Here is a 56,082-nt window from a genome sequence, read left to right as displayed (position 1 = left end):
TGTTTACCAAGGAGTTTTCCGTTTCGACTGCGCCGGAAGTGGGGCGAATTATAGACGTCCAGGATCTGCCGTCAACCTCTAATTACGCCTTTCTTGCAGAAGGTGCCTTTTTAACGATTAAACGTGGAATTCGGCGCGTTACAGGCGGCAATCTCAATACTAACAACAACGCACCTATAGAAGCGTAGATCGCCCACTCCCTCAGATCGGCGCGAACGATCCACAACATATGCAGCAACCCAAGCCCGAGAATCACATAGACCAACCGATGCAATCTTTTCCAGCGAACGCCCAAACGCCGCTGACTGTAACGATTGGAGGTAACCGCCAGCGCCAACAAACCGAGAAACCCCAGCACCCCGACGATAATGTACGGCCGCTTGCGCAACTCGATACCCAGTTGTGACCAATCAAAGCCGAGGATGAACGCCGTATAGCCGCTCAAATGCAAAACCACATAGGCGAAACACCACAACCCCAACTGCCGTCGGACAGCTATCCACCCCGACCAACCGGTGAGTTTCTGCAAAGGCGTCATGCTTAATGTAATGAGCAGCAGGACAAGCGTCCCCAACCCCAGACGATCAACCAGCACCTTTCCTGGATCAGGCCCCAGCACATCCGCCCAGGCTTGATACAACCAAAGCAGCGGCCAAATCGCTGCGGCGATAAAGACACCAATACGCCAGAACAGATATCGCATCAGTAATTCTTCCGCAGATCGAGCCCTGCATATAAAGAAGCGACTTCATCCGAGTAGCCGTTGAACATTTGCGTGTCCCGCACATTGGGCTTGAACAGACCGCTCGGCAAACGTCTTTCCCGTGCCTGCGTCCAGCGCGGGTGATCGACTGTCGGGTTCACGTTCGCATAAAAGCCATACTCATTCGAGGCAATGCTCTGCCAGGTGGTTTTCGGCTGCTCACTGACCAGGCTGATTCGCACGATGGACTTGATGCTCTTGAAGCCGTATTTCCACGGCACCACCAGACGTAGCGGCGCACCGTTCTGATTGGGCAACTCACGTCCATACATGCCTACAGCGAGAATCGCCAACGGATTCATCGCCTCATCCAGGCGCAGCCCTTCTACATATGGCCAGTCGATCAAGGCGAAGCCAGAACGCTGTCCAGGCATACTCTTGGGATCTTGCAGGGTTTCAAAGCGAATGAATTTGGCCTTGGACGTCGGTTCTACTTCCTTCAGCAAAGCCGAAATTGGAAAACCAATCCACGGAATGACCATCGACCAGGCCTCTACACAGCGAAGACGATAAATACGCTCTTCCAGCTGATAAGGCTTCATGAAGTCTTCCAGCGCATACCGCCCCGGCTTACCCACCTCCCCGTCTACCACCACGCTCCACGGTTCGGTTTTTAGCGCACCGGCGTTGGCCGCAGGATCGCCTTTGTCGGTACCGAACTCATAGAAGTTGTTGTAGTGGGTCGCATCCTTGAAAGGCGTGATTGCTTCATCCTTGACGTTGACCGCCCCCCATTTAGTGGAAGGCAGTTTTTCGGCAAACCAGGACGGCGCCTTGCCAGGCTCGACATCGGCATAACGCGCAGCATCGTCGGCACTCGCCCAGCGTGGCAGCGTACTCACAGCCAAACCGGCAACGGCCGCGCCTAATACATTGCGACGAGAAAGGTAGAGAGATTCAGGCGTGACGTCTGACTCATGACAGTCAGACGCTTTGGGGACTTTGATCAGCATGGCAACTCCGCAGCATTGGAGGACAGATGCACCCATAGACTGCGGAGTATGAGGGAAATTACATCACTCGGCTTTTTTGTGCCGACGAAGACGCAGCAGGTACTGCACCGGCCCGGAAGCCGCATAGGCGAGGAAAACCAGCAGCAGGATGCGCGGCGGATCACTGAATACAACGGCAAATACCAGCACCACTGCCAGGATCGCGACGAAGGGAACGCGCCCCTTCAAGTCCAGCTCCTTGAAGCTGTTGTACTTGATGTTACTGACCATCAGCATGCCCGCGGCGGCAACCATCAGCGCAACCAGGAATGACATTTTGGAACCCTGAATGCCGTAATCGCTGAACGCCCAGACAATTCCCGCGACCACACCGGCCGCGGCCGGGCTGGCCAGACCGATGAAGTAGCGCTTGTCGGCGGTGCCGACCTGCGTGTTGAAGCGTGCCAGGCGCAACGCCGCACCCGCCACATAGATAAAGGCGACCATCCAGCCGACTTTGCCCATATCGCCCAAGGCCCAGCCGAATGCCAGCAAAGCCGGCGCGACGCCAAAGGCAACCATGTCCGACAGCGAGTCGTACTCCGCACCGAAGGCGCTTTGGGTGTTGGTCATGCGAGCGACGCGACCGTCGAGGCCGTCGAGCACCATGGCGACGAAAATCGCGATCGCGGCAAACGCAAAATACTTGCTCGCGCCGATTGCATCACCGGCACTCAAGGCGCTCTGGGCGCTCATCGAGTTGATGATGGAATAGAACCCTGCGAACAGGTTCGCAGTGGTGAACAGATTCGGCAGAAGATAGATACCACGATGCCGGACTTTACGGCCTTCAGCGTCATGCCCTTCTTCGATGTGCTCATCGATGGGCAGAAGGCTTTCGGCGTCAGAAGCCTGCTTTGGCTCTTCGGGACGTTCGCTCATGGACATTACCTTGCAACGGGGTGGAAAGTTTCGACAGGTGTCTGGGACGACGGTTCGACCGCAAACGATGCAGCTTTATACCAGAACCGGCGGATCCAAACGAAAAAACGCGGCCTAGGCCGCGTTTTCCGTACAAGCTCGTGACTTAGTTCTTGGCTTTGTCGACGATCTTGTTGGCACCGATCCACGGCATCATGGAGCGCAGTTGCTCACCGATGATTTCGATACCGTGAGCGGCGTTGTTACGACGCTTGGCGGTCATCGAAGGATAGCCGGTGGCGCCTTCGCTGATGAACATCTTGGCGTATTCGCCGTCCTGAATACGTTTCAGGGCATTGCGCATGGCCTGACGGGACTCGGCGTTGATTACTTCCGGACCTGTCACATACTCGCCGTACTCAGCGTTGTTGGAGATCGAGTAGTTCATGTTGGCGATACCGCCTTCGTACATGAGGTCAACGATCAGCTTCAGTTCGTGCAGGCATTCGAAGTAGGCCATTTCCGGCGCGTAGCCAGCTTCAACCAGGGTTTCGAAACCGGCTTTTACCAGCTCAACGGTACCGCCGCACAGAACGGCTTGCTCGCCGAACAGGTCGGTTTCGGTCTCGTCCTTGAAGGTGGTTTCGATGATGCCGGTACGACCGCCACCAACGCCGGCAGCGTAGGACAGTGCAACGTTTTTGGCGTTGCCCGAAGCATCCTGGTAGATAGCGATCAGGTCAGGGATACCGCCGCCTTTGACGAACTCGGAACGCACGGTGTGGCCCGGAGCTTTCGGCGCGATCATGATCACGTCGAGGTCAGCGCGCGGAACAACCTGGTTGTAGTGGATCGCGAAGCCGTGGGAGAAGGCCAGAGTGGCGCCTTTCTTGATGTTCGGCTCGATTTCGTTCTTGTACAGGGAGGACTGGAACTCGTCCGGGGTCAGGATCATGACCAGGTCGGCAGCCGCTACGGCGGAAGCAACGTCAGTCACTTTCAGGCCGTGGGCTTCAGCCTTGGCAACGGTGGCCGAACCTTTACGCAGGCCAACGGTAACGTCAACGCCGGAGTCTTTCAGGTTGCACGCTTGAGCGTGGCCTTGGGAGCCGTAACCAATGATGGCAACTTTCTTGCCCTGGATGATCGACAGGTCGCAGTCTTTATCGTAGAAAACTTTCATGAATTTCCCCTTTATATCTGGCCCTCAGGCCATTCGCTAATTTGGTTTAGATGCTCAGTACTTTGTCGCCGCGGGCAATCCCGGTGACGCCACTGCGTACGGTTTCCAGAATCGAGGCAGTGCCGATCGATTGAATGAAGCTGTCGAGCTTGTCGCTGGTACCGGTCAATTGAACGGTATACACGCTGGCGCTGACATCAACGATCTGCCCACGATAAATATCGGTGGTGCGCTTGATCTCGGCGCGCTGGGCGCCGGTAGCCTTGACCTTGACCAGCATCAGTTCGCGCTCGATATGAGCACTCTCCGACAAGTCGACCAGTTTGACCACTTCGATCAGTTTGTTCAGGTTCTTGGTGATCTGCTCGATGATTTCATCATGGCCGACAGTGGTCAGCGTCAGACGCGACAAAGTCGGGTCTTCGGTCGGCGCCACGGTCAGGCTTTCGATGTTGTAGTTGCGCTGCGAAAACAGGCCGACTACACGAGACAGAGCGCCCGGTTCGTTTTCCAGAAGCAGGGAAATAATGTGCCGCATGATTAAGTACGCTCCGTCTTGCTCAACCACATATCACGCATGGAGCCGTCTTTGATCTGCATCGGGTAGACGTGCTCGCTGGTGTCAACCGAGATATCGATAACCACCAGGCGATCTTTCATGGCGAACGCCTCCTCCATCTTCGACTTCAAATCTTTCGAGTCGGTGATGCGCACGCCAACGTGACCATAGGCCTCTGCCAGTTTGACGAAGTCAGGCAGCGATTCCATGTAGGAGTGCGAGTGACGGCTGCCATAACTCATGTCCTGCCACTGGCGAACCATACCCAGCACACCATTGTTCAGGATGACGATTTTTACCGGCAAACCGTATTGCAGGCAGGTCGACAGTTCCTGAATGTTCATCTGGATGCTGCCCTCGCCTGTTACGCAGGCGACATCGTCATCCGGGAAGCTCAGCTTGATGCCCATGGCCGCCGGGAAACCGAAGCCCATGGTGCCCAGGCCACCGGAGTTGATCCAACGGTTCGGCTTGTTGAACTTGTAGTACTGCGCCGCGAACATCTGATGCTGACCCACGTCGGAGGTCACAAAGGCGTCGCCCTTGGTCACTTCGCACAGGGTTTCGATCACGGTCTGCGGCTTGATCACGCTGCCGTCGCCCTTGTCGTAAGGGAACAGACCGCGGTCACCGCGCCACTCATCAACTTGCTTCCACCAGCTGGCAACGGACTCCTTGTTCGGGGTCTCGCCGATTTCCTTGAGGATCGCGACCATTTCGGTCAGGACGCTCTCGACCGGGCCAACAATAGGCACGTCTGCCTTGATGGTCTTGGAGATCGAAGCCGGGTCGATGTCGATGTGAATGATCTTGGCATTCGGACAGAACTTGGCCGGGCCGTTGATCACGCGGTCATCGAAACGCGCGCCGACTGCAAGGATCACATCGGCATGGTGCATCGCCAGGTTGGCGGTGTAGCTGCCGTGCATGCCGAGCATGCCGATGAACTGACGGTCGGTGCCAGGGTAGGCACCCAGGCCCATCAGGGTATTGGTCACTGGCAGGTTGAGCATCTTCGCCAGCTCGGTCAGCGGCGCAGAGCCACCACCGAGGATCACGCCGCCGCCCGAATACAACACAGGGCGCTTGGCCGCCAGAAGCATTTCGGCTGCCTTGCGGATTTGCCCGGAGTGACCGCGAACGGCCGGGCTGTAGGAACGCAGCTTGGCTTTTTTCGGGAAGATATATTCGAACTTTTCGGCCGGGTTGGTCATGTCTTTCGGGATATCGACAACGACCGGACCAGGACGACCGGATTGCGCCAGGTAGAACGCCTTCTTCATGACTTCCGGGATTTCCGAAGCGTGCTTGATCATGAAGCTGTGCTTCACGATCGGCCGGGAGATACCGATCATGTCGGTTTCCTGGAACGCATCGGTGCCTACCATGGTGCTAGGCACCTGGCCGGAAATGATCACCATCGGAATGGAGTCCATGTAGGCCGTGGCAATACCGGTGATGGCGTTGGTTGCGCCCGGGCCGGAGGTCACCAGTACCACGCCGGCTTTACCGGTGGCACGGGCATAGCCGTCAGCCATATGGGTCGCAGCCTGCTCGTGACGAACCAGGATGTGGGTCACTTCCGGTTCTTTGAACAGGGCATCATAGACATGAAGAAGAGCACCACCCGGGTACCCGTAGATATATTTGACGCCTTCGTCACGCAAAAAGCGGACGAGCATCTCACCGCCAGATAAAAGCTCCACGTTGTTCACCTCTAAAACGCCAGAATACCGCCCACATACAAGAGGACGGGTCTTAATAGGTTTACTTCTCGGCAGAGCATGAGCGACGGTGGTCGCCGACTACGTCAGCACTGACTGAGCAAGTATTGGGATCGTCCCAAGTGTTGCGGGCCTTTCCCACCCAGCGCGAGGTAACGCGTTGCGGGTGTAACAGGTCGGCGCGGATGTGCGCCTCATGATCTACCGAGTGGGTCTGCTTCTGGCAGTCCCTCTACAGCGGACTTTGGATTCTTCTGTTTCGCCCATCGCAAGTCAAGCCGTCAATGTGCTTTATTGAACTAAGCGCATGAGAACGCAAGAAAAAACCTTTAAACCGCAACTGTGTTAGCTTCAATTGCGCACCCCCGATAAGGAAATGGCATGCGAACGCTCATCTTCACCGCCAGCTTACTGATCAGCCTGAGCCCTTTGTGCATGGCGGGTCAGATCTATAAATGGGTCGATGCCCAGGGCGTCACCCATTTCGATGCGCAGCCGCCCCAGGGCCGGGAGGCCACCGTCATGGTCACGCCCTCCCCGCCCATCGGCAAACCGGGCGTGCTACCGCACGGCAACGTCATCGGCGATCAAAAGGCCATCGATCACAAAGTGAAAAAGCAGGTCGCCGAGCAGCAGGCCCAGCTAAAAGTGTTCTGCGAACAGGCTCGGACGAACCTGGCTCAACTGCAGAACAATCCGCGATTGCGGGAGGAAGTCGACGGCGAGACGCGCCGCCTGACCGACCAACAACGTCAGGAGCGCATCACCGAAGCACAGAAACAGATTGCGAAAAACTGCCAGTAAGCACTGGCAGTATCCGATTCAGCGGGAAACGGTGATCAACGCGTCGAACTCTTTGAGCAAGGCCTGAAGCTGCCGATCCTTGCCTTGGACATTGCGGGAGGCGAAGACCATTTCGGCCATCTCCTGAATGCCCGATGCGTTGGGCAACGGCAGATCCTGCTCCAGGATCGACTTCATCCTTGGCAAGAAGATCCATTGCAGCCATTGCTCGAAATCCAGCGTATCCACCGAAAATGGTTCAACGCTGGAAAGCGCCTCAGCGGACGGCGGTACTTCATCCCACCAGCCCTGAACGCGCAGCTCGCGCTCGATCAACAGCAACTGTTCGGCAATCTTCGGAAAGCGAGTATCCATCACAGCGAAACCTTGGCCTTCTGACGAGCCAATGCTGCACCGGCCGGATCACCCTGTTTCTCACGGGCCTGGGCGATCAATTCCCACAGGCTGGCCTGAAGGTCCGGACGCCCATTGGCGAACGTCAGACCACGACGGGCAAACTGCTCGGCCTGTGCCGCATCACCTTGAGCCATACGTACCTGGGCCAGGCGATAAAGCACTTGCGGCTCGCGTGGTGCAACACGCTGGGCACGTTCGAGACTGGAAGATGCACCATTAAGGTCGCCACTGGCCTGTTGCTGCTGGGCAGTGGTCAACAATGCCAGGACCGGACCGTCCAGTTGTTCATCGGCGGACAGACCGCCGGAGTTCGCCGAAGGAATCCCGCTGGGCGTCGACGGCATGCTGTAACTGCCCTGATTGATCGGTGCCGACTGAACCGGCGAGGTATCAATCGGCCCCGGAGTAATCGGGCCCGGGGTAATCGGCGAAGTGCTGATCGGTGCCGAGGAGACGGCGCCACCACCCGGGACCATCACCACGACCCCGGTGTCACCTTGCGGGATCGCCTGAGTCTGAGCTTGTACAGGACGTTTCACCGTCGACTGACGGAAACCGCCATTCGCCGAAATCCGCTCACTGTTGGAGACGGCAGTGCCGGCGTCCACAACCGGGATCGAACCACGCTGTACAGTGGAGCAGCCGCTGAGCAAAGCCACGGCAGTCACCGCTGGAATCAACCACTTGTTCACTTCAAATCCTCTTTGCTTAATTCATCCAGCCCTTGACCCAATCCATCACCGATTCTGCAGGGCTTTCGCCACCGCAAGCAGCACCGGGAGGCGGTTCGCTGCCGCGAATATACGGCATCTGCACCGCGCCTGGGCAGCTGGCTTCGGAACCTTGCCCGGTACGTGAATCGACCCAGGCCTGAACAATGTTATCTGGCTGCGGCATGTCCAGTGGCAGCGGATCGGCCTTGCGCATGAAACTGGTCCAGACCTGCAACGCACCGGTGGCACCGGTAAACGGTGTCTTGCCATTATCATCGCGCCCCAGCCAGACCACGGCCAGCAGATCCTGACTGAAACCGGCGAACCAGCTGTCCCGCGAATCGTTACTGGTACCGGTCTTGCCGGCCAGGGTCAGGGTTTTCGGCAACACGTTATAAACCGAACTGCCGGTACCTTCGCGCATGACGCGCTGCATGGCGTTCTGGATCAGGTAAATGGACGCAGGATCAAATTGCTGCTGAATCTGGAACGGATAACGCTTGAGCGGCTCGCCCTCGGCAGTCAGTACGCTGCGAATCCCGCGCATCGGCGTATTGAACCCGCCGTTGGCCAGCGTCTGGTACATGGTCGCCACTTCGATCGGGGTCATACCGCCGGCACCGAGCAACATCGACGGGAACGCCGGGAATTCGCGGCTTACGCCCAGGCGTGCCAGGGTCTTCAAGACATTCGGCACGCCCACCGCCAACCCGAGACGCGCGGTCGACAGGTTGTAGGAATGCGCCAACCCTTGGTACAGGAACACCGTGCCGTGGGAACGGCGATCATAGTTCTGCGGTTTCCAGATCTGACCGTCCGCGCCTTTGACCGAGAAGTAGTCGTCCGATAGCCAACTGGTCAGCGTGTACTGGCTCGGTTTTTCAAGAGCGGTCAGATAAACCGCCGGCTTGATCAAAGAGCCGATCGGTCGCACCGCGTCCAACGCACGGTTAAAACCGGCAAAACTCGCCTGACGGCTGCCGATCATGGCCTGGACCTCTCCGGTTTCCGGGTTGGTCACGACCATCGCCGCTTCCACGTCATCGGAACCCTTGCGACCCGAAAGACGTTTGAACGTGTCGTTGACCGAGGCTTCGGCTTTCATCTGCAGGATCGGGTCGAAACTGGTGAAGATTCGCAGCCCTTCTTCGGTCAAGTCTTCGTCGCGGTAGTCTTCGCGCAACTGACGTTTAACCAGATCAAGGAAGCCCGGGAACGAGCTGTCGGCCAACTTGCCGCGAGTGGTCACACCCAGTGGCATTTTCTTCGCCGCCTCAACCTGTTCGGCGCTGGCAACGCCTTGTTCCTTCAGAACATCGAGCACCAGATTGCGCCGCTCCAGCGCCCGCTCAGGGTTGCGACGCGGGTTGTAATAGGACGGCCCCTTGACCATGCCCACCAACAAAGCGACCTGGTGCAGTTTCAGCTCGGACAATGGCTGCCCGAAGAAGAACTGGCTGGCCAGGCCGAAGCCGTGCACCGCGCGCTGACCATCCTGGCCGACGAACACTTCATTGAGGTAAGCCTCAAGAATTTCGCTCTTGTCGTAATGCAGCTCAAGCAACATCGCCATCATGGCTTCAGTGAGCTTACGGGTCAGGCTGCGTTCACTGGTGAGGTAGAAGTTCTTGACCAACTGTTGCGTCAGCGTACTACCGCCCTGGGTCATCTTGCCGCCCGAGGTGTTGACGTAGATAGCTCGGGCAATCGACTTCGGTGACACGCCCCAGTGGCTGTAGAAATCCCGGTCCTCTACGGCAACCAGGGTTTCGAGCAGATACGGCGGAACCTGATCGATCTTGATCAGGATGCGGTCTTCAAGGTTTTTCGGGTAAATCCCGCCGATCAGCAGCGGCTCCAGTCGCACCACGGACAGCTTCGCATCGTTGGTCGACGAGAGTTCGGCCACATAGTCGCCGGAGAAGCGCACGCGCACGGGCTGAGGCTTCTCAAGCCCTTCATAGAACTGGAAGCCTCGGGTGTTCAAGTCGACGGTATTGCCATTGACAGCCGCCGCGCCGGGGCCGTTGCTGACAGCTTCGCGTCGGTAGCCCAAGGCATCGAGTTCGGTGAGGAAGTCGTCCTTGCTGAGCTTTTGTCCGACGAACAGCTCGAGCGGGCGCGCGTACACCTTGGCCGGGATGGTCCAGCGCTTGCCGGAGAATTTCTCCTGGACCACGGCGTCGAGGTAAACCGCGAACCCGGCGAGCACCACAAGGCCGACCAGGCTGAGTTTAAGGGCCCAACCCAGCCAGGGGCGCATGCCCTTGGAAGGTGGTTTTTTAGGGGTGCGGGGGGATCGAGTTCGAGTCATGGCGGCGGATTATACGCACTTTATTCATACTCAACAGGAGCCCACCGAGGTTTGCGTCGGACGGACTTGCAGCCATAATGACGACCTTGAATTTTCCCCCAGACTCTGAAGGATCGCCTGTGAGCCAGTCCCTGATCGCTGCCCTGCAAAACCCGGCCCTCTACCCGCATCCCGTAGAAGGGTTCCAGGTCATCGAGACCCATATTTCCTGGGTGATACTCACCGGTCCCTATGCTTATAAAGTGAAGAAGCCGGTGAATTTCGGCTTCCTCGATTTCACCAGTCTCGAAGCTCGCAAGCATTTCTGCGGCGAAGAGCTGCGCCTGAACCAGCGCCTGACCCATGACTTGTATCTTGAAGTGCTACCGATCACCGGCAGCGCCGAGGCGCCACAATTGGGCGGCGATGGTCCGGTTGTCGATTACGCCCTGAAAATGCGTCAGTTCCCACAAAGCCAACTGCTCAGCACCCTGCAAGCCAACGGCGAATTGACCACCACGCACATCGACGAGATGGCCGCGCAAATCGCTCAATTCCACCTCAGTGCGCCGAAAGTGCCTGCCGAACACGAAGCCGGCACGCCGGACAGCGTCATGGCGCCGGTACGGCAGAACTTCGAACAAATCCTTCCGTTCCTCAGCGACAAGGCCGATCTGCTGCAACTCGAGGCACTGCAAGCTTGGGCCGAAAGCAGCTTCGAGCGCCTCAAGCCGCTGTTCGCCCAGCGCAAGGCCGACGGCTTCATTCGTGAATGCCATGGTGACATTCACCTGGGCAACGCTACCGTGATCGACGGCAAAGTGGTGATCTTCGACTGCATCGAGTTCAACGAACCGTTCCGCTTCACCGACGTTTACGCCGACACCGGTTTCCTGGCAATGGACCTGGAAGACCGCGGCCTGAAGAGCCTGGCGCGCCGTTTTATCAGCCAATACCTGGAACTGACCGGCGACTACCAGGGCCTTGAGCTGCTGAACTTCTATAAAGCCTACCGCGCCCTGGTTCGCGCCAAGGTCAGCCTGTTCAGCATGCCGGCCGAGGCCGATCCGGTGCAGCGCGCTACCACTCTGCGTCAGTACCGCAACTACGCCAACCTGGCGGAAAGCTACAGCACCATTCCTTCGCGCTTCCTGGCGATCACCCACGGTGTTTCCGCCGTCGGCAAAAGCCATGTGGCCATGCGCCTGGTGGAAGCATTGGGTGCCATTCGCCTGCGTTCGGATGTCGAGCGCAAGCGTATGTTCGGCGAACAGACCGTACCGAACGACCCGCAGGCCGGCATCTATAGCGCCCACGCCAGCGTCGCCACCTATGCCCGCCTGCATGAGGTTGCCAATGTAATTCTGCGTGCCGGCTTCCCGGTGGTGATCGATGCCACTTATCTCAAGCGCGACCAACGCGACAGCGCGGCAAAAATTGCCGAGGCCACCGGCGCGCCGTTCCTGATCCTCGATTGCGACGCGCCGCAAGCGGTGATCGAGAGCTGGTTGAAGCAACGCCAGGCGGACAACAACGATCCGTCCGACGCCAACCTGGCTGTTATCGCCGCCCAGCAAGCCAGCCGCGAGGCACTGACGCCAGCAGAAATCCTCTGCAGCAAGCGCGTCCAGACCAATGAAAGTGGCACCCTCGATACGGTCGTTGCGCAGATTCGCCAGCGCCTGCCTGGTCTGTAAGAAACTATTTCAACCGTGAAGCCCTCACCGGCTTCACGGCTGTCAAATAGTGGCACTATACTGGCGTCATAAAACCACCAGGTGATGTGACATGAGCCAGCCGAAACTTCTCGACACCCCGCTTTATGCCTTGCTGCACAAAGACGACATCACAAGCTTCAACAATGAACGCCCGAAAGATGGACCTATCGACATGGTCGGTGGTGACTTCCGCGGGCTCGATCTGCGTGAACTGAACGCCGACGGCATCGACTTCACCGATGCCTATTTTCGCTCTGCCGACTTGCGTGGCATCGACTTTCGCAATTCATCCCTGGAAGGCGCGAGCCTGGCCCACGCGCAGATCTCCGGCGCCTACTTCCCGCCAGAGCTGAGTGCCGATGAGATTCTGATGTCGATGAATTTCGGTACACGCCTGCGTTATCGCACCCGCTAAAAGCGACGTCTCACCCAGTCCAGCGCCCCCGCCTTGCGCTGGACTTTGTACTTTTTTTGCTCGAAAACTCAATTTTCCACACGCCCCTCGGACTACATGCTCCGCCTTTTCACGCCGCTTCTTGAGCTTTCCTCTTAGAAGCTTTTGCGTCGAAACCGACCAAACAATCACGCTTTTCCTACTGATGGCTACACTGCTGAGAGGCTCGCCCACGCACCATTCGGCTGTCGCAAGGAGGCTTGATGAATGATGAACTGCAACACCTGAAGAATCTTGGCAAGACGTCGGCGCAATGGCTGCATGCCGTGGGCATCCACAGTGCCTCGGACTTGCGTCGGCTGGGAGCTGTGGACGCTTATCGGGCCGTGCGCACTCGCGGTTTTCGGGCGTCCAAGGTGTTGTTGTATGCGATTGAAGGCGCGTTGATGGATGTTCACTGGAACGACATTCCCGCCGAGCGCAAGGAAGCCTTGAACAAACAGCTGGATGCTATTTCGTCTCGCCACAAGAATTGAACGGGTAATTTCACTCGAACGCACAGCCTGAAACCCAATGATTACGAGGATTTCCAGCGAAGGAATGACGTCATTCACTAATACGAGAAATCAGCGGTTGACTTGGTAATGAGAATCGCTATGATTATCACAACTGGTCGCGAGACTGGTCGATATTCTGAAAAGCCCTTGGTTCGGACTCTCAGATTATCTCCTCATCAGGCTAATCACGGTTATTTGACCCGGCTCTTGCCGGGTCTTTTTTTGCCTGTGGAAAACTCGCCTGATTCTATTGGCCTGATGGCTTGCCGAACTGTTTACGCATTTGCGCGCAGTAATCCTGCGGCGGCGTGCTGGGCGTATACCAGACGTAATCGGCCATAGCCGACGTGACCTCAGCGCCCTGCTCCGCCAGCATCAATACCGTTGGTGCCTTGGGCTCCCCCAGGTCCAGCACATGGATCGGCACCCCGACATCCTTGCGTGCGTGGAACGCGCCGGTAAACAACAGTGAAGGCATCGGTGCCGCCCGTAATCGCTCGGCTATCCGCCGGTCACGCTGTTGCTGCACGGCCAGCATCGCGGGCATCTGTGATTCAGGCAGCAAGCCGCAGTGGGAATCGCTGATCTGTGCCAGCAACTCATTCTTGACCGTCGGAGCGTTGGAGCGCGTACCGCTCAATGTTGGCGGTTTGGCATAGACAGTACGGACTTCAGGCGTGTCCAGATTGGCCGCCAGTAACGGGTACGGCTGAGTCAGGGCAAAACGAACGATCGGCCCGTAAAGATTCCAGTCCCATCCCGGCTGCCAGGCCAATGCCCCGGACAAATCGCTCGGCAGCGGTGAGGTATGCCGAACGTCATCGACGCGCTGTTGCTGAACCGGCGTCAGCATTTCCAGCAGCAGGCTGCCTTGAGGCCGTCGCTCACCCAGTGCCTGCAATAACCACAATTGCAGTTGATGGTGATCACGATTGTCATGCTGCTCGCCGACGATCAACCGCGAAGGTTCCGCCAACCGTGCAAGCAGTTCTTGCGCCGTCAGGGTCTGACCGCTGCGCAGATCCCGGATTTCGCCGCTGACCGGCGGCACCGCTACATGCTGGCAAGCACTCAGTAACAGCGCGGCCAGAAAAACCATCATGCGTGTTTTCATCCCTAAAACACCTCAGCGGGCGATGATCAGCGGATGCCCACGCTCCGGGTGCGGTTGCACCAATACTTCCAGCCCGAACACAGCCTTGAGCGGCTCCGGGCGCAATACCTGCTCCGGCGTGTCCAGCACCACAGGACGCCCACCTTCGAGCAGTAACAAGCGATCACAATAACGCGCCGCCAGGTTCAGATCATGCAGGATCACCAGCACCGCCGCACCGCGATCGGCAAATTCACGCACCGCTTGCAGAGTGGTGTGCTGATGCAGCGGGTCGAGCATCGACGTCGGCTCATCGAGCAACAACGTCTGCCCCGCCTCGCCCGGCCAAAGCTGCGCCAACACCCGCGCCAAATGCACCCGCTGACGTTCGCCACCGGACAACGCCAGATAACTGCGACCGCTCAAGTGCCCCGCATCGGCCACCTGCAGCGCGGCGGCGACAATCTCCTCATCCCGGACCCGACCGCTTTGATAAGGCAGACGGCCCATGCCGACCACTTCTTCGACGCGAAAGGCAAAGTCCAGGGTCGACACTTGCGGCAACACCGCCAAACGCTGGGCTCGCTGCGCTCCGCTCCAATGGCTCAGCTCACGCTCATCGAGCCAGACGCTGCCATGGTCCGCAGGCAATTCTCCGCACAGGGCACCGAGCAACGTGCTTTTGCCGGCGCCATTCGGCCCCAACACGCCGAGCACTTCGCTCGGTTTAAGCTCAAGGGTGATATCCGTCAGGACAACTTTTCGACCGCGGCGGATTTGCAGGTTCTGCGCTCGCAACATCAGGCACGCCCTCTGAGCAATAAATACAGAAAGAACGGCGCGCCGATGAGGGCCGTGACAATCCCGATCGGCAACTCAGCCGGCGCCAGCGCCAGCCGCGCCACCAGATCAGCAAACAACAGGAGACTGGCCCCCGCCAACACCGACGCCGGCAACAACACCCGATGATCGGGGCCGACCAGCAGCCGCACCAGATGCGGCACCACCAGGCCGACAAACCCGATCATCCCCGCCGCAGCTACCGCCGCGCCGACACCCAACGCCGTGCAGAACACCAATTCGCGCTTGAGTCCTTCGACGTCGATACCCAGGTGGCCGGCCTCCGACTCCCCCAGCAACAATGCGTTCAAGGCCTTGGCCCGACGCGGCAACCACAGTGCCACGCCGGTGCTCACCAGCAATAACGGCCAGAGTCGCGCATAACTGGCGCCGTTAAGGCTGCCCAGGTTCCAGAACGTCAGGGTGCGCAGGGTCGCGTCATCCGCCAGATAAGTGAAGAGCCCGACCGCCGAACCAGCCAGGGCAGTCAATGCAATACCGGCCAGCAGCATGGTCGCGACGTTGGTCTGGCCATTGCGTCGCCCCAGTCGATAGACCAACGCCGTCACCCCCAACCCGCCGAGAAACGCGCACACCGACAACAGATATGGCCCGAAGGATTCAGGCAATCCACCGAATACCGAGCCGCCGACAATCGCGATAGCCGCGCCCAATGCCGCGCCGCTCGACACCCCTACCAGGCCTGGATCGGCCAGAGGATTGCGAAACAAGCCCTGCATCGCCACGCCGGACAGCGCCAGAACCCCGCCCACCGCCAAACCGAGCAAGGTTCGCGGCAGGCGGATTTGCCCGAGGATCAGTTCGGCCTGCTCCAACCCGTCGGGTGCAATGGGCAAACCGATCAACCGCAGCGCCGCCCGTAGCGTATCGAACAACGGCAAGCTCACCGGCCCCAACGCCAGCGACAGCCAGATCGCCAGCAAACACAACAGGCTCAAGCCAATGAACAACGCACGAGGTTTAATCAGAAGGGTCATTGGCCAGTCGTACCGGGATCGAACAGGTGCATAAACAGCCTCCTTTAAAGGTTTCCCAGGCATAGTTATGACAGGCCAAGTATTCTCGGCATCCGGTAATCGCCCTGCGGGCGAGCCGTCATTTGATAATTGCGTGCATTTGAACGTCAAGCTCGGACATACCGGGTCACGAGCCGCAGGACTTGAGGATAGACATGAAGCTTCTTTGCACAGGCGCCGAATTGGCTGACGCCAGCAGTCGCGGTTTCGACGTCGACGGTCAGAAGCTCTTGGCCGTACGCCGGGGCGGTCGGGTGTATGTCTATGAAAATCGCTGCCCGCACCGGGGCGTCGGGCTGGAATGGCAGCCCGACCAGTTTCTCGACCCCAGCAACAGCTTGATCCAGTGTGCGACCCACGGCGCACTGTTTCTGGTCGAGGACGGTGAATGCGTCGCCGGCCCCTGCGCCGGAAAATCCCTGACCAGCATCCCCTGCCACGAAGATGAACAAGGAATCTGGGTCACGCTCTAACCGTTCAACAGCACATCCAGTCGCCGATCGACCACCATCTCTTCATGAGTCAAGCGCACGCCATACGCCAGCACTTCGACTCCACACGCCACTGCCTCACGCAACGCAGCTGCGTAGGCCGAATCGATTTCTTCGGCAGGACGCACCGCGTCGATCCCTGTCAGGTTCACGCAATACAACTGCACTGCCCGAATCCCGTCCCTGGCCAAATGCGCCAGTTCGCGCAAATGCTTGGCCCCACGCTGGGTCACCGCGTCAGGAAATGCCGCCACCGCCGAGCCATCAAAGCCCAGGGTGACGCTTTTGACTTCCACATAAGCCGGCCCGCCCGGGTAATCGAGACGAAAATCGATGCGGCTGTTTTCCTGACCATAGGCCACTTCGCGCTTCAGTTCGGTAAAGCCGTTCAACTCGGTGATGACGCCAGCCTGCAACGCTTCCTCGATCAAGCCGTTGGCGCGCCCGGTGTTCACACAAAACAGCCGTCCCTGTGGGGTTTCGCCAACTTCCCAAGTGCCGGGCAACTTGCGCTTGGGGTCGGTGGAGCGGCTGAACCAGACTTGCCCGCCCTCGACCTGGCAATTAAGCATCGAGCCAGTGTTCGGGCAGTGAATGGTCAGCAACTCGCCGCCAACGGTTTCGATATCGGCAAGAAAACGCTTGTAACGACGAATCAAGCGCCCCTCTTCAAGGGGAGGATGAAAACGCATCAGCCTTGCCAGCTCTTCAAACCGCGGGCGATCCGCTCGACTGCTTCTTGCAAGCGCGGAAGGCTTTGGGTGTAGGCAAACCGCACATGATGCCCGGCCTGATGACGCCCGAAGTCCAGGCCCGGAGTAATTGCAACATGCTCGGTTTCGAGAAAGTGCCGACAGAACGCGAAGGCATCGCCGCCGAACTTGCTGATATCGGCGTACAAATAGAACGCGCCTTCCGGTTCTACGGCGATACCGAAACCCAATTCCCGCAGGGCTGGCAGGAGGAAGTCACGACGTCGACCGAACTCGGCGCGGCGCTCCTCGAAAATGCTGATGGTAGCGGGTTCGAAGCAGGCCAATGCCGCGTGCTGGGCCATGCTCGGTGCGCTGATGTAGAGGTTCTGGGCGAGCTTCTCCAATTCACCGACCGCCGCTTCAGGTGCGACCAGCCAACCAAGGCGCCAGCCGGTCATGCCGAAATACTTGGAAAAACTATTGAGGACGAACGCGCTGTCATCGACTTCCAGCACGCTGGCGGCGTCCGTGCCGTAAGTCAGGCCGTGGTAAATCTCGTCGACCACCAAATGACCGTGGCGGGCCTTGATCGCCGCGGACAGCCCGGCCAGCTCATCACGGGTCAGGATGGTCCCGGTGGGGTTGGCCGGCGATGCCACCAGGGCGCCGACGCTGTCGTGATCCCAGTGACGCGCGACCAGGTCCGGGGTCAGTTGATAACGCACGTCCGGGCCGACCGGCACCAGCTGCGCCGCACCTTCCACCAGGCGCAGGAAGTGCCGGTTGCACGGGTAACCCGGGTCGGCCAGCAGCCAGTGTTTGCCTGGGTCCACCAGCAAGGCACTGGCCAACAGCAACGCACCTGAGCCGCCAGGCGTGATCAGAATGCGCTGCGGATCGATGTTCAGCCCGTAGCGCTGCTGATAAAAGCCCGAAATGGCCTCACGCAGCTCGGGAATGCCGCGAGCGGCGGTGTAACGGGTCTTCCCCGCCGTCAGCGCGGCCTGGCCAGCCTGGATGATCGGCTCGGCGGTGGTGAAGTCCGGCTCGCCGATTTCCAGGTGAATCACGTCGTGGCCAGCCGCTTGCAGCTCGTTGGCCCGCGCCAGCAGGGCCATAACGTGGAACGGTTCGATAGCGCGACTGCGCGCACTGTAGGACAGAGCCATTAGCCTTCCTTACAACGGGGAAAAGAATTGATTCTACCCAAGCGCAGGAACGAGCGAGAGTCTAAAGCGGTCAGAGCCCATATAATGCTGGTCTCAATCGATTCAAGCGTATGTCTCAGGTTTGGCTAAAATCAATAATTGATCAGGTCTCCTTAGCCACCAGACGAAGCTTTGCAATCTTTTGCAAGCACCACGGGCCGCGGGCTCGACATCCGGGAGTAGCGCGGTCCGATTTGATCTGGTAAGTTCGCCCGCTTGCAGCCGCAGGGCCGGCAGGTGTCGGTGATGGAGCAATCCTGCGCAATGGATTACAAGAGTAGAGGCGGTCCATTTCATGCCCACCCAAGCAAAGCAGCAAAATCAGTCGATCAGCGGCTTCGAACCCTACAAAGAAGTGAAGGGCGAAGAGTACATGGGCAAACCCATGCGTGCTCACTTCACCAAGATCCTGAACAAGTGGAAACAGGACTTGATGCAGGAAGTCGACCGTACCGTTGATCACATGAAAGACGAAGCGGCCAACTTCCCTGACCCGGCAGACCGTGCCAGCCAGGAAGAGGAATTCAGCCTCGAATTGCGCGCCCGCGACCGTGAGCGCAAGCTGATCAAGAAAATCGACAAGACCCTGCAACTGATCGAAGACGAAGAATACGGTTGGTGCGAGTCCTGCGGCGTCGAAATCGGCGTCAAGCGACTGGAAGCCCGTCCTACCGCCGACATGTGCGTTGACTGCAAGACCCTGGCGGAAATCAAGGAAAAGCAAGTCGGCAAGTAATCTCGACTTGAACGAAAGACGGAGCGTGCGAACGCTCCGTTTTTGTTTCTGATATTTACTGATATTTGTTGCGACCTCAAAATCGCCGAGGGCTGCTTCAAGCCGAGCTCAAAACGATTGGACAGCCTAACCTCCCCTTTATGACCGCCATCGCCTCTTCCCCCTACATCGGGCGCTTCGCCCCCACACCCAGCGGGCATCTGCACTTCGGTTCGCTGGTTGCAGCGCTGGCCTCCTACCTCGACGCCCGTTCGGTCGGCGGGCGCTGGCTGGTACGCATGGAGGATCTAGATCCGCCACGCGAGGAGCCCGGCGCTCAGGCGGCGATTCTCAAGGCGCTGGAAAGCTACGGTTTCGAGTGGGATGGCGAGATGGTCCGACAGAGTGACCGGCACGCGGCCTACGCCGAAGTCCTCAATCGCCTGTTCAGCCAGGGCCTGGCCTACGCATGCACCTGCTCGCGCAAGCAATTGGAGCCGTATCACGGCATCTATCCCGGGTTCTGCCGCAACGCGGGGCACGGCACTGAGAATGCGGCGATCCGCGTGCGTGTACCGGAGCTGGAATACCACTTCATCGACCGGGTGCAGGGCGAATTCCGTCAACACCTGGGCCGCGAGGTGGGTGACTTCGTGATTCGTCGCCGTGACGGGCTCTACGCCTATCAATTGGCGGTGGTGCTAGACGATGCCTGGCAAGGCTTCACTGATATCGTGCGCGGCGCCGACCTGCTGGACTCCACGCCACGCCAGCTCTATCTGCAAGAACTGCTCGGCCTGCCGCAACCGCGCTACCTGCACATCCCGTTGATTACCCAGCCGGACGGCCACAAACTCGGAAAATCCTATCGCTCGCCGCCGCTGACCGAAGATCAGGCTACGCCGCTGTTGCTGCGCGCATTGCGGGCGCTGGGGCACACTCCCGTTATCGAACTCAATGACGCTACGCCACGGGAAGTGCTGAATTGGGGCATTGCCCACTGGGATGCGTCGCTGATCCCGCGCACACTGACGCTGCCTGAAGCGCAACTGCAGTGATGCCACTTGCAGTGGCGCACCCATCCGTTACCATCGCCGCACGTTTTCGGGCACGCGCATAAGAGAGAGAGGCCGGGATGTACATCTATCGCTTGGTCCTGCTCCTGGTAGTGGGGATTTATCTGTTCTCCCCGGCCATCATGGATTGGTGGATCGACGCCACTGGCGCCTGGTATCGCCCTTATTTGCTCTGGCTGATTCTGATCGTCGTGACCTTCATCCTGCAGAGCCAAAAAGATGCCGATGAGCTTTAGCCTGACCCAGATGATCCTGATCAGCGCCGCGTACCTGGCGGTGCTGTTCGGTGTAGCCTGGATCAGTGAACGGGGCATGATCCCCCGGGCGATCATTCGCCATCCGCTGACCTACACCCTGTCGCTGGGCGTTTATGCCAGTGCCTGGGCGTTTTACGGCACGGTGGGCCTGGCTTATCAGTACGGCTACGGTTTTCTGTCCAGCTACCTTGGGGTTTCCGGGGCGTTTTTGCTGGCGCCGGTGCTTTTGTACCCGATCCTGAAAATCACCCGCACTTACCAACTCTCATCGCTGGCCGACCTGTTCGCGTTCCGCTTCCGCAGTACCTGGGCCGGTGCGCTGACGACGATTTTCATGCTGATCGGTGTGCTGCCGTTGCTGGCGTTGCAGATTCAGGCGGTGGCCGACTCCATCGGCATCCTCACCCGCGAGCCGGTGCAACATCGCGTGGCCCTGAGTTTCTGCGCGCTGATTACGCTGTTCACGATTTTCTTCGGCTCGCGTCACATCGCCACCCGTGAGAAACATGAAGGCCTGGTGTTCGCAATCGCCTTCGAGTCGGTGATCAAGCTGATCGCGATTGGTGGCGTCGGCCTGTATGCACTGTATGGCGTGTTCGATGGCCCGCAACAGCTGGAACTGTGGCTGCTGCAAAACCAGACCGCCCTCGCCGCCCTGCACACGCCACTGCAGGAAGGTCCATGGCGCACGCTGCTGCTGGTGTTCTTCGCCTCGGCGATCGTCATGCCGCACATGTACCACATGACCTTTACCGAAAACCTCAACCCGCGCTCGCTGGTCAGCGCGAGCTGGGGCTTGCCGCTGTTCCTGCTGCTGATGAGCCTGGCAGTGCCGTTGATTCTCTGGGCCGGGTTGAAACTCGGTGCCACCACCAATCCGGAATATTTCACCTTGGGCATCGGCATCGCCGCCAATAGCAAAGCCCTGGCGCTGTTGGCGTATGTCGGTGGATTGTCGGCGGCCAGCGGGCTGATCATCGTTACTACGCTGGCGCTGTCCGGGATGGCACTGAACCACTTGGTACTACCGCTCTATCAGCCGCCGGCCGAGGGCAATATCTACCGCTGGCTGAAATGGACCCGCCGGGCGCTGATCGTCGCGATCATCATGGCCGGCTACGGTTTTTACCTGATGCTGGGCGCGGAACAGGACCTGGCCAACCTCGGCATCGTCGCCTTCGTCGCCACGTTGCAGTTCCTGCCGGGAGTGTTGTCGGTGCTGTACTGGCCGACCGCCAACCGTCGCGGCTTCATCGCAGGCCTCCTCGCGGGGATTCTGGTGTGGTTGGTGACCATGCTGTTGCCGCTGGTCGGCAATCTGCAAGGCTTCTACATTCCGTTGCTGAACATGATTTACGTGCTGGACGACACCAGCTGGCACATGGCGGCAATTGCCTCGCTGGCCGCCAACGTGCTGATGTTCACCCTGATCTCACTGTTCACCAACGCCAGCCCCGAAGAGGCCAGCGCCGCCGAAGCCTGCGCGGTGGACAATGTTCGCCGCCCGCAACGCCGCGAACTGCATGCCGCCTCGCCTCAGGAATTCGCCACGCAACTGGCCAAACCGCTGGGTGCCAAGGCCGCGCAGAAAGAAGTCGAACAAGCGCTGCGTGACCTTTATCTGCCGTTCGACGAACGCCGGCCTTACGCCTTGCGTCGTTTGCGTGACCGTATCGAAGCCAACCTCTCCGGCCTGATGGGCCCGAGCGTGGCGCAGGACATGGTCGAAACCTTCCTGCCCTATAAGGCCGGCGGCGAAAACTACGTCACCGAAGACATCCATTTCATCGAAAGTCGCCTCGAGGACTACCACTCGCGCCTCACCGGCCTTGCCGCCGAACTCGATGCCCTGCGCCGCTACCACCGCCAAACCCTGCAGGAACTGCCGATGGGCGTGTGTTCGCTGGCCAAGGATCAGGAAATCCTCATGTGGAACAAAGCCATGGAGGAGCTGACCGGGATTGCCGCGCAGCGCGTGGTCGGTTCGCGCCTGAGTACCATTGCCGATCCATGGAAAGAGCTGCTGCAAGGCTTCATCAATCTGCCGGACGAACACTTGCACAAGCAGCACCTGGCCCTCGATGGCCAGACCCGCTGGCTGAACCTGCACAAAGCGGCGATCGACGAGCCGCTGGCACCGGGTAACAGCGGCCTGGTGCTGCTGGTGGAAGACCTGACCGAAACCCAGATGCTCGAAGACAAACTGGTGCACTCCGAGCGCCTGGCCAGCATTGGCCGACTGGCGGCCGGCGTGGCCCATGAAATCGGCAATCCGATCACCGGCATTGCCTGTCTCGCGCAAAACCTGCGCGAAGAACGTGAAGAAGATGCCGAACTCACGGAAATCAGCGGGCAGATCCTCGAGCAGACCAAACGCGTGTCACGCATCGTTCAGTCGCTGATGAGCTTTGCCCACGCGGGCGGTCATCAGCACAGCGACGAGCCCGTTTGTCTGGCGGAAGTGGCCCAGGATGCCATCGGCCTGCTGGCCTTGAACCGGCGCAATTTCGAAGTACAGTTCTACAACCTGTGCGACCCCGATCACTGGGTCGAAGGCGACCCGCAGCGGCTCGCCCAGGTATTGATCAATCTGCTCTCAAACGCCCGTGACGCCTCGCCTCCGGGCAGTGCGGTGCGCGTCAAGAGCGAAGCCGGCGAACACACGGTCGATCTGATCGTCGAAGACGAAGGCAGTGGTATTCCCTCGAGCATCATGGACCGACTGTTCGAACCTTTCTTCACCACCAAGGATCCTGGCGAAGGCACCGGTCTGGGCCTTGCACTGGTCTATTCCATCGTTGAAGAGCATTATGGACAAATCACCATCGACAGCCCGGCTGATGTTCAAAGCCAACGCGGCACCCGTATCCGGGTGACCTTACCGCGTCATGTCGAAGCGACGTCCGCTGTGAACTGAGACCGTCGAGAGTATCGAATCAATGCCGCACATTTTGATCGTCGAAGACGAAACAATTATCCGCTCCGCCTTGCGCCGTCTGCTGGAACGTAACCAGTACCAGGTCAGCGAAGCCGGATCCGTGCAGGAAGCACAAGAGCGTTTCAGCATTCCCACGTTTGACCTGATCGTCAGTGACCTGCGCCTGCCGGGCGCGCCGGGTACCGAGTTGATCAAACTCGGCCAGGGCACTCCGGTGCTGATCATGACCAGTTACGCCAGCCTGCGTTCGGCCGTCGACTCCATGAAAATGGGCGCGGTGGACTACATCGCCAAGCCTTTCGATCACGACGAGATGCTCCAGGCCGTCGCGCGAATCCTGCGTGACCGGCAATCGGCGCAAGCCAGCGGTGAGCCGGTCGTCGGCAAAGCGTCCAATGGCGCCGCAGCAAAAAGCGGTGTCGACAACAGCAATGGCGAAATCGGCATCATCGGTTCTTGCCCGCCGATGCAGGACCTGTACAGCAAAATCCGTAAAGTCGCGCCGACCGATTCCAATGTCCTGATCCAGGGCGAATCCGGTACCGGTAAAGAACTGGTAGCACGTGCCCTGCACAACCTGTCCAAACGCGCCAAGGCACCGATGATTTCGGTGAACTGCGCAGCCATTCCGGAAAGCCTGATCGAGTCTGAACTGTTCGGCCACGAAAAAGGCGCGTTTACCGGCGCCAGCGCCGGGCGTGCCGGGTTGGTGGAAGCGGCTGACGGCGGCACCTTGTTCCTCGATGAAATCGGTGAACTGCCACTGGAAGCCCAGGCCCGCCTGTTGCGCGTATTGCAGGAAGGTGAAATCCGCCGGGTTGGCTCGGTCCAGTCGCAGAAGGTCGATGTACGCCTGATCGCCGCGACCCACCGGGACCTCAAGAGCCTGGCGAAGATCGGCCAGTTCCGTGAAGACTTGTATTACCGCCTCCACGTGATCGCCCTGAAACTGCCGGCCCTGCGCGAGCGCGGTGCGGACGTCAATGAAATTGCCAATGCCTTCCTGGCGCGGCAGAGCGCGCGGGTCAACCGCACCGATCTGAAATTCGCCCTGGATGCCGAGCAAGCAATTCGGCATTACTCCTGGCCGGGTAACGTTCGCGAACTGGAAAACGCGGTCGAGCGCGCGGTGATTCTGTGCGAGAGCCCGGAGATTTCCGCCGAGCTGCTGGGCATCGACATCGAACTCAGCGATCTGGAAGACGACGATTTCATAGGCCTCGCGCCCCAGCAGGGCAACAGCGCCGGTAACACCAGCCACGAACCGACCGAAGATCTGTCCCTGGAAGACTACTTCCAGCACTTCGTGCTCGAGCATCAGGATCACATGACCGAAACCGAACTGGCCCGCAAACTCGGGGTCAGTCGCAAATGCTTGTGGGAACGCCGTCAGCGCCTGGGCATCCCGCGGCGCAAGACCGGGGTGGCCAGCGAGAGCTGAACCGCGCCTGTCAGATGCGCGGGTAACACGTGACATTGTGGAAAAACTGTTACCTCAGCTTTTTCACGTAACAGAAGCCGGGGCTTACGGTAACGAAGCCCCGGTTTTTTTTGACCTCGAAAAGCCTCATTAGCCCGCCTAACCCCTTGTTTTATTGGACTTCACAAAAGTTGGCACGCACCCTGCTATATGTTCAGTACAAGAACAATAACAAGTAATGCACAAGACAATAAAAATAAGACGAATCGACTCACGCACAATAAAAACAAGACGGCGAGAGGCGTAGCTAACTGATTCTTTTGGAGAGGCGTTGCATTTGGGGCTTGCCCCGCAACCAGGCCGAGAACAATAAAAAACTGTCCCGAGACAGTGCCTGAACTGGTTGGATCACACGATCATAGCAACACAGCGACCAAAGCAATCCGTTTGCTCTTGGCTCCCGATTGGGAGGGTCATGAAGGAAAACTTCATGGCGAGGGCGCTCAACAAAAACAAGAAGCCCGAAACCAATAATAAAAATAGAGCACGCAACTACTTCTGGGGGAGCTTCGGCTCCCCTTGTGGTTTCTGGCGTTTGGCATTCTCACTACTACAAAAACCGCCCCTCAAGACATCTCCCTTCAAGCGCTTGCGCAGCTTCCTACACCATCCCCCGACTAAATGCTAGAATCCCGGCCCATCATGCGGTCATTCTTCGTTATGGCCGAACATTCCTTCAAACAGTGCATCCCATGCTGAAGAAGCTGTTCCAGTCATTCCGTTCTCCCCTGCGTCGTACGCAACACATCCGCAGCACGCCTGAAGTGCTCAATAGCGGCCAACATTCGCTGCAAAAGGCGCAATTCAGCCGTTACGCGGTCAACATCGTCGAACGCTTGCAGAACGCCGGTTACCAGGCTTACCTGGTCGGCGGGTGTGTGCGTGACATGCTGCTCGGCATCACGCCGAAAGATTTCGACGTCGCCACCAGTGCCACCCCTGAACAGGTACGGGCCGAATTCCGCAACGCGCGGATCATCGGTCGTCGCTTCAAACTGGTGCATATCCACTTTGGCCGCGAAATCATCGAAGTCGCGACCTTCCGCGCCAATCACCCGCAAAATGACGAGGAAGAAGACAGCAACCAGTCTTCCCGTAACGAAAGCGGGCGCATCTTGCGCGATAACGTCTACGGCACGCTGGAAGAAGACGCGCAACGCCGCGACTTCACCATCAACGCCCTGTATTACGATCCTGTCAGCGAACGCATTCTCGACTACGCCAATGGCGTACACGACATCCGCAATCACTTGATCCGCCTGATCGGCGATCCGAAGCAGCGCTACCAGGAAGACCCGGTGCGGATGCTGCGGGCCGTGCGTTTCGCCGCCAAGCTGAATTTCGGCATAGAGAAGCACAGCGCCCTACCGATCCGCGATCTGGCACCGATGCTGCGCGAGATCCCGTCAGCCCGTCTGTTTGAAGAAGTGCTCAAGCTGTTCCTCTCCGGCCACGCTGCGGACACCTTCGAGATGCTGGTCGACCTGCAGCTGTTCGATCCGCTGTTCCCGGCCAGTGCCGAGGCGCTGGAATACAACCCGACGTACACCCACACGCTGATCAGTGAAGCACTGATCAACACGGACTTGCGGATCAAGCAGAACAAACCGGTTACCCCGGCGTTCCTGTTCGCCGCCCTGCTCTGGCCTGCCCTGCCGGCCCGCGTGTTGCGCCTGCAAGAACGTGGCATGCCGCCGATTCCGGCGATGCAGGAAGCAGCGCACGAGTTGATTGCCGAACAGTGCCAGCGTATTGCGATTCCGAAACGCTTCACCATGCCGATCCGCGAGATCTGGGACATGCAAGAGCGCCTGCCGCGCCGCAGCGGCAAGCGGGCCGACCTGTTGCTGGACAACCCGCGGTTCCGTGCCGGTTACGACTTCCTGCTGCTGCGTGAAAGCGCCGGCGAACAGACGGACGGCCTGGGCGAATGGTGGACCGACTATCAGGACGCCAACGACAGCGAACGTCGGGACATGATCCGCGAACTCAGCGGCAAGGACGACGGCAGCGGTGCTCCGCGCAAACGTCGCCGCAGTGGCGGTGCCAAGCGCAAACGCGCTGCCGGCGCTTCGAGCACGACAGGCGAATAAGCCATGGAACGCATCTACATCGGCATGGGCAGCAATCTGGCTGACCCCGCCGAACAGTTGCGCAGCGCTGTCGAGGCCTTGGCGCGATTGCCGCAGACCGAACTGGTCGGGGTTTCCGGGTTTTATCAAAGCGACTCGCTGCTGCCCGGCCAACCGCGTTATACCAACGCGGTGGCGGTCCTCGACAGCAGCCTCGCGCCGCTGGAGCTGCTCGATGCCCTGCAAGCCATCGAGAACGGACAAGGCCGCCAACGTCTTGAACGCTGGGGCCCGCGCACGCTGGATCTGGACATCGTGCTGTTCGGTGATCGACTGATCGACGAACCCCGCCTCAAAGTCCCTCACTATCACCTGCAGGAACGAGCCTTTGTGCTCTATCCGCTGGCCGAACTGGCACCGGCGGACTTGCGCCTGGCCGATGGCCGCACCCTCGCGGAATTACTCGCTGCCTGCCCGTTCGTCGGCCTGGAACGCCTGCCGCCGATTTAACGCTAATCCCTTGTGGGAGCGGGCTTGCTCGCGAAGACGGCTTATCATTCGACATTGATGTTGACTGACACTCCGCTTTCGCGAGCAAGCCCGCTCCCACATTGGTTTTGTGGCCGGTGCCAGATCTCGCCTCACAAATACCTGCTGAATCGCATCAGTAACGTCGGTAACACCCCACACGTAACAATGCGGTAACACATGCAATTGACTTCCCGGGTTCTCCTCACGACTATAGGCGTCCCGCTGCCGCCAACGCGGCGCTAAAGGGCGCAGTCCAGGCCTTACAAGCACCACGAAAGAGGGTGCGCCTGTATAAATGACGAATCACGCGCGTTACTCGCAGTAGTTTTCATAGCGCCTGTAATGAGGATTTTTTTCATGCCAGCCATCACCCTGACCACGCTCCAGAGCCTCAAGCAGACAGGTGAAAAGATCACCATGCTGACCTGCTATGACGCGACCTTCGCCCACGCCTGCAATGAGGCCGGGGTTGAAGTGCTGCTGGTGGGCGACTCCCTCGGCATGGTCTTGCAAGGTCACGACAGCACCCTGCCGGTGACCACTGCAGAAATGGCCTACCACGTGGCAGCCGTCAAACGCGGCAACACCGATGCCCTGATCCTCGCCGACCTGCCCTTCATGGCCTACGCCACCCTCGATCAAACCATGACCAACAGCGCCCTGTTGATGCAGGCCGGTGCGCACATGGTCAAGGTTGAAGGGGCATTGTGGCTCGCGGACTCGATCCGTCTGCTGGCCGAACGCGGCATCCCGGTGTGCGCGCACATGGGGCTGACACCGCAATCGGTCAACATCCTCGGCGGCTATAAAGTCCAGGGCCGCAACGAGAACCAGGCGCGGCAGATGCGTGCCGACGCGATTTCCCTGGAACAGGCCGGCGCGGCCATGCTGCTGCTCGAATGCGTGCCGAGCGAGTTGGCCGAAGAAATCAGCCAGGCGGTGAAGATCCCGGTGATCGGCATCGGCGCCGGCAGTGGCACCGACGGTCAGGTCCTGGTTCTGCACGACATGCTGGGCTTGTCCATGACCGGCCGCGTGCCAAAGTTCGTGAAGAACTTCATGGCCGACCAAACCAGCATTCAAGCAGCCTTGAGCGCTTACGTCACTGAAGTCAAAGCGGCGACTTTCCCTGGCCTCGAACACGGATTCTCTGCATGAACACCGTAAAAACCGTACGCGAACTGCGGGCCGCCGTGGCCCGCGCCCGTAGCGAAGGCAAGCGCATCGGCTTTGTGCCGACCATGGGCAACCTGCACAGCGGGCATATCGCGCTGATTACCAAAGCCACCCAACGGGTGGATTTCGTGGTCGCGAGTATTTTCGTCAACCCGCTGCAATTCGGCGCCGGCGAAGACCTCGACAAATACCCGCGGACCCTGGCCGCCGATCAGGAGAAACTGCTCCAGGCCGGTTGCCATCTGCTGTTTGCCCCAACCGTCGAAGAAATGTACCCCGACGGCATGGCCGGCCAGACCCGCGTCAGCGTTCCGCAACTGTCTGAAGGCCTGTGCGGTGCCAGCCGTCCGGGGCATTTCGAAGGGGTGGCGACGGTAGTCAGCAAACTGTTCAACATGGTCCAGCCGGACCTGGCGATCTTTGGCCAGAAAGACTTCCAGCAACTGGCGGTGATTCGCGCCCTGGTGCACGACCTGAACATGCCGATCCAGATCATCGGCGAACCGACCGTACGGGCCGCCGACGGTCTGGCGTTGTCGTCACGCAATGGTTTCCTCAGCGAAGAACAGCGGGCCATCGCACCAGAGGTCTATCGCACCCTGACCCGGATCAGCGACGCGATCAAACAGGGCGAGCGCGATTACCCGGCGCTGATCAACGAGCAGATCAAGCAACTGGAAGCCGCTGGCCTGCGTCCGGATTACCTGGAAATTCGCCATGCGCTGACCTTGCGTCCGGCAACAGCGCAAGATCGGGATCTGGTGATTCTGGTGGCGGCGTTCCTCGGCACGACGCGGTTGATCGACAACCTGCATCTGAACCTCGACACCCCCGCATAAACACTGCAAAACCCTGTGGGAGCGAACCTGTGGCGAGGGGGCTTGCCCCCGTTTGAGTGCATAGCACTCACAAGATCTTTGGTACATCAGAGATTTTGGGGCTGCTTCGCAGCCCAACGGGGCGGTGCGGCGTTCCGACAAGCCCCCTCGCCACAGGCCCGCTCCCACATTAGATCTGCGTCGTTTCCAGACTGTATTGCCGCCCACAAAGCCTTCGGGCAAACTGCCCCCCGTTCGATTCCGACCCGGGGAAACACTCATGCACGCCATCATGCTCAAGGCCAAGCTGCATCGCGCCGAAGTCACCCATGCTGTACTCGATTACGAAGGCTCTTGCGCCATCGACGGTGAATGGCTGGACCTGTCCGGCATCCGTGAGTACGAACAGATCCAGATCTACAACATCGACAACGGCGAACGCTTCACCACCTACGCGATTCGTGGCGAAGAAGGTTCGCGCATGATCTCGGTCAACGGTGCCGCGGCCCACAAGGCCAAGGTCGGCGACCGCGTGATCATCTGCGCTTACGCTCACTACAGCGAAGCCGAGCTGCTCAACTTCAAGCCGCGCATGCTCTACATGGCGCCGGGTAACGAACTGAGCCACACCAGCAATGCCATTCCAGTTCAGGTCGCCTGACCGAACCGCCCCCCTGCCAGCTTTCCGTTTGTCGGACCGCTCCTGGTTAAATGTTAAAAAAGTACCGGGAGCAGGTCAGACAAAGTCAAGACAGATTGCAGCGCGAGGTTTACTGTATTCGCCCTGCGCCAGAAATCGTGTCGACGCAGTTGACCGGACGCCCACCCACAGCGCTCCGGGATTTTTAGTGTTCAAAAGGCCGTTCAAGTAAAAGGAAAACCGCAGCGATGGCGTATTACCGCACTCCTCACGACGTTACCGCTCTGCCCGCTTGGCAAGCGCTGAATGACCACCGCCAAGCCATGCAGGATTTCAGCATGCGCGAAGCCTTTAATGCCGATCCGCAGCGTTTTAATCAATTCACCCTCAGCAGCTGCGGCCTGTTTCTCGACTACTCGAAGAACCTGATCAACGCCGAGACCCGCAATCTGCTGGTGGGCCTGGCCAACGAAGTCGACCTCAAGGGCGCGATCAAAGCGCTGTTCTCGGGCGAAATCGTCAACGCTTCCGAAGGACGCCCGGCCCTGCACACCGCACTGCGCCGTCCGGTGGGCGACAAGCTGTCGGTCAACGGCGTCAACGTGATGCCCGACGTGCACAAAGTGCTGAACCAGATCACCGATCTCGTGGGCCGTATCCACGACGGTCTGTGGCGCGGTTACACCGAGAAGCCGATCACCGACGTTGTGAACATTGGCATCGGTGGCTCGTTCCTCGGCCCCGAGCTGGTGTCCGAAGCGCTGCTGTCCTACGCCCAGAAAGGCGTGCGTTGCCATTACCTGGCGAACATCGACGGCAGTGAATTCCACGAACTGACCATGAAGCTGCGCGCCGAGACCACGCTGTTCATCGTCTCGTCGAAATCCTTCAACACCCTCGAAACCCTGAAAAACGCCCAGGCCGCCCGCGCCTGGTACCTCGCTCAGGGCGGTTCGGAAGCTGAGCTGTACCGTCACTTCATCGCCGTCTCCAGCAACAACGCGGCGGCCGTGGCGTTCGGTATTCGTGAAGAGAACATCTTCCCGATGTGGGACTGGGTCGGCGGCCGTTACTCGCTGTGGTCGGCCATCGGTTTGCCGATTGCCCTGGCCATCGGCATGTCGAACTTCAAGGAACTGCTGTCCGGTGCCTACACCATGGACCAGCATTTCCAGAGCGCGCCATTCGAACAGAACATGCCGGTACTGCTGGCGTTGCTCGGCGTCTGGTATGGCAACTTCTGGGGCGCGCAGAGCCACGCGATCCTGCCGTACGACCACTACCTGCGCAACATCACCAAGCACTTGCAACAGCTGGACATGGAATCCAACGGCAAGAGCGTGCGCCAGGACGGCACGCCTGTGTCAACCGATACCGGCCCGGTAATCTGGGGTGGCGTTGGCTGCAACGGTCAGCATGCTTACCACCAGTTGCTGCACCAGGGCACCCAACTGATCCCGGCCGACTTCATCGTGCCGATCGTCAGTTTCAACCCGGTGTCCGACCACCACCAGTGGCTGTACGCCAACTGCCTGTCGCAAAGCCAGGCATTGATGCTCGGCAAGACCCGCACCGAGGCTGAAGCCGAACTGCGTGACAAGGGTATGGCCGAGGATGAAGTGCAAAAACTGGCCGCACACAAGGTGATCCCGGGCAACCGTCCGAGCAACACCCTGGTGCTCGAACGTATCAGCCCGCGGCGTCTTGGCGCACTGGTGGCGTTGTACGAACACAAAGTCTTCGTGCAAAGCGTGGTCTGGGGCATCAATGCCTTCGACCAGTGGGGTGTGGAGTTGGGTAAAGAGCTGGGCAAAGGCGTCTACAACCGCCTGGTCGGCAGCGAAGAAACCCCGGCCGACGATGCTTCCACCCAAGGCCTGATCAACTACTTCCGCGGTCGTCACCGCGGGTGATAGGCTGAAGGGGCGGTTTACCCGCCCCTTCAACTTGCAGCACCGACAGTTCCACGGCACCGGGTTTACTGCAAAATCGGTGGCGTGCGCTATCACTGTAGGAGCGGCCGAAGGCTGCGATCTTTTGATCCTGGTTGTAAAAAACAAGATCAAAAGATCGCAGCCTTCGGCAGCTCCTACGAGGGTCGCGCAGCTCCCCTCTTGTCGCAAAACAAGAATAAGGAACCGTCATGTTCGATATCAGCACGTTCCCCAAAGCCGATGCCGTCCGCCGGGCTGCACAGTTGAGTCAGGACGACTATAAGCGCCTGTACCGTGAATCCATTGAACACCCCAGCACCTTCTGGGCCGAACAGGCCACACGGTTCCTCGACTGGAGCACGCCGTGGCAGACCGTTCAGCGGTACGACCTGAAAACCGGTGACGCAAGCTGGTTTGCCGGCGGAAAGTTAAACGTCAGTTACAACTGCATCGATCGTCATCTGGAAAAGCGTGGCGATCAAACCGCGATCATCTGGGAAGGCGATGACCCCGCCGAATCCATCCAGATCACCTACAAAAAACTCCATCACAACGTCTGTCGACTGGCCAACGTGCTCAAAAGCCGTGGCGTGAAGAAAGGCGACCGCGTGTGCATCTACATGCCCATGATCCCCGAAGCCGCCTACGCCATGCTCGCCTGTGCGCGGATCGGCGCGATTCATTCAGTAGTGTTCGGCGGATTCTCCCCGGACTCACTGCGTGACCGGATCCTCGACGCCGACTGCCGCACCGTAATCACCGCCGATGAAGGCGTGCGCGGCGGTAAATTCGTGCCGCTCAAACAGAACGTCGACAAGGCCCTGCAAAGTTGCCCGCACGTCAGCAGCGTGATCGTGGTCGAGCACACCCAAAACCAGGTGAATTGGGTTGAAGACCGCGACCTCTGGTATCACCAGGCCCTGCGCGATGTCGGTGACGATTGCCCGCCAGAGCCGATGGACGCCGAGGACCCGCTGTTCATCCTCTACACCTCCGGCAGCACCGGCAAACCCAAAGGCGTGCTGCACACCACCGGCGGCTACCTGCTGCAAGCGGCAATGACCTTCAAGTACGTGCTCGACTATCGCGACGGTGAAGTCTTCTGGTGCACCGCCGATGTCGGCTGGGTCACCGGCCACAGCTACATTGTCTACGGGCCGCTGGCCAACGGCGCGACCACGCTGATCTTCGAAGGCGTACCGAGCTACCCCAGCACCTCGCGCTTCTGGCAGGTGATCGACAAGCACCACGTGAACATCTTCTACACCGCCCCGACCGCCCTGCGCGCGTTGATGCGTGAAGGTCCCGGGCCGTTGAAGGAAACGTCCCGCCAGAGCCTGCGATTACTCGGCACTGTCGGCGAGCCGATAAACCCGGAAGCCTGGGAGTGGTACTTCAATACGGTCGGCGAGCAGCGCTGCCCAATTGTCGATACCTGGTGGCAGACCGAAACCGGCGGCATCATGCTCAGCCCACTGGTCAGTACCCAACGGGTCAAACCCGGTTGCGCCACCCAACCGATGTTCGGCGTGCAACCGGTATTGCTCGATGAACACGGCAAGGAAATCAAAGGCGCCGGCAGTGGCGTGTTGGCCATCAAGTCCAGTTGGCCGGCGCAGATCCGCAGCGTCTACGGTGATCCGAAACGGATGGTCGAAACCTACTTCAAGCCCTACCCCGGCTACTACTTCACCGGCGATGGCGCACGCCGAGATGAGGATGGCGACTACTGGATCACCGGGCGCATCGACGACGTGATCAACGTCTCCGGGCACCGCATCGGCACCGCCGAAGTGGAGAGCGCGCTGGTGCTGCACGACAGCATTGCCGAGGCCGCCGTGGTCGGTTACCCCCATGACATCAAAGGCCAGGGCATCTACGCCTTCGTCACCCCCATGAACGGCGTCGACCCCAACGACGATCTGAAGAAAGAACTGCTGGCCCATGTCAGCCAGGAAATCGGCAGCTTCGCCAAACCGGACTTGATCCAGTGGGCCCCGGCCCTGCCGAAAACCCGTTCGGGCAAGATCATGCGACGGATCCTGCGCAAGATCGCCTGCAACGAACTGGACAGCCTCGGCGACACCTCGACCCTCGCCGACCCGAGCGTGGTGCAGGGCTTGATCGACAAACGCCTGAACTCATAAAGCGCTCGCGCACCCGCCGTTTGGCCGAGCCATTCGGCGGGTTGCGCAAGCAAGCCCGCTCCCACAGGTGATCTTCAGTGAACACGAAAATTGTGCCTCACCTAAATCCACTGTGGGAGCGGGCTTGCTCGCGAAGACGGCGGCACAGTCACCACATCCCTCGCATTTGCCACCCAAACTCAAAGCCCAGAGCTGTTAAACTCCCGCGCCCCCAATTCCCTCCAGCAAGGCGCCCAGCATGTCTTCCTTGAATCAGGCGCTGTGCGCCGCCCTTGATCGTCGCCAGGACCTGCTCGCCGAGCTGCATCAGCAAGGCACCGATTGCTATCGCCTGTTCCACGGCAGCCAGGAAGGTGCCGGCGGCTTGACCATCGACCGCTATGGCCCGCAACTGCTGGTGCAAAGCTTTCATCAGTCACTGGAGCGTGACGCCCTGCTGCAATTGCATGAAATCGTCAATCAACAGCTGGGCCTCGATAGCCTGCTGGTCTACAACGACCGCTCCCGCGGCAACTCGCGCATCGACCGCGAAGACACTGTGTACCGCGCCGACGAGGCCGCCCTGCAAGACTTGATCGGCCACGAATGGGGGCTGAATTATCGGGTTCGCGGGCGCCATGCCGGCCAGGATCCGTTGCTGTTTCTCGACCTGCGCAACGCCCGCGGCTGGGTCAAGGCACACAGCAAAAACAAAAGTGTGCTGAACCTGTTTGCCTACACCTGTGGCGTCGGTCTCTGCGCTGCGGCCGGTGGTGCCAGCGAGGTGTGCAACCTGGACTTTGCCGAAGGCAACTTGGCGGTCGGCCGCGAAAACGGTCTGCTCAACCCGCAATTGCCGACCATGGAGTTCATCCAATCCGATTACTTCCCGGCGATTCGTCAATTGGCCGGCCTGCCGATCAGCCAGCGTCGCGGCCAGAAGCTGCCGAGTTATCAACGTCTGGAACCGCGTCAATACGATCTGGTGCTGCTCGATCCACCGGCCTGGGCCAAGAGTGCTTTCGGCACGGTCGACCTGTTGCGCGACTACCAGAGCCTGCTCAAACCGGCACTGCTGACCACTGCCGATAATGGCGTGCTGATCTGCTGCAACAACCTGGCGAAGGTCAGCATGGACGATTGGCGCGAACAGGTGCTGCGCTGCGCAGAGAAGGCCGGACGCCCGGTGCGTGAGTGGACAGCGCTGACACCGGGCAGCGACTTTCCGTCGATGGATCAACAACCGCCGCTGAAAACGCTGATCCTGCAGCTCTGAAAATCCACACCCGTTATCAGACAAATCCTATAAAGCGTGATTGCTTCGGAACCGCAAACGCATGCCATACTCCAAGGCACTCCGATTCCGACAGATGAAGCCACACATGCCCAAAGGATTGATCCGCGCTATCGGCGCCCTGTTAACAGCCCTGGCCCTTTACAGCCTGCTGGGGTTTCTGATTTTGCCGGGCATCGCGTTGCGGGTTGCCAACCAGCAATTGGCCAACTACGCCACGACGCCCGCGACGATTTCACGGATCGAACTCAACCCGTTCAGCCTTGAAGTAACCCTTTGGGGCCTGATCATCGGCGAGCCGGGCAAGGAACAAGTGGGCTTCGAACGCCTGTACGCCAACCTGCAGATCGACAGCCTGTGGACCAAGGCGCTGCACCTGTCCGATATCGAACTGGACAAACCCAAGACCGAAATACTCTTCGGCAAGGACGGCCAGCTCAATCTTCTCGGGCTGTTCAAAATCCCCGCCAGTGAACCGACCCCGGTCGACCCAAACGCCAAACCCTTCCCGCTGCGCGTGGAGCGGATCAAACTGGCCGGCGGCTACGTGCATTTCGAAGATGCCCGGCCCAGCGAGCCCATCGAGTTTCTCTACGACAAACTGGATTTCGAGCTGAAGAACCTCAGCACCCTGCCCGACGACAACGCCGACATGACCCTGGTCGCGGTCGGCCCGGCCGGCGGGCAGATCGACTGGACCGGCAATTTCAGCCTGAGCCCGATCGCCTCTGAAGGTAAGCTGAAAATCACCGACGGCAAGATGAAATCCTTCTGGCCCTACGTGCGCGATGCTGTGCCACTGGTCCTGGAAAACGGCGTCCTGAACCTGAGCACCGACTACAAACTCAATCTGAACAAAGGCACCGAACTGCTGCTGGACAACGTCGCCGTCAGCGTTGCGCCTTTCGCCATCAAGGCGCCGGACGGCCGACCGCTGGCGAAGCTCGAACGTCTGGACATCAGCGACACCACCGTGGACTTGGCCAAGCAGCAAGTGGTGGTCGGCAAGATCCGCAGCCAGAAACTGGAAACCTGGGCAGCCCTCGAAGCCGATGGGCAACTCGATTGGCAAAAACTGTTCGCCAGCCAGCCGTCCAAACAGGCGGCCAAAGCCAACGCCGAACCCACCAGCACACCCGCGGCAGCCGATTCACCGAAGCCCGAGCCGACTGCACCGAGCAAGCCCTGGCAGGTGCTGCTCAAAGACGTGCAACTGCGTAATTATCAAGTGCACCTGGCCGACCGCAAGGCACAACCCGCCGTGGCACTGGAGCTTGGCCCACTGAACCTGGACCTGCAGAATTTCGACAGCCTCAATGGCTCCCCTTTCAACCTCAAGCTCGACACGGGCGTGGGCAAGCAAGGCAAGATCATGGCGGACGGCACGGTCAATCTGGCCCCGATCAGCGCCAAACTGAACGTGCAGACCAGGGATATCGACCTGCGCGTCGCCCAGTCCTACATCAATCCGTTCATTCGCCTCGAACTGCGTAGCGGCATGCTGGGCAGTGATCTGGCGGTCGACTTGAAAAGCACCGAGCCGCTGGCGTTCAGCGTCACAGGCAAAGCCCAGATCGACCAGTTGCATACCCTCGACACTCTGAAAACCCGAGACTTCCTCAAGTGGCAACAGTTGGCGCTCGAAGGCCTGAACTATCAGCACGGCGACAGCCTGTCGATCGACAAGGTCAATCTGTTCCAGCCCTATGCGCGCTTCATGATCAACGATGACCGCACCACCAACATCGATGACCTGCTGATCCCGCAACCGGCCGACTCCGGCGCCAAGACCGCCGCGGCCAAACCGGCAGCCGGAAAAGAAAAACCGCTGGGCATCCACATCGGCGGCATTGCCATCAATGACGGTTCGGCAAACTTCGCCGACTTCAGCCTGACACCGAACTTCGCCACCGCCGTCCAACAACTGAACGGCAACATCGGCACCATCGACAGCCGCCACGTAAAACCGGCCAACGTCGACGTCAAAGGCAAGGTCGACCGCTATGCCCCCGTGACCATCAAGGGTTCGGTCAACCCGTTCGACCCGATGGCCAGCCTGGACATCGCCACCAGTTTCAAACGGGTGGAACTGACGACCCTGACGCCCTATTCCGGCAAGTTCGCCGGTTACCGCATCCGCAAGGGCCGGCTCAATCTGGATCTGCATTACAAGATCACCAACGGTCAGCTCCTGGCCGAAAACAAAGTGGTGGTCGAGCAACTGCAACTGGGTGAAAAAGTCGACAGTCCGGATGCAGTAAGCCTGCCGCTGAAACTGGCGATTGCCTTGCTCAAGGATGTCGATGGCAAGATTTCCATCGAACTGCCGGTGAGCGGCGACCTGAACAACCCACAGTTCAGCATCATGCCGATCATCTGGCAGACCCTGCGCAATCTGATCGTGAAGGCGGCCGCGGCGCCGTTCAAAATGATTGGTGGGCTGGTCAGCGGCGGTGGTTCAGAGGACCTCGGCACCGTGGCGTTTGCCCCCGGTTCGAGTGACTTGAGCAAGGAAGCCGAAGCGACACTGATCAAACTGTCCCAGGCGCTCAAGGAGCGTCCGGCCCTGCGCCTGGAAATCGAAGGCACTGCCGCCAAGAGCAGCGACGGCCCGCTACTCGCCGAGCAACGCCTGGAACGGGAATACCAGTACAACTACTACAAAATGCTCCAGCGCCGCGGTGACAAGGTGCCGGCCCAAGCCTCCATGCTGGAAGTGCCGGACAGCGAGAAAGGCCCGCTGCTCGAAGGCATCTACCGCACACGCCTCAAGATCCAGCCGCCCGCGGAATGGAAGGATCTGGGCAAGGAAGAACGCAGCAAAAAAATGCGTGAAAGCGTGATCGACTTCTGGAGTTCCAGCGAGGTGCTGTTGCGCCAACTGGGGCAAGAACGGGCCAGCAGCATCAAGGACTACCTGGTGGACAAAGGGCAGTTGGCCGATGACCGCGTGTACTTCATCGACGCCAACCTCGGTGAGGCCGAAAGCGATGGCCGCGTGGTGACGGCCTTGCATCTGGATGCCGAGTGATGGGCGCGCAATGGCTTATGAGCCTGGCCCTGGTATTGGCTGCCGGCCAAGCCGCGGCGGCCGATACCCTGCGCTGCGGCAGTCAATTGATCAGCGTCGGGGACAGGTCCAGCGAAGTGCTGCAAAAATGCGGAGAGCCCGTCGCCCGCGACCTGCTTGGCTACAAGCGCAGCGCCAATCGACGGGAAGAGTTTCAGGTCGAAGAATGGACCTACGGGCCCAACAGCGGGATGTACCAGTACCTGCGCTTTGAAGGAAACCGATTGGTTCAAATCACCAGCAAACGCGGTAACTGAACTCGCGCCCACAGTTTTTTACGTTGCTCCCAATAGAACAGGCCCCGACACGAATGTCGGGGCCTGTAACGGCCACGTCCATATGGACTTTCGCATGAACTCTCAAAAAGCGACAGACGTATGACTTGGCCCGCCTGCCGCATCTTCTCCCGGTCCAGGCGAGAAGCCTTGCCTTACTCGGTTTTCAGGCCGTCAGCGGACACCGCTTTGACGCCTTTGATTTTCTTGGCGATGGCCACGGCGGTGGTTTTCTGAGCTTCAGTCAGCGCAACTGTGGACGACAGTGACACTACGCCTTTGTTGGTTTCGACTTTGATATCAGTGCCTGGAATGCCTTTTTCGGTCACCAGGTCTGCTTTGACTTTGGTCGTGATCCAGGTATCGGAAGTAGCTTCCTTGGCTTTGGTCACTTCACCGGCGGCCAGCGTCATGGGAGCCTGGGTGGTTTGCGCGGTCTGTGCAAATGCAGCGTTGGCCATGGTCAGAGTCAGCGCGGTGGCAGTAGCGGCAGCAATAGCGAACTTCTTCATACGAGTAACTCCTGTTCTTCTGGAAAATCTGCTGCGTGTCGTCTTGTCAGCAGGGTTACCAGAGACAGTGCGAACGCTATGCCAACTGCTCGATAAAAAATAAATACATATAAATCAATAACTTAATAGCAATGACAATTTTCGAAATCATGCAAAATGCATGAGTGCGACATTATCTACATGCAAGTTGCGGGTTTTAACGCAGGTCTAAGGGCATGAATTGTCGGGGGTTTTCTGGATTATCGGATCGCCCCCCCAAATGACGAGCAAAAAAATGCCCCGTGTCGTGAGAACGGGGCACTGGGTATGCCTGGCAAAGTGAATCAGGTACCGCTGGCGGTGCAGCCTTTTGGACTGTACTCCGGCGCAACCGTGGTGGCGCAAGTCCAGCCACCGGCGAGGGTACGCGAAAGCGTAACGGTTTTGCCGAGCACCGGCCCCGGTGCGTTGAGAATCGTGCAACCAATACTGCCCACACCGGTAGAGGCGGTACCCGTCGCTGTAATCGTGCAATTACCCGTGGGGGTCGTCGCGCCGATCCCGGCGGGGGCGGCAATATCGGTGCCTTGATTAATAATGTCTTCGAAAGGCACCTTCAGTGCCGAGATTTCTGCAACCGCAGCGGTGACCTTCGCCCGTGATTGGTACTTCGAATACTGCGGTAACGCAAACGTCGCCAGAATCCCGATGATCGCCACCACGATCAGCAGCTCGATCAGGGTAAAACCATTTTGATTTTTCATAGACAGGCTCCATGCATGAGTCGAAATCTCATGATCTGTACAGGGTACAGCACAGGTCATGCCAAGTCGTATGCGCCCCTGCAGACTGGGCTCGGGATCACGAAAAAGACCTTTCCTGCTCCCAGGATCCGCAGTTTCTGACACTTTTTGTCACCTCACCTCGGCTGGTTTGGTTCCACTGCTTGACTAGGCTATAAGTCATTAACCGCCTGCGTCCGGAATCCCAATGAATGACATTGCCCTTAGCGGTCTGGCCAAGCAATTGGTGCTGGCCGAGCTGATCACTGATCAAAGTGCGCAACAGGCTTATCAGCAAGCCCAACGCGATCGAGTCTCACTGGTCAGTTATCTGGTGCAAAACAAACTGCTGAAAAGCTGGCAGGTCGCCGAGGTGGCTTCGGAGCATTTCGGCATGGCCCTGCTGGACCTCAACTGCCTGGAAAAAGACACCCAGCCCAAGGGGCTGGTCAGCGAAAAACTGATCCGCCAGCACCACGCCCTACCCCTCTGGCGACGCGGCAACAAACTGTTCGTGGGGGTTTCCGATCCGAGCAATCAACAGGTCATCAACGACATCCAGTTCAGTACCGGGCTGAACACCGAAGCCATCCTGGTCGAAGAAGACAAACTCAGCGACGCCATCGAAAAATTCTTCGACAGCCACGCCACCGGCCTGGAAGAGATGGCCGATGTCGACCTCGACGGTCTGGACATCGAGTCGGTCGACGACCAGAAACAGGACGCCATCGCCGGGCAGGACACCGATGATGCGCCCGTGGTGCGCTTCGTCCACAAGATGTTGCTCGATGCGATCAAGAGCGGTTCTTCCGACCTGCATTTCGAACCCTACGAGAAATCCTACCGCGTGCGGATGCGCACCGATGGCATCCTGCATGAAGTCGCCAAGCCACCAACGCAACTGGCCAACCGCATTGCTTCCCGGCTCAAAGTCATGGCCAGTCTCGACATCTCCGAGCGGCGCAAACCCCAGGACGGGCGGATCAAGATGCGCCTGTCCAAGAGCAAGTCCATCGACTTCCGGGTCAACACCCTGCCGACCCTGTGGGGCGAAAAAGTGGTGATCCGGATCCTCGATCCGTCCAGTGCGCAAATGGGCATCGATGCCCTCGGCTACGAGCCCGAGCAGAAAGACCTGTACATGGCCGCCCTCAAGCAACCACAGGGGATGATCCTGGTGACCGGGCCCACCGGTTCAGGCAAGACCGTGTCGCTCTATACCGGGCTGAACATCCTCAACACCGTCGACATCAACATCTCCACTGCCGAAGACCCGGTGGAAATCAACATGGAAGGCGTCAACCAGGTCAACGTCAATCCCAGGCAAGGAATGGATTTCGCCCAGGCGTTGCGCTCGTTTCTGCGCCAGGACCCGGACGTGATCATGGTCGGCGAAATCCGCGACCTCGAAACTGCCGAAATTGCCATCAAAGCCGCACAGACCGGGCACATGGTGCTTTCAACCCTGCACACCAACAGCGCCGCGCAAACCCTGACCCGCCTGCACAACATGGGGATTCAGGGCTTCAACATTGCGACCTCGGTCAGCCTGATCATTGCCCAGCGCCTGGCGCGCAAGTTGTGCAGCCATTGCAAGAAACCCATCGAGATTCCCCGCGAGACGCTGCTCAAGGAAGGCTTCCCCGAGGAACGCATCGGCTCGTTCACGATCTATGAACCGGTCGGCTGTAATCAATGTAACGCTGGCTACAAAGGGCGAGTGGGGATTTATGAAGTGGTAAAGAACACCCCTGACCTGCAACGGCTGATCATGGCCGAAGGCAATTCACTGGAGATCGACCTGCAGATGCGCAAGGACGGCTTCAACGACCTGCGCACGTCGGGCTTGCTCAAGGCCATGCAAGGCATCACCAGCCTTGAAGAAATCAATCGGGTCACGAAGGACTGAATATGGCGGTCAAAGCAGCGAAAATCAGCGTGTATGCCTGGGAAGGCACGGATCGCAAAGGTGCGAAAATGACCGGCGAGTTGACCGGTCAAAATCCCGCGCTGATCAAGGCCCAGTTGCGCAAGCAGGGCATCAACCCGGGCAAGGTGCGGAAAAAGTCCACGTCCATTTTCAGTGCTGGTAAGCGCATCAAACCCTTGGACATTGCCCTGTTTACCCGGCAGATGGCGACCATGATGAAAGCCGGCGTACCGCTCCTGCAATCGTTCGAGATCATCGGCGAAGGCTTCGATAACCCGAACATGCGCAAGCTGGTGGACGAGGTGAAACAGGAAGTCGCGGCCGGTAACAGCTTCGCTGCGGCCCTGCGCAAAAAGCCCCAGTATTTCGACGAGCTGTACTGCAACCTGGTGGACGCCGGCGAGCAGGCCGGTGCCCTGGATACCCTGCTGGAACGGGTGGCGACCTACAAGGAAAAGAGCGAAAGCCTCAAGGCCAAGATCAAGAAAGCCATGACCTACCCGCTGGCCGTGGTGTTTGTCGCAATCATTGTGACCGGCATTCTGCTGGTCAAGGTTGTGCCGCAGTTCCAGTCGGTATTCTCGGGGTTCGGCGCCGAACTGCCGGCGTTCACCGTGATGGTCATCGGCTTGTCGGAGTTCATGCAGGACTGGTGGTGGATGATACTCGGCGTGCTGGCTGGGGGGATCTTCGGCCTGCGCCATGCCTTGAAGAATTCCCCGGGCTTTCGCGACCGGACGGACACCTGGCTGCTGAAACTGCCATTGGTTGGCGCGCTCATGTACAAGTCCGCCGTGGCCCGATACGCCCGCACCCTGTCGACGACGTTTGCCGCCGGCGTACCACTGGTCGAAGCCCTGGAGTCAGTAGCGGGCGCGACCGGCAATATCGTGTTCAAGCGAGCGGTGTTGCGCATCAAGCAGGACGTTTCGACCGGCATGCAGCTGAATTTTTCCATGCGTACCTCCGGTATCTTTCCGACCATGGCGATCCAGATGACGGCCATTGGCGAAGAGTCCGGCGCGCTGGACGACATGCTCGACAAGGTCGCGAGTTTCTACGAGGCCGAGGTGGACAACATGGTCGATAACCTGACCAGCCTGATGGAACCCTTCATCATGGTGGTGCTGGGGGTTATCGTCGGCGGGCTGGTAGTTGCAATGTACCTGCCCATCTTCCAACTCGGCTCAGCGGTCTGATATGTCCTTGAACGAATTTCTGAGCCTCAACCCGCTGGCCTTTGTGATTACCGCAGGGCTGATCGGCCTGCTGATCGGCAGTTTTCTCAACGTGGTGGTCTGGCGCCTGCCGAAAATGCTCGAGCGTGAATGGCGCCTGCAGGCCCATGACGTACTGGACTTGCCAGCCGAAGCCCCCGGCCCGACCTACAACCTGATATTGCCCCACTCCGAGTGTCCTCACTGCGGCCATCGGATTCGAGTGTGGGAAAACATTCCAATACTCAGTTATCTGTTTTTACGTGGGCGATGCTCGAGCTGTGCAGCGCCGATCAGTAAACGTTACCCGCTGACCGAACTGGCCTGCGGCCTGCTGTCGGCGTTCGTCGCCTGGCATTTCGGTTTCGGCTGGCAGGCCTGCATGGTGCTGGTCCTGAGTTGGGGCCTGCTGGCGATGAGCCTGATCGATGCCGAACATCAACTGTTGCCGGACGTACTGGTGATGCCATTGATGTGGTTGGGACTGGTCCTCAACAGCTTCGGGCTCTTCGTATCACTGCATGACGCGTTCTGGGGCGCGGTGGCCGGCTACATGGCGCTGTGGACGGTGTTCTGGCTGTTCAAGCTGGTCACCGGCAAGGACGGCATCGGTTACGGTGACTTCAAGCTCCTGGCGATGCTCGGCGCCTGGGGCGGCTGGCAGATCCTGCCCATGACCATTCTGCTGTCATCGCTGGTAGGGGCCATCCTCGGGGTGATTTTGCTGCGCCTGCGGGATGCGAAAACCTCGACGCCGCTACCCTTTGGACCCTATCTGGCCATTGCCGGCTGGATTGCCTTGCTCTGGGGTGGTCAAATAACCGGCTTCTATTGGCAGTTTGTCGGTTTGAAATGAATACCCCTGTGGAAAAACCCTGGATTCTCGGCCTGACCGGCGGCATCGGCAGCGGCAAAAGTGCGGCCGCGCAGCACTTCATCGACCTCGGCGTGCACGTGGTGGACGCCGATCATGCGGCTCGCTGGGTGGTGGAACCCGGTCGCCCGGCACTGGCAAAAATCGCTGAGCACTTTGGCCCCGGCGTGTTGCAAGCCGATGGCCAGCTGGATCGTGCGGCCCTGCGCAAGCTGATCTTCGAGGTGCCGGAAGAACGCCGCTGGCTCGAAGCGCTGCTGCATCCGTTGATCGCCGAGGAAATCGCCCATCATCTGGCCAAGGCACAATCACCTTACGCGATTCTGGTTTCGCCGCTGCTGATCGAGTCCGGGCAGTACGCCATGACCCAACGGGTCCTGGTGATCGATGCCCCGGAACAGTTACAGATCGAACGCACCCTGCAGCGTGACCAGACCAGCGAACAGCAAGTCCAGGCGATCCTCAAGGCTCAGTCCAGCCGACAGGACCGCTTGAGCCATGCCGACGATGTGGTGGTCAACGACCGCGACCTCGCCTGGCTGCACAGCGAGGTCGAACGCCTGCATCACTTTTACCTTACTTTGCGTGGAGGCCAGTCATGAGCCAAACCCCGACCGTCGATTGCCCAACCTGTGGCGCCCCTGTCGAATGGAGCCCCGAGAACAAGTTCCGGCCATTCTGTTCGGACCGTTGCAAACTGATCGACCTGGGCGCCTGGGCATCGGAAGAGCACAAGATTCCGGTGCCCCCCGATGCCGAGGATGAGTTGTTCAGCGGCGACTTCGACCCACGTCACTGATCCCGGCCATCAGGGCCGCATAAAGCCATAGTCCTGGCCCTCGTCGAGGTTCTCGGCGAGAAACCGCAACTCATCGGCCAGGTCTTCAATATTGCGCACTGCCTTGCTCTGCTGCACCACTGCACTGAGCAAGGCGCGCAAGCTCAATCCCGGATCGAAGCCCACCTCTTGCGCCACATCCAGACTCTGACGCAACTCCTGCCTGGCCCACTCGTAGACACTCATTTCGATGCTCCTGAAAATTTTCCGAAGCATGGATTCGTCAACGTTTTTTGGATTTGATGTGGATCAAGATTTGGGATCGTCATCTTTCCAGGGCGCCGATAGATAGCGCGTGCGATTGAACGTCTCCAGCCATTCGGGGCAGAACACCACCAACGCGCTGACCACCATGCCGTTGATGAACGCTTCTGGAAAAATCAGCAACCACAGGTAACCGACAAAGTCTTCCAGCCAGTACGGCATGACGAATCGCTCGTCGTACCACAGCAACGTGAGCGTCAGGATCAGGCACAACAAGGCCGACAGCGCAGCGGCAAAAAAACCGGAGCAGAAGATATACACAAAGGGATTACGCGGCTGCGCGCGCTCCACCAGGATGGCGCAGCACTCGGTGACCAGCACCGGTAGCAGAATCAGCAGCGCTCCGTTTACGCCGACAGCGGCCAGGTCCTGACGCCCCAGCAACACCAAGCCCACCTGCGCGACCAACCCGCCGACAATCGCCAACGGCCAATCCAGCAGTAAGGTCACAGCGGTCATGCCGATGAAGTGATAGGACACGCCGGTATCGAAGTCCCGTCGCACCAGCCACAGCATAAACAGCGCGAACACGGTGCCGAACAACAGATGCTGGCGGCGGCTGTCGCTGAACAGTTCGACCCATGGCGCTCGTGCAATTGCCCAGATCAGTGCCGGTATATAGATCAGCCACCCCACCGTCAGGGTTTGGGATGACAGTAACTCGGCACCGATCATGGCTGGGCACACTCCTTTGTCTTACCAGAAGAGAACAGGTCATCAGTCTACACCGCCCTTCGACTTTGCTCTGGAGGGGCGTTTTTACGATTGGGGGGTATATCCGTTGCGACTCTTTGGTTGCGTACATATCCATGACTACGGTAACGGCGGCTTATGGTTTCGCTCTTACAGCGAGTCACTTTCGAAAAGCGCGAAAGTAACCAAAGCGCTTTTGCCCCTTTCGTTCGGTGCCTCGCCTAGGCTCGGCATGCCCTCACTCCGGCATTGCTCCGGGGGCCCGCCGCCATCGGCCATCCATGGCCGGGGGCGGCTACCGCGGCATCCCTGCCGCGGTGCCCCCTGCGCAATACCTGCGTTCGGCCTCTGGGAAAGGGGCGGATAGATCAAGATCAAAAACCAAAGCAACGGCAAGATCAAAAGATCGCAGCCTTCAGCAGCTCTTACAGGGAAACGCGTTCACTTGAAGTCAGGCCGGCCGGTAGGCCGCCTCGCTTTTGCTTTTGCGGTGCACGCCCCCTCGAGAGGCCGAGTGGAGGTTCTGCGCAGTGGGCAACCCGGCATGGATGCCGGGTTAGCCGCCCCCGGCCATGGATGGCCGATGGCGGCGGGCCCACGGAGCAGGACCGGAGCGAGGGCACCCTGAGCCTAGGCGAAGGGCCGAACGAAAGGGGCAAGAGCCTTTGGTTACTTTGGGCTTTTCAAAGTGACTCGCTGTAAGAGCGAAACCGCCAGCCGGCACTACCGCAGAAACGGATATGCACACGATCAAAGACCCAGCGATTGTTACATTCCCTGCAAGACTGAATCAGACCCAGCCCCCTTTATCCCCCACAGGCAAAGACTAAAATTCAGACACTGGAACCCACACAGAGCACAGAAAAATGAAAACCCTGACCAGCCTGTTCCTGACCCTCGCAGCCACCTCGGCCCTAGCCGCCAGCAACGAACCAGCAGCCACCCCGTACAACCCGGCACAGCCACTGGACATCGCCAAGGTCGTTTCAGTGACAGACACCGCAACCGCCTGCGGAGTCGTGCCAGCGACCATGGAATATGTCGACCATCAGGGCCAGACCCATCGCGTGACGTACGAAGTCATGGGCAACTGCACCACCGATCTGTGATCGCCCCGGTCATAACAACTTCCATGTGTAGCTGAGAATCAGGCGGTTCTCGTCGATATCACTGCGGTAGTTGGAGCGCGCCATGGCGTTGCGCACGCGGATCCCGAGGCCTTTGAGGCTGCCGCTTTGCAACACATAGCCGATGTCCAGATCGCGCTCGCGGTCCTTGCCTTCAAACCCCTTGCCGGTGTCGACGTTATTGCCGGTGATGTAACGCACGGTGCTGGTCAGCCCCGGCACGCCGAGGGCGGCGAAGTCGTAGTCGTAACGCGCCTGCCAGGAACGCTCGTCGGCGTAGGCAAACTCGTAGGTCGGCACCTCGTTGCCCAACGGAGTGATGTTGGCAAACACTCGCGGGAAGGCGCTGTCGCCGAACATACCCTGATAGCCGACATAAAACGTGTGACCGCCGCGCTTGGCCGACAGCAAAGAGAAGAACGCCTGGTTGTCGATGTTGCCCAGTAATTTTTTGCCGTCCTCGCGCGAATCGTAATAGCCAAGGTTGGCGCCCAGGGTCCAGTCACCCAACGGCTCGCTGTGCTTGAAGCCGAGAAAGCGCTGGTTGTAGATATCCTCCAATTGCCCGAACCAGGCGCTGACCGAGCTGCGTTTATCATTGAACGCGTAGTCGGCGCCGGCAAAGTTGAAACCATCGCTGCTGACCTGACGCTGGGGTACATGACCGAGCATGGCTTGCATCTTTTCATCTCCAGCCTCGTTGCGCAGGCTGGTCGAACTCAAATGACCGCCCTGTAAGGTCAGGCCATCGATCTCATTGGAGCTGATGCTTGCGCCCTGATAACTGGGCGGCAACAGACGGATATCGCTGAAGGCCAGCACCGGCAGGTTGGGTTGCAGCTCCCCCACCTTCAATTCGGTCTTGGAGTAACGCACCTTCAGCGCGCCCTCCAGACGACTGTATTCATTCGCCGCGCGTCCATCATCGTGCACCGGCAACAAACCGGTATTGACCCGATCCGGGCTGCTGTCGAGTTTGAGGCCGAGCAGGCCAATGACATCTACACCAAAACCGACAGGCCCCTGGGTATAACCGGATTTGACGTTGAGAATGAAGCCCTGTGCCCACTCTTCGGCCTTCGACTGTTTATTGGCCCCGACGATGTCGGAGAAGTCCCGGCTGAAGTAGTAATTGCGCGCTTGCAAGGTGGCGGTGCTGTCTTCGATGAAGCCACCCTCGGCGGCCACCGCACCGGTGGAGAAACTCGAGACGACAGCGATGGACAACACTGAACCGGTTGTTGGAAAAATCTGTTTCATCGTTTTTTCTCTTATTTTTATTGATCGACAGGTTGAAGTGATTCGATTGCGGCGGTTTCGCCGCTAGGGACGGGACGACGGGCGCTTAAAAACAAGTGGGTGACCATGCCGAAAATCAGTCCCCAGAAAGCGGCAGACAACCCAAACAACGACATGCCCGAGGCGGTGGTGAGAAAGGTCACCAGCGCGGCTTCACGATCACTCGGCACCGCCATTGCGCCAGCCAGTGCCCCGGCTATCGCGGAGAACAACGCCAGCCCGGCCAGGGCCGCGATCAACTCCTTGGGAAACGCCGAAAACAACGAAACCAGCGTGGCGCCAAAGATCCCCAGCACCAAATAACAGAGACCGCCCACCACCCCGGCCACATAGCGTTTGCCCGGATTTTCATGGGCCTCGCGACCGGTACAGATGGCGGCGGTAATCGCCGCCAGATTCAGCCCGTGACAACCGAACGGCGCCAACAGCGCAGTGCCCAACGCACTGCTGGCGATGATCGGGCCGGCGGGCGTTGCGTAGCCGCTGGCGCGCAGCACCGCCATGCCGGGGACAAACTGGCCGGTCAGCGCCACCATCACCAGCGGCAAGGCGATATTCAGCGTCGCGCTCAAACTGAACGCAGGCGTGATCCACACTGGCGTGGCCAAACCGATCACCAGCGCTTCGCGGTGCAAATCACCGGCGAGAAACGCGATGGAACAGCCCACCAGCAGCACCATCAACACCGCATAACGCGGCATCACCCGTTTGCAGATCAAGTACGTGGCAAACATCGCCAGCACCAGCTGCGGCTTGCCTTGCAACGAGACGAACAACCCGGTGCCGAAACTGAACAGAATCCCCGCCAGCATCGCCGCCGCAATCGCCGCGGGCAGTTTGCCGATGATCCGGTCAAATGCCCCCGACACCCCGACCAGAAAGATAATCAGGCTGCTGACCAGGTACGCGCCCACCGCTTCGGGCATGGATATTCCCGGCAACAGCGCCACCAGCAACGCCGAGCCCGGCGCCGACCACGCGATGATCACCGGCACCCGGTAACGCAAGCTCAAACCGATGCCGAGCACGGCGCTGCCGATGGAAATCGCCCAGACCCACGACGACAGCACTTCTCGCGAGAGGTGAGCGGTTTCGGCGGCTTGAAAGATGATCACCAAGGGGCCCGCGTAGGAAATCACCGTCGCGATAAATCCGGCGACGGCAGCCGACAAGGAAAAATCCCGGAATAACGCTTTCATGAAACGTCGCCGACAGACCCGCCAGGCGAACCATGGCGCAGGCCCGACAGCGCTTGTTTGACACTGCGCTGACTGCTGATCGCGAACACGGTCATGGCGATAGCGGCCACCGCACCGGGCAAGGCAAACGCCATGAAGTTCAGTTGCAGCGGCAGGCTGATCCCCAGCAAGGCACCGCCCAGCAGCGGGCCGACGATGGCGCCGTTGCGGCCGATGCCCGACGCCCAGCCCAAACCGGTGGAGCGAATGGCCATGGAGTAGAACTGCGCGGCGCAGGCGTACAGCAGAATCTGCGAGCCGATGGTGGTGGCGCCAGCGATGGCGATCAGCAGGTATAACACCGGCATCGGGCTGTTGAAGCCAAGCAAGGTGATCGATACGGCTGCACCGGCGAAGAACACCGCCAACACGCGCGGCAGGTTGAGTTTGTCACCCAGCACACCGCCGCCGACCGCGCCGAAAATGGCGCCGAAGTTGAGCACCAGCAGGAACGACAGGCTCGAGCCCAGGCTGTAACCGGCGTTTGCCATCAGTTTTGGCAGCCAGGAACTCAAGGCGTAGACCATCAGCAAGCAGCAGAAAAACGCCAGCCACAGCATCAGCGTGCGCAGCGCCCGCCCCTCACGAAACAACTGCAACACCGGGGTGCCGCTGCCCTTCACTTCGCTCATGTGCAGCTGATCGCCGGTTTGCGCGATGTATGCCGGATCGACTCGCTGGAGAATGTTGCGCGCCTCTTCATGGCGCCCCTGACGCAGCATGAAACCCACCGATTCAGGCAGGAAGTACATGATCAACGGCAACAGCAGCAACGGCAGCACCGCCACGTAAAACACCGACTGCCAGCCGAAACTTGGGATCAGCACGATGCCGAGCCCCGCCGAGAGCATGCCGCCCACCGAGTAGCCACTGAACATGATCGCCACCAGCGTGCTGCGGATTTTCTTCGGCGCGTATTCGTTCATCAGCGCCACGACGTTGGGCATCACCCCGCCAATGCCCAGCCCGGCAATGAACCGACAGAGGCCAAACTCGGTGGGGTTACTGGCAAAACCGTTGAGCACGGTAAAACCGCTGAACAGCATCACACACAGGGTGATGGCTTTTTTACGACCGATCTTGTCTGACAGCGGGCCGAAAAACAGCGCGCCGAACATCATTCCAAACAGTGCATAACTTCCCAGTGCGCCGGCTTGCAGAGGACTGAGCCCCCACTCTTTCATCAGCATCGGCAACACCACGCCGTAGATCACCAAATCGTAACCGTCGAAAATGATGATCAGGGCGCACCAGAACAGCACCATCCAGTGAAAGCGGTTGAATCGTGCCTTGTCGATAACCTCATGTACGTCAATCTTGCGCATGGCATCTATCTCTTGTTGTTGTTTTTTTAAGAGTCGGTAACGCGGCTAACGTCCGTACAGCCGAGGGTAAAGTCGCCAGGCACGGGGCAATATCCGCTTTGCGCAGATCGCTATCCGTTTTGTGCACCGCCCGGAACCGGGCGTTGGATGGGGATTGTTGTGGGCATGGCGCGATGCGGCCAGTCGTGAGAGCGGCCAACACCGCAACGTCAGCACGTCTATGCTGGACTTACACCGCTCATGCCTTTGCTCCTATCTACAGGAGGAAAAATCAATGGTTCCCACGCCCATTTCCGAGAAGGCTTTCTCCCGAGGTCTGCTCGATGTTCTGATTCGTGCCGGGTTGATTGCCGTTCTGGTGGTTTTCTGCTTCCAGATATTCAGTCCATTCCTCGATCTGATGCTGTGGTCGATAATCCTGGCAATCACCCTCTACCCATCACAAGTCAGGTTCAAAGGCGTGCTGGGAGACAAGGATGGGCTCAGCGCGACGCTGATTGTGCTGATCGCCATCTGCATCCTTATGGTGCCTGCCTATTTGTTGGGAACCTCGATTGCAGACTCCGTGGAACGGGCGATAAGCATGGTCAAAAGTGACAGTTTCCATATCCCCCCTCCGTCCGATGCGGTGGCCAGCTGGCCGCTCGTGGGCAAACCCCTTCATGGCTTATGGACACAAGCTGTCACCAACCTGCCCGACCTGCTACAGAAGTTCATACCGCAAATCAAAGGTGTCAGCCTCTCCCTGCTGAGCAAGCTGGCGGGGGCCGGCATGGGGCTCCTGTTATTCATCTTCGCCCTGATGATTGCCGGTATTTTTTTAGCCTATGGTGAAAGTGGCCACCGCAGCGCAGTGCAAATCGCTTCGCGCTTCTGCGGCCCGGTCAAGGGACCGAAAATCACCGAGCTGTGCACCGCGACCATTCGGGCAGTGGCGTTGGGCGTGGTCGGCATCGCCTTCATCCAGATGCTGTTGATCGGCATCGGCTTTGTGTCCATGGGCATCCCCGGCGCAGGTCTTCTCGCCTTGGCGGTGCTGCTTATTGGCATCATGCAATTACCGGCCACCCTGATTACCCTTCCGGTCATCGTCTACGTCTTCGCGAACGAAGGTGCCAGTACGGCGACCATTGTGTTTGCCATCTATGTCTTCGTTGCGGGCCTGGTCGATAATGTCCTCAAGCCGTTGCTGCTAGGCCGAGGCGTCGATGTGCCAATGCCGGTGGTGCTGATCGGTGCCTTGGGCGGCATGGTCACGAGCGGTATCCTCGGCCTGTTTATCGGTCCCGTGATATTGGCGGTCGGTTATCGGCTGTTCTGGCAATGGGTGGACGATCAAGCGCAAGAACCCGGGACAGACCACCAGGGACCGACCTGACACGTCTGCCGAGGATATCGCCATGCTGTTGAATCTACTCGCCGGTCTCCCCGTGATGCTGTTCTGCCTGCTGATGCAAGCCGTTTTCATAACTATCTGTTTGCGCCATTACGTGCATTTCAGGCATACCCATCCAAATCGTGAATCGCAATGGCTGAATATCCTGTTGCTGTCGATGGTCATGGTGCTGATGTTGCTCGGCAATTTCGTGCAGATCGCCATCTGGGCCACGCTGTTCATGTTGCTCGACGAATTCGACGAATTCGCCACTGCGCTCTATCACTCGGCAGTCAACTTCGCCACGCTGGGCTATGGCGATATCATCATGTCCCCACGCTGGCGTCTGCTTGGCCCACTGGAAGCAGCCAACGGCATCCTGATGTTTGGTGTCTCTACCTCAGTCATGACCGCTGCGGTGATGGATGTCATCAAACACAGCATGGAAAGGCTACAACAACGCGAACACCTATAGGTACGTCAGAAAAAGCAGGTAAGGTTCTATCTGAAGAAATCGCGACAGCCTTTTTTCTTTTGCGACAGACTTTATTATTCAGATCACATTTGAACGCTAAGCTTGGGCCTATGGATGACTCAGATTATTTACGCCTGCTGACCATCGCGGCCGAGCAAGCCAACACGTTCCTTTCCAATGCCCGCAAATGGGAGCGTGAGCGTTGGGTTTGCCAGCGCCTGCTGCAAGGTCTGAACATTCCCTATCGCGCCGACGAATTTGCCCCCGCCGGAGAGCCGCCGGACGTGCTGTTTCGCGACGCGAATTTCGAGGTGTTCTTCGTGCTCGACGAGGGCCGGCGCCTCAATGATGAATGGCGTGATGAGCTGCAACGTCGGCGCAGCGCGTTCTCCCTGAGCCAGCTGGTGCGCCGCGAGGCCAAGCCCCGGCGGATCCCGGCCAATGAATTTCTGCTGAGACTGGCGCCAACCTTGCGCAAAAAAGCCCACAACTACAAAGAGCGCGGTATGGACCTGGGGGATCTGGACATCATCGCCTTCGCCAGCCTCAAGCGCGAAGTGCTGGACCTCAACAGCCACTTTCCGCCCCCCACCGAATACCTGCGCCAGGGCTGGCGCTCATTGTCGCTGGTCGGCCCGACCTTCGCCCGCGTGCTCTTCGCCCACCCGGATGCCCCGGATTTCCTGCGCAGCAACCTGGGGCGCAGCATCGTCTTCGATGTCGGGATCAGCTTGTGAGTCCCGCCACAGATACCGGCAACACTGCACAAGATGGCGCAATCACTGGCCGAATGTTACAAAGCGCAATCGTTCACCCGAACCACATGCACCGTTCAACGCTTGCAGACAATCTGCTGTAACGTCTGCACATTCAGCAACGTCTACCCGACGAGGCCTTTATGACCAGCCGCCTGAACCCCGACGACCAAAAGCATGTCGAAGAGTACCTGCACCTGTCCCAGCACCGAGTCGAGCGCCGGCCTTTCCGGCCGTGGATGCTCCTGGTGGTGGTGTTGGCAGTGACCATTGGCCTGGGCCTGTTGAGCCGACTTATCAGTTACCTGACGCTATGAGCTGCATCGCGCTCGCTCGGGTAATTGCACCGATTTCTTTTAGCCTTGCGAGATATCCCCATGACTCATCGTATTGTCATCGTTGGCGGCGGCGCCGGCGGTCTGGAGTTGGCTACCCGTCTGGGTAAGACTCTGGGCAAGCGCGGCACGGCCAGTGTGATGCTGGTCGACGCGAACCTGACCCACATCTGGAAACCGCTGTTGCACGAAGTGGCCGCTGGATCGCTCAACTCTTCCGAAGACGAACTCAACTATGTTGCCCAGGCAAAATGGAACCATTTCGAGTTCCAGCTGGGGCGCATGAGCGGGCTCGATCGCACACAGAAGAAAATCCAGCTGGCCGCCACCTACGACGACGCTGGCCTTGAACTGGTACCCGCGCGCGAAGTGCCTTACGACTCGCTGGTGATTGCTGTCGGCAGCACCACCAACGACTTCGGTACTCAAGGCGCGGCGCAACACTGCCTGTTCCTCGACACCCGCAAACAGGCCGAGCGCTTCCATCAGCAACTGCTCAATCACTACCTGCGCGCGCACGCCGGACAGACCGACACCGTGCAACAGATCAGCGTGGCCATCGTCGGCGCCGGTGCCACCGGGGTCGAACTGGCAGCGGAACTGCACAACGCCGCCCATGAACTGGCCGCTTATGGCCTGGACCGGATCAAGCCGGAAAACATGCACATCACCCTGATCGAAGCCGGGCCACGGGTTCTCCCGGCGCTGCCGGAGCGGATCGGCGGGCCTGTGCATAAAACCCTGGAGAAACTCGGGGTCAACGTCATGACCAATGCCGCGGTCAGCGAAGTGACCGCCGACAGCCTGATTACCGCCGACGGCCAGGTAATCAACGCCAGCCTCAAAGTCTGGGCCGCCGGGATTCGTGCGCCGGGTTTCCTCAAGGACATCGATGGCCTGGAAACCAACCGCATCAACCAGCTGCAAGTGTTGCCGACCCTGCAAACCACCCGCGACGAGAACATCTTCGCCTTCGGTGACTGTGCGGCCTGCCCGCAACCGGGCAGCGACCGCAATGTGCCGCCGCGTGCCCAGGCGGCCCACCAACAGGCTTCGTTGCTGGCCAAATCGCTGAAACTGCGGATCGAAGGCAAGGCCCTGCCGGAATACAAATACACCGACTACGGCTCGCTGATCTCGCTGTCGCGGTTTTCGGCTGTGGGTAACTTGATGGGCAACCTGACCGGTAGCGTGATGCTCGAGGGCTGGCTGGCACGGATGTTTTACGTGTCGCTGTACCGCATGCACCAGATGGCGCTGTATGGCGCGTTCCGTACGGCGATGTTGATGCTGGGTAGCAAGATTGGGCGTGGGACCGAGCCACGGCTCAAGCTGCACTAAATTTTCGGCGTCTATCAGGGCCCATCGCGGGCAAGCCACGCTCCCACAGGATCTGCGTCGTACGCAAATATGCGGCCAACAAAGATCAACTGTGGGAGCGTGGCTTGCCCGCGATGCAGGCGCCTCGGTCTAACCTGTGAACACTTCTGTGTCTCACTGTATCTCCCCCACGATTGCGCCCCTTCGCTTACAAACTCCCCCCTTGCGCGACACAGTAGCGATACACCGCGCCCGCTAAATAGCCACACCCGAGCAAGGCACCGCCTGCTTCGGTCATCGCCGCACTTGCGTGGCGTCCTTTATCGAACGGTTGTGTCGTGCAACCCAGGAGATTTGTAATGTCCCGTACCACTACTCTCGGCAAAAACACCGTTGGCCTGCTCGGCGCTGTCCTGGCCGGCGGCCTGATGTTGTCCGGTTCCATATTTGCCGCACAGCCACTTACCCAGGGCTACATGGTCGCCTCGGCCGAAACTTCGGTAAAAACCCCAGAAGGCAAATGTGGCGAAGGCAAGTGCGGCGATGCCTCGATGGCCAAGACCGACACCGATGGCGATGGTCAGGTGTCCCGTGCGGAGTTCCTGAAAGTGGCGCCCAAGGCAGACTTCGACAAGATCGACACCAACCACGATGGTCAAATCTCGGAGCAAGAGGCTTTCGATAACGTGAAAGCCAACTACGAAGCCAATGGCAAACAAATGCCAAAAGGCTTGTTCGAGCACCTGAAAGACAACAGCTAAGTCTGCGAAGACTTAGCCCTGAAGAGGCAAGCCCTGCTTTTCCACCGATGAGCAGGGCTTTTTTTGTCTGGCGGATTTACCGAAAGCACCGGCCCTGCCCTGCGCTTCGGTTGCACTGGAAGCAATCTGCATTTGTTCGAGGCAAAAAAAATCCCCGTATCTTTCGATACGAGGATTTTTAATATGGTCGGGGTAAGGGGATTCGAACTCCTGACATCCTGCTCCCAAAGCAGGCGCGCTACCGGACTGCGCTATACCCC

53 protein-coding genes are annotated in these 56,082 nt (G+C 59.2%); 32 read left to right on the top strand and 21 right to left on the bottom strand.

Going from position 1 to position 56,082, the window contains the following annotated elements:
• Nucleotides 1–82: 82 nt before the first annotated feature.
• From msrQ to AC1RL4_RS28005, 6 genes are all read right to left on the bottom strand, one after another.
• Nucleotides 83–703, bottom strand: coding sequence for a protein-methionine-sulfoxide reductase heme-binding subunit MsrQ (gene msrQ / locus AC1RL4_RS28030; protein ID WP_019651010.1), 621 nt, complete (start codon nucleotides 701–703; stop codon nucleotides 83–85).
• On the bottom strand, nucleotides 703–1,716 hold the full coding sequence (gene msrP, locus AC1RL4_RS28025) for a protein-methionine-sulfoxide reductase catalytic subunit MsrP (protein ID WP_018930219.1): 1,014 nt from the start codon (nucleotides 1,714–1,716) through the stop codon (nucleotides 703–705). The genes msrQ and msrP overlap by 1 nt, the downstream gene beginning before the upstream one ends.
• A gap of 63 nt (nucleotides 1,717–1,779) precedes the next feature.
• Nucleotides 1,780–2,637, bottom strand: coding sequence for a CDP-diacylglycerol--serine O-phosphatidyltransferase (pssA, locus tag AC1RL4_RS28020; protein WP_008006914.1), 858 nt, complete (start codon nucleotides 2,635–2,637; stop codon nucleotides 1,780–1,782).
• A 145-nt stretch (nucleotides 2,638–2,782) separates the two neighbouring features.
• Nucleotides 2,783–3,799, bottom strand: coding sequence for a ketol-acid reductoisomerase (gene ilvC / locus AC1RL4_RS28015; protein ID WP_003228216.1), 1,017 nt, complete (start codon nucleotides 3,797–3,799; stop codon nucleotides 2,783–2,785).
• 46 nt (nucleotides 3,800–3,845) lie between these two features.
• Nucleotides 3,846–4,337, bottom strand: a complete 492-nt coding sequence (ilvN, locus tag AC1RL4_RS28010; RefSeq protein ID WP_003205610.1) for an acetolactate synthase small subunit — start codon at nucleotides 4,335–4,337, stop codon at nucleotides 3,846–3,848.
• Nucleotides 4,338–4,339: 2 nt separating this feature from the next.
• Nucleotides 4,340–6,064 (bottom strand): acetolactate synthase 3 large subunit, encoded by a 1,725-nt coding sequence (locus AC1RL4_RS28005; protein WP_026331976.1) that lies wholly within the window; start codon nucleotides 6,062–6,064, stop codon nucleotides 4,340–4,342.
• 399 nt (nucleotides 6,065–6,463) lie between these two features.
• Between AC1RL4_RS28005 and AC1RL4_RS28000 the strand changes: the two genes are divergently transcribed.
• Complete coding sequence (locus AC1RL4_RS28000) at nucleotides 6,464–6,886, top strand: DUF4124 domain-containing protein (RefSeq protein ID WP_019582848.1); 423 nt, start codon at nucleotides 6,464–6,466, stop codon at nucleotides 6,884–6,886.
• A gap of 18 nt (nucleotides 6,887–6,904) precedes the next feature.
• Here AC1RL4_RS28000 and AC1RL4_RS27995 read toward each other — a convergent pair whose 3' ends face one another.
• From AC1RL4_RS27995 to mrcB, 3 genes are read right to left on the bottom strand one after another with little or no spacing between them, the layout of a single operon-like run.
• The gene (locus tag AC1RL4_RS27995) at nucleotides 6,905–7,240 is read right to left on the bottom strand and encodes a YqcC family protein (protein ID WP_019582849.1); all 336 of its coding nucleotides are present in this window, start codon (nucleotides 7,238–7,240) and stop codon (nucleotides 6,905–6,907) included.
• A complete protein-coding gene (locus AC1RL4_RS27990) occupies nucleotides 7,240–7,974 on the bottom strand; it encodes a tetratricopeptide repeat protein (protein WP_019582850.1) in 735 nt (244 codons plus the stop codon). The genes AC1RL4_RS27995 and AC1RL4_RS27990 overlap by 1 nt, the downstream gene beginning before the upstream one ends.
• A 16-nt stretch (nucleotides 7,975–7,990) precedes the next feature.
• On the bottom strand, nucleotides 7,991–10,309 hold the full coding sequence (mrcB, locus tag AC1RL4_RS27985; protein ID WP_028940350.1) for a penicillin-binding protein 1B: 2,319 nt from the start codon (nucleotides 10,307–10,309) through the stop codon (nucleotides 7,991–7,993).
• 119 nt (nucleotides 10,310–10,428) lie between these two features.
• Between mrcB and AC1RL4_RS27980 the strand changes: the two genes are divergently transcribed.
• The 3 genes from AC1RL4_RS27980 (at nucleotide 10,429) to AC1RL4_RS27970 (ending at nucleotide 12,936) form a co-directional block, all read left to right on the top strand.
• Nucleotides 10,429–11,985 carry a bifunctional aminoglycoside phosphotransferase/ATP-binding protein gene (locus AC1RL4_RS27980; protein ID WP_028940351.1) on the top strand — a complete coding sequence of 519 codons (1,557 nt, stop codon included), beginning with the start codon at nucleotides 10,429–10,431 and terminating at the stop codon, nucleotides 11,983–11,985.
• A 91-nt stretch (nucleotides 11,986–12,076) separates the two neighbouring features.
• Entirely contained in the window at nucleotides 12,077–12,421 is a 345-nt protein-coding gene (locus tag AC1RL4_RS27975; RefSeq protein ID WP_019582853.1) for a pentapeptide repeat-containing protein, read from the top strand.
• Between the two features lie 242 nt (nucleotides 12,422–12,663).
• A complete protein-coding gene (locus tag AC1RL4_RS27970) occupies nucleotides 12,664–12,936 on the top strand; it encodes a TfoX/Sxy family protein (RefSeq protein WP_009050884.1) in 273 nt (90 codons plus the stop codon).
• A gap of 268 nt (nucleotides 12,937–13,204) precedes the next feature.
• Here AC1RL4_RS27970 and AC1RL4_RS27965 read toward each other — a convergent pair whose 3' ends face one another.
• From AC1RL4_RS27965 to AC1RL4_RS27955, 3 genes are read right to left on the bottom strand one after another with little or no spacing between them, the layout of a single operon-like run.
• Nucleotides 13,205–14,071, bottom strand: coding sequence for a ChaN family lipoprotein (locus AC1RL4_RS27965; protein WP_028940352.1), 867 nt, complete (start codon nucleotides 14,069–14,071; stop codon nucleotides 13,205–13,207).
• A 12-nt stretch (nucleotides 14,072–14,083) separates the two neighbouring features.
• Nucleotides 14,084–14,851, bottom strand: a complete 768-nt coding sequence (locus tag AC1RL4_RS27960) for a heme ABC transporter ATP-binding protein (protein WP_028940353.1) — start codon at nucleotides 14,849–14,851, stop codon at nucleotides 14,084–14,086.
• Nucleotides 14,851–15,834 carry a FecCD family ABC transporter permease gene (locus AC1RL4_RS27955; RefSeq protein ID WP_172901224.1) on the bottom strand — a complete coding sequence of 328 codons (984 nt, stop codon included), beginning with the start codon at nucleotides 15,832–15,834 and terminating at the stop codon, nucleotides 14,851–14,853. Before AC1RL4_RS27955 ends, AC1RL4_RS27960 begins: the two co-directional genes overlap by 1 nt.
• Nucleotides 15,835–16,082: 248 nt before the next feature.
• Here AC1RL4_RS27955 and AC1RL4_RS27950 point away from each other — a divergent pair, with 248 nt between their 5' ends.
• Nucleotides 16,083–16,400 carry a Rieske (2Fe-2S) protein gene (locus AC1RL4_RS27950; RefSeq protein ID WP_230173168.1) on the top strand — a complete coding sequence of 106 codons (318 nt, stop codon included), beginning with the start codon at nucleotides 16,083–16,085 and terminating at the stop codon, nucleotides 16,398–16,400.
• Here the strand turns inward: AC1RL4_RS27950 and sfsA are convergent.
• Together sfsA and AC1RL4_RS27940 are read right to left on the bottom strand one after the other, a co-directional pair.
• Nucleotides 16,397–17,110, bottom strand: a complete 714-nt coding sequence (sfsA, locus tag AC1RL4_RS27945) for a DNA/RNA nuclease SfsA (RefSeq protein WP_018930206.1) — start codon at nucleotides 17,108–17,110, stop codon at nucleotides 16,397–16,399. The genes AC1RL4_RS27950 and sfsA overlap by 4 nt on opposite strands.
• Nucleotides 17,110–18,282 (bottom strand): pyridoxal phosphate-dependent aminotransferase, encoded by a 1,173-nt coding sequence (locus tag AC1RL4_RS27940; RefSeq protein ID WP_018930205.1) that lies wholly within the window; start codon nucleotides 18,280–18,282, stop codon nucleotides 17,110–17,112. Before AC1RL4_RS27940 ends, sfsA begins: the two co-directional genes overlap by 1 nt.
• Nucleotides 18,283–18,616: 334 nt before the next feature.
• Here AC1RL4_RS27940 and dksA point away from each other — a divergent pair, with 334 nt between their 5' ends.
• From dksA to AC1RL4_RS27865, 15 genes are all read left to right on the top strand, one after another.
• Complete coding sequence (gene dksA, locus AC1RL4_RS27935; protein WP_007902025.1) at nucleotides 18,617–19,057, top strand: RNA polymerase-binding protein DksA; 441 nt, start codon at nucleotides 18,617–18,619, stop codon at nucleotides 19,055–19,057.
• A gap of 140 nt (nucleotides 19,058–19,197) precedes the next feature.
• The gene (gene gluQRS / locus AC1RL4_RS27930) at nucleotides 19,198–20,094 is read left to right on the top strand and encodes a tRNA glutamyl-Q(34) synthetase GluQRS (RefSeq protein WP_230173166.1); all 897 of its coding nucleotides are present in this window, start codon (nucleotides 19,198–19,200) and stop codon (nucleotides 20,092–20,094) included.
• Between the two features lie 77 nt (nucleotides 20,095–20,171).
• The gene (locus AC1RL4_RS27925) at nucleotides 20,172–20,348 is read left to right on the top strand and encodes a hypothetical protein (RefSeq protein WP_003176118.1); all 177 of its coding nucleotides are present in this window, start codon (nucleotides 20,172–20,174) and stop codon (nucleotides 20,346–20,348) included.
• The gene (locus tag AC1RL4_RS27920) at nucleotides 20,332–23,286 is read left to right on the top strand and encodes a sensor histidine kinase (protein WP_230173164.1); all 2,955 of its coding nucleotides are present in this window, start codon (nucleotides 20,332–20,334) and stop codon (nucleotides 23,284–23,286) included. The genes AC1RL4_RS27925 and AC1RL4_RS27920 overlap by 17 nt, the downstream gene beginning before the upstream one ends.
• 22 nt (nucleotides 23,287–23,308) lie before the next feature.
• Entirely contained in the window at nucleotides 23,309–24,748 is a 1,440-nt protein-coding gene (locus AC1RL4_RS27915; protein WP_019582860.1) for a sigma-54-dependent transcriptional regulator, read from the top strand.
• A 731-nt stretch (nucleotides 24,749–25,479) separates the two neighbouring features.
• On the top strand, nucleotides 25,480–26,880 hold the full coding sequence (locus tag AC1RL4_RS27910; protein WP_019582861.1) for a polynucleotide adenylyltransferase PcnB: 1,401 nt from the start codon (nucleotides 25,480–25,482) through the stop codon (nucleotides 26,878–26,880).
• 3 nt (nucleotides 26,881–26,883) lie between these two features.
• Nucleotides 26,884–27,369, top strand: a complete 486-nt coding sequence (gene folK, locus AC1RL4_RS27905) for a 2-amino-4-hydroxy-6-hydroxymethyldihydropteridine diphosphokinase (RefSeq protein WP_028940356.1) — start codon at nucleotides 26,884–26,886, stop codon at nucleotides 27,367–27,369.
• Between the two features lie 378 nt (nucleotides 27,370–27,747).
• Complete coding sequence (panB, locus tag AC1RL4_RS27900; protein ID WP_019582863.1) at nucleotides 27,748–28,548, top strand: 3-methyl-2-oxobutanoate hydroxymethyltransferase; 801 nt, start codon at nucleotides 27,748–27,750, stop codon at nucleotides 28,546–28,548.
• A complete protein-coding gene (gene panC / locus AC1RL4_RS27895) occupies nucleotides 28,545–29,405 on the top strand; it encodes a pantoate--beta-alanine ligase (RefSeq protein WP_096479541.1) in 861 nt (286 codons plus the stop codon). Before panB ends, panC begins: the two co-directional genes overlap by 4 nt.
• Nucleotides 29,406–29,664: 259 nt before the next feature.
• Nucleotides 29,665–30,045: an aspartate 1-decarboxylase gene (gene panD / locus AC1RL4_RS27890; RefSeq protein ID WP_008153310.1), complete on the top strand. Its 381-nt coding sequence runs from the start codon at nucleotides 29,665–29,667 to the stop codon at nucleotides 30,043–30,045.
• 227 nt (nucleotides 30,046–30,272) lie between these two features.
• A complete protein-coding gene (gene pgi / locus AC1RL4_RS27885; protein WP_018930196.1) occupies nucleotides 30,273–31,937 on the top strand; it encodes a glucose-6-phosphate isomerase in 1,665 nt (554 codons plus the stop codon).
• A gap of 230 nt (nucleotides 31,938–32,167) precedes the next feature.
• The gene (gene acs, locus AC1RL4_RS27880; protein ID WP_230173162.1) at nucleotides 32,168–34,105 is read left to right on the top strand and encodes an acetate--CoA ligase; all 1,938 of its coding nucleotides are present in this window, start codon (nucleotides 32,168–32,170) and stop codon (nucleotides 34,103–34,105) included.
• A gap of 238 nt (nucleotides 34,106–34,343) precedes the next feature.
• A complete protein-coding gene (locus tag AC1RL4_RS27875; RefSeq protein ID WP_019582866.1) occupies nucleotides 34,344–35,360 on the top strand; it encodes a class I SAM-dependent rRNA methyltransferase in 1,017 nt (338 codons plus the stop codon).
• A gap of 61 nt (nucleotides 35,361–35,421) precedes the next feature.
• Entirely contained in the window at nucleotides 35,422–38,409 is a 2,988-nt protein-coding gene (locus tag AC1RL4_RS27870; protein ID WP_178119838.1) for a DUF748 domain-containing protein, read from the top strand.
• Nucleotides 38,409–38,705, top strand: a complete 297-nt coding sequence (locus AC1RL4_RS27865) for a DUF2845 domain-containing protein (RefSeq protein ID WP_019582868.1) — start codon at nucleotides 38,409–38,411, stop codon at nucleotides 38,703–38,705. The genes AC1RL4_RS27870 and AC1RL4_RS27865 overlap by 1 nt, the downstream gene beginning before the upstream one ends.
• Nucleotides 38,706–38,878: 173 nt before the next feature.
• On the opposite strand, the gene AC1RL4_RS27860 is transcribed toward AC1RL4_RS27865, so the two are convergent.
• Nucleotides 38,879–39,235: a BON domain-containing protein gene (locus AC1RL4_RS27860; RefSeq protein ID WP_028940360.1), complete on the bottom strand. Its 357-nt coding sequence runs from the start codon at nucleotides 39,233–39,235 to the stop codon at nucleotides 38,879–38,881.
• Between the two features lie 323 nt (nucleotides 39,236–39,558).
• A complete protein-coding gene (locus AC1RL4_RS27855) occupies nucleotides 39,559–39,978 on the bottom strand; it encodes a pilin (protein ID WP_019582870.1) in 420 nt (139 codons plus the stop codon).
• Between the two features lie 226 nt (nucleotides 39,979–40,204).
• Between AC1RL4_RS27855 and pilB the strand changes: the two genes are divergently transcribed.
• Genes pilB through yacG form a run of 5 tightly spaced genes read left to right on the top strand, consistent with a single transcriptional unit; the run spans nucleotide 40,205 to nucleotide 44,816 of the window.
• On the top strand, nucleotides 40,205–41,905 hold the full coding sequence (gene pilB / locus AC1RL4_RS27850) for a type IV-A pilus assembly ATPase PilB (RefSeq protein ID WP_019582871.1): 1,701 nt from the start codon (nucleotides 40,205–40,207) through the stop codon (nucleotides 41,903–41,905).
• A gap of 2 nt (nucleotides 41,906–41,907) precedes the next feature.
• Nucleotides 41,908–43,125 (top strand): type II secretion system F family protein, encoded by a 1,218-nt coding sequence (locus AC1RL4_RS27845; protein ID WP_019582872.1) that lies wholly within the window; start codon nucleotides 41,908–41,910, stop codon nucleotides 43,123–43,125.
• Nucleotide 43,126: 1 nt separating this feature from the next.
• Entirely contained in the window at nucleotides 43,127–43,999 is an 873-nt protein-coding gene (locus AC1RL4_RS27840; protein WP_019582873.1) for a prepilin peptidase, read from the top strand.
• Complete coding sequence (coaE, locus tag AC1RL4_RS27835) at nucleotides 43,996–44,619, top strand: dephospho-CoA kinase (protein WP_026286732.1); 624 nt, start codon at nucleotides 43,996–43,998, stop codon at nucleotides 44,617–44,619. The genes AC1RL4_RS27840 and coaE overlap by 4 nt, the downstream gene beginning before the upstream one ends.
• A complete protein-coding gene (gene yacG / locus AC1RL4_RS27830; protein WP_007938961.1) occupies nucleotides 44,616–44,816 on the top strand; it encodes a DNA gyrase inhibitor YacG in 201 nt (66 codons plus the stop codon). The genes coaE and yacG overlap by 4 nt, the downstream gene beginning before the upstream one ends.
• Before the next feature lie 9 nt (nucleotides 44,817–44,825).
• Here yacG and AC1RL4_RS27825 read toward each other — a convergent pair whose 3' ends face one another.
• Both AC1RL4_RS27825 and AC1RL4_RS27820 read right to left on the bottom strand, forming a co-directional pair.
• A complete protein-coding gene (locus tag AC1RL4_RS27825) occupies nucleotides 44,826–45,041 on the bottom strand; it encodes a hypothetical protein (RefSeq protein WP_007938959.1) in 216 nt (71 codons plus the stop codon).
• A gap of 63 nt (nucleotides 45,042–45,104) precedes the next feature.
• On the bottom strand, nucleotides 45,105–45,794 hold the full coding sequence (locus AC1RL4_RS27820; RefSeq protein WP_028940362.1) for an energy-coupling factor ABC transporter permease: 690 nt from the start codon (nucleotides 45,792–45,794) through the stop codon (nucleotides 45,105–45,107).
• A gap of 884 nt (nucleotides 45,795–46,678) precedes the next feature.
• Here AC1RL4_RS27820 and AC1RL4_RS27815 point away from each other — a divergent pair.
• Nucleotides 46,679–46,921: a DUF2790 domain-containing protein gene (locus tag AC1RL4_RS27815; RefSeq protein WP_028938888.1), complete on the top strand. Its 243-nt coding sequence runs from the start codon at nucleotides 46,679–46,681 to the stop codon at nucleotides 46,919–46,921.
• Nucleotides 46,922–46,930: 9 nt separating this feature from the next.
• On the opposite strand, the gene AC1RL4_RS27810 is transcribed toward AC1RL4_RS27815, so the two are convergent.
• Genes AC1RL4_RS27810 through AC1RL4_RS27800 form a run of 3 tightly spaced genes read right to left on the bottom strand, consistent with a single transcriptional unit; the run spans nucleotide 46,931 to nucleotide 50,801 of the window.
• Complete coding sequence (locus AC1RL4_RS27810; RefSeq protein ID WP_096479534.1) at nucleotides 46,931–48,199, bottom strand: OprD family porin; 1,269 nt, start codon at nucleotides 48,197–48,199, stop codon at nucleotides 46,931–46,933.
• A gap of 17 nt (nucleotides 48,200–48,216) precedes the next feature.
• Nucleotides 48,217–49,437: a benzoate/H(+) symporter BenE family transporter gene (locus tag AC1RL4_RS27805; RefSeq protein ID WP_019581247.1), complete on the bottom strand. Its 1,221-nt coding sequence runs from the start codon at nucleotides 49,435–49,437 to the stop codon at nucleotides 48,217–48,219.
• The gene (locus AC1RL4_RS27800) at nucleotides 49,434–50,801 is read right to left on the bottom strand and encodes an aromatic acid/H+ symport family MFS transporter (RefSeq protein ID WP_204125672.1); all 1,368 of its coding nucleotides are present in this window, start codon (nucleotides 50,799–50,801) and stop codon (nucleotides 49,434–49,436) included. The genes AC1RL4_RS27805 and AC1RL4_RS27800 overlap by 4 nt, the downstream gene beginning before the upstream one ends.
• A gap of 274 nt (nucleotides 50,802–51,075) precedes the next feature.
• On the opposite strand from AC1RL4_RS27800, the gene AC1RL4_RS27795 reads away from it, so the two are divergent.
• From AC1RL4_RS27795 to AC1RL4_RS27770, 6 genes are all read left to right on the top strand, one after another.
• Nucleotides 51,076–52,179 carry an AI-2E family transporter gene (locus tag AC1RL4_RS27795; RefSeq protein ID WP_230173160.1) on the top strand — a complete coding sequence of 368 codons (1,104 nt, stop codon included), beginning with the start codon at nucleotides 51,076–51,078 and terminating at the stop codon, nucleotides 52,177–52,179.
• A 22-nt stretch (nucleotides 52,180–52,201) separates the two neighbouring features.
• The gene (locus tag AC1RL4_RS27790) at nucleotides 52,202–52,651 is read left to right on the top strand and encodes a potassium channel family protein (RefSeq protein WP_018930176.1); all 450 of its coding nucleotides are present in this window, start codon (nucleotides 52,202–52,204) and stop codon (nucleotides 52,649–52,651) included.
• A gap of 110 nt (nucleotides 52,652–52,761) precedes the next feature.
• Nucleotides 52,762–53,388: a DUF1780 domain-containing protein gene (locus tag AC1RL4_RS27785; protein ID WP_007938395.1), complete on the top strand. Its 627-nt coding sequence runs from the start codon at nucleotides 52,762–52,764 to the stop codon at nucleotides 53,386–53,388.
• 161 nt (nucleotides 53,389–53,549) lie between these two features.
• Complete coding sequence (locus tag AC1RL4_RS27780) at nucleotides 53,550–53,723, top strand: DUF3094 domain-containing protein (RefSeq protein WP_032830895.1); 174 nt, start codon at nucleotides 53,550–53,552, stop codon at nucleotides 53,721–53,723.
• Between the two features lie 60 nt (nucleotides 53,724–53,783).
• Nucleotides 53,784–55,082 (top strand): NAD(P)/FAD-dependent oxidoreductase, encoded by a 1,299-nt coding sequence (locus AC1RL4_RS27775; RefSeq protein ID WP_019581250.1) that lies wholly within the window; start codon nucleotides 53,784–53,786, stop codon nucleotides 55,080–55,082.
• A gap of 338 nt (nucleotides 55,083–55,420) precedes the next feature.
• Nucleotides 55,421–55,822, top strand: coding sequence for an HvfA family oxazolone/thioamide-modified RiPP metallophore (locus tag AC1RL4_RS27770; protein WP_493120605.1), 402 nt, complete (start codon nucleotides 55,421–55,423; stop codon nucleotides 55,820–55,822).
• Nucleotides 55,823–56,082: the final 260 nt, after the last annotated feature.

The sequence above is a fragment of the Pseudomonas sp. GW822-FHT07A10 genome, assembly GCF_058798795.1.
Note: the sequence above shows the minus strand (reverse complement) of the source record. Positions and strands in the feature narration are given on the sequence as shown.

What these genes read in the sequence shown, in the direction of transcription:
- msrQ (WP_019651010.1), bottom strand. Translation starts at nt 703, where the DNA reads ATGCGATATCTGTTCTGGCGTATTGGTGTCTTTATCGCCGCAGCGATT.
- msrP (WP_018930219.1), bottom strand. Translation starts at nt 1,716, where the DNA reads ATGCTGATCAAAGTCCCCAAAGCGTCTGACTGTCATGAGTCAGACGTC.
- pssA (WP_008006914.1), bottom strand. Translation starts at nt 2,637, where the DNA reads ATGAGCGAACGTCCCGAAGAGCCAAAGCAGGCTTCTGACGCCGAAAGC.
- ilvC (WP_003228216.1), bottom strand. Translation starts at nt 3,799, where the DNA reads ATGAAAGTTTTCTACGATAAAGACTGCGACCTGTCGATCATCCAGGGC.
- ilvN (WP_003205610.1), bottom strand. Translation starts at nt 4,337, where the DNA reads ATGCGGCACATTATTTCCCTGCTTCTGGAAAACGAACCGGGCGCTCTG.
- AC1RL4_RS28000 (WP_019582848.1), top strand. Translation starts at nt 6,464, where the DNA reads ATGCGAACGCTCATCTTCACCGCCAGCTTACTGATCAGCCTGAGCCCT.
- AC1RL4_RS27995 (WP_019582849.1), bottom strand. Translation starts at nt 7,240, where the DNA reads ATGGATACTCGCTTTCCGAAGATTGCCGAACAGTTGCTGTTGATCGAG.
- mrcB (WP_028940350.1), bottom strand. Translation starts at nt 10,309, where the DNA reads ATGACTCGAACTCGATCCCCCCGCACCCCTAAAAAACCACCTTCCAAG.
- AC1RL4_RS27975 (WP_019582853.1), top strand. Translation starts at nt 12,077, where the DNA reads ATGAGCCAGCCGAAACTTCTCGACACCCCGCTTTATGCCTTGCTGCAC.
- AC1RL4_RS27970 (WP_009050884.1), top strand. Translation starts at nt 12,664, where the DNA reads ATGAATGATGAACTGCAACACCTGAAGAATCTTGGCAAGACGTCGGCG.
- AC1RL4_RS27965 (WP_028940352.1), bottom strand. Translation starts at nt 14,071, where the DNA reads ATGAAAACACGCATGATGGTTTTTCTGGCCGCGCTGTTACTGAGTGCT.
- AC1RL4_RS27960 (WP_028940353.1), bottom strand. Translation starts at nt 14,851, where the DNA reads ATGTTGCGAGCGCAGAACCTGCAAATCCGCCGCGGTCGAAAAGTTGTC.
- AC1RL4_RS27950 (WP_230173168.1), top strand. Translation starts at nt 16,083, where the DNA reads ATGAAGCTTCTTTGCACAGGCGCCGAATTGGCTGACGCCAGCAGTCGC.
- sfsA (WP_018930206.1), bottom strand. Translation starts at nt 17,110, where the DNA reads ATGCGTTTTCATCCTCCCCTTGAAGAGGGGCGCTTGATTCGTCGTTAC.
- AC1RL4_RS27940 (WP_018930205.1), bottom strand. Translation starts at nt 18,282, where the DNA reads ATGGCTCTGTCCTACAGTGCGCGCAGTCGCGCTATCGAACCGTTCCAC.
- dksA (WP_007902025.1), top strand. Translation starts at nt 18,617, where the DNA reads ATGCCCACCCAAGCAAAGCAGCAAAATCAGTCGATCAGCGGCTTCGAA.
- gluQRS (WP_230173166.1), top strand. Translation starts at nt 19,198, where the DNA reads ATGACCGCCATCGCCTCTTCCCCCTACATCGGGCGCTTCGCCCCCACA.
- AC1RL4_RS27925 (WP_003176118.1), top strand. Translation starts at nt 20,172, where the DNA reads ATGTACATCTATCGCTTGGTCCTGCTCCTGGTAGTGGGGATTTATCTG.
- AC1RL4_RS27920 (WP_230173164.1), top strand. Translation starts at nt 20,332, where the DNA reads ATGCCGATGAGCTTTAGCCTGACCCAGATGATCCTGATCAGCGCCGCG.
- AC1RL4_RS27915 (WP_019582860.1), top strand. Translation starts at nt 23,309, where the DNA reads ATGCCGCACATTTTGATCGTCGAAGACGAAACAATTATCCGCTCCGCC.
- AC1RL4_RS27910 (WP_019582861.1), top strand. Translation starts at nt 25,480, where the DNA reads ATGCTGAAGAAGCTGTTCCAGTCATTCCGTTCTCCCCTGCGTCGTACG.
- folK (WP_028940356.1), top strand. Translation starts at nt 26,884, where the DNA reads ATGGAACGCATCTACATCGGCATGGGCAGCAATCTGGCTGACCCCGCC.
- panB (WP_019582863.1), top strand. Translation starts at nt 27,748, where the DNA reads ATGCCAGCCATCACCCTGACCACGCTCCAGAGCCTCAAGCAGACAGGT.
- panC (WP_096479541.1), top strand. Translation starts at nt 28,545, where the DNA reads ATGAACACCGTAAAAACCGTACGCGAACTGCGGGCCGCCGTGGCCCGC.
- panD (WP_008153310.1), top strand. Translation starts at nt 29,665, where the DNA reads ATGCACGCCATCATGCTCAAGGCCAAGCTGCATCGCGCCGAAGTCACC.
- pgi (WP_018930196.1), top strand. Translation starts at nt 30,273, where the DNA reads ATGGCGTATTACCGCACTCCTCACGACGTTACCGCTCTGCCCGCTTGG.
- acs (WP_230173162.1), top strand. Translation starts at nt 32,168, where the DNA reads ATGTTCGATATCAGCACGTTCCCCAAAGCCGATGCCGTCCGCCGGGCT.
- AC1RL4_RS27875 (WP_019582866.1), top strand. Translation starts at nt 34,344, where the DNA reads ATGTCTTCCTTGAATCAGGCGCTGTGCGCCGCCCTTGATCGTCGCCAG.
- AC1RL4_RS27870 (WP_178119838.1), top strand. Translation starts at nt 35,422, where the DNA reads ATGCCATACTCCAAGGCACTCCGATTCCGACAGATGAAGCCACACATG.
- AC1RL4_RS27865 (WP_019582868.1), top strand. Translation starts at nt 38,409, where the DNA reads ATGGGCGCGCAATGGCTTATGAGCCTGGCCCTGGTATTGGCTGCCGGC.
- AC1RL4_RS27860 (WP_028940360.1), bottom strand. Translation starts at nt 39,235, where the DNA reads ATGAAGAAGTTCGCTATTGCTGCCGCTACTGCCACCGCGCTGACTCTG.
- AC1RL4_RS27855 (WP_019582870.1), bottom strand. Translation starts at nt 39,978, where the DNA reads ATGAAAAATCAAAATGGTTTTACCCTGATCGAGCTGCTGATCGTGGTG.
- pilB (WP_019582871.1), top strand. Translation starts at nt 40,205, where the DNA reads ATGAATGACATTGCCCTTAGCGGTCTGGCCAAGCAATTGGTGCTGGCC.
- AC1RL4_RS27845 (WP_019582872.1), top strand. Translation starts at nt 41,908, where the DNA reads ATGGCGGTCAAAGCAGCGAAAATCAGCGTGTATGCCTGGGAAGGCACG.
- AC1RL4_RS27840 (WP_019582873.1), top strand. Translation starts at nt 43,127, where the DNA reads ATGTCCTTGAACGAATTTCTGAGCCTCAACCCGCTGGCCTTTGTGATT.
- coaE (WP_026286732.1), top strand. Translation starts at nt 43,996, where the DNA reads ATGAATACCCCTGTGGAAAAACCCTGGATTCTCGGCCTGACCGGCGGC.
- yacG (WP_007938961.1), top strand. Translation starts at nt 44,616, where the DNA reads ATGAGCCAAACCCCGACCGTCGATTGCCCAACCTGTGGCGCCCCTGTC.
- AC1RL4_RS27825 (WP_007938959.1), bottom strand. Translation starts at nt 45,041, where the DNA reads ATGAGTGTCTACGAGTGGGCCAGGCAGGAGTTGCGTCAGAGTCTGGAT.
- AC1RL4_RS27820 (WP_028940362.1), bottom strand. Translation starts at nt 45,794, where the DNA reads ATGATCGGTGCCGAGTTACTGTCATCCCAAACCCTGACGGTGGGGTGG.
- AC1RL4_RS27815 (WP_028938888.1), top strand. Translation starts at nt 46,679, where the DNA reads ATGAAAACCCTGACCAGCCTGTTCCTGACCCTCGCAGCCACCTCGGCC.
- AC1RL4_RS27810 (WP_096479534.1), bottom strand. Translation starts at nt 48,199, where the DNA reads ATGAAACAGATTTTTCCAACAACCGGTTCAGTGTTGTCCATCGCTGTC.
- AC1RL4_RS27805 (WP_019581247.1), bottom strand. Translation starts at nt 49,437, where the DNA reads ATGAAAGCGTTATTCCGGGATTTTTCCTTGTCGGCTGCCGTCGCCGGA.
- AC1RL4_RS27800 (WP_204125672.1), bottom strand. Translation starts at nt 50,801, where the DNA reads ATGCGCAAGATTGACGTACATGAGGTTATCGACAAGGCACGATTCAAC.
- AC1RL4_RS27795 (WP_230173160.1), top strand. Translation starts at nt 51,076, where the DNA reads ATGGTTCCCACGCCCATTTCCGAGAAGGCTTTCTCCCGAGGTCTGCTC.
- AC1RL4_RS27790 (WP_018930176.1), top strand. Translation starts at nt 52,202, where the DNA reads ATGCTGTTGAATCTACTCGCCGGTCTCCCCGTGATGCTGTTCTGCCTG.
- AC1RL4_RS27785 (WP_007938395.1), top strand. Translation starts at nt 52,762, where the DNA reads ATGGATGACTCAGATTATTTACGCCTGCTGACCATCGCGGCCGAGCAA.
- AC1RL4_RS27780 (WP_032830895.1), top strand. Translation starts at nt 53,550, where the DNA reads ATGACCAGCCGCCTGAACCCCGACGACCAAAAGCATGTCGAAGAGTAC.
- AC1RL4_RS27775 (WP_019581250.1), top strand. Translation starts at nt 53,784, where the DNA reads ATGACTCATCGTATTGTCATCGTTGGCGGCGGCGCCGGCGGTCTGGAG.
- AC1RL4_RS27770 (WP_493120605.1), top strand. Translation starts at nt 55,421, where the DNA reads ATGTCCCGTACCACTACTCTCGGCAAAAACACCGTTGGCCTGCTCGGC.